This window comes from Idiomarina sp. UBA3162, assembly GCF_002364475.1.
Taxonomy (GTDB): Bacteria; Pseudomonadota; Gammaproteobacteria; order Enterobacterales; family Alteromonadaceae; genus Idiomarina.
Window position 1 is genome coordinate 1 of the sequence record NZ_DEYI01000048.1, and the last position, 44,143, is coordinate 44,143.

General features: G+C 47.9%; 39 protein-coding genes. 20 read left to right on the plus strand and 19 right to left on the minus strand.

Annotated features, from left to right (window positions below; all coding sequences use genetic code 11):
* Positions 1–222: 222 nt before the first annotated feature.
* Both B2X00_RS05595 and B2X00_RS05600 read right to left on the minus strand, forming a co-directional pair.
* Positions 223–675, minus strand: a complete 453-nt coding sequence (locus B2X00_RS05595) for a DUF1249 domain-containing protein (RefSeq protein WP_006956983.1) — start codon at positions 673–675, stop codon at positions 223–225.
* A 21-nt stretch (positions 676–696) separates the two neighbouring features.
* Positions 697–1,305, minus strand: a complete 609-nt coding sequence (locus B2X00_RS05600; RefSeq protein ID WP_272977943.1) for an NUDIX domain-containing protein — start codon at positions 1,303–1,305, stop codon at positions 697–699.
* A 214-nt stretch (positions 1,306–1,519) separates the two neighbouring features.
* On the opposite strand from B2X00_RS05600, the gene tolC reads away from it, so the two are divergent.
* On the plus strand, positions 1,520–2,881 hold the full coding sequence (gene tolC / locus B2X00_RS05605) for an outer membrane channel protein TolC (protein WP_286682134.1): 1,362 nt from the start codon (positions 1,520–1,522) through the stop codon (positions 2,879–2,881).
* 110 nt (positions 2,882–2,991) lie between these two features.
* Entirely contained in the window at positions 2,992–3,918 is a 927-nt protein-coding gene (gene lpxL, locus B2X00_RS05610) for an LpxL/LpxP family Kdo(2)-lipid IV(A) lauroyl/palmitoleoyl acyltransferase (RefSeq protein WP_006956102.1), read from the plus strand.
* Here lpxL and glnE read toward each other — a convergent pair.
* Complete coding sequence (glnE, locus tag B2X00_RS05615) at positions 3,915–6,758, minus strand: bifunctional [glutamate--ammonia ligase]-adenylyl-L-tyrosine phosphorylase/[glutamate--ammonia-ligase] adenylyltransferase (protein ID WP_290486467.1); 2,844 nt, start codon at positions 6,756–6,758, stop codon at positions 3,915–3,917. The genes lpxL and glnE overlap by 4 nt on opposite strands.
* Positions 6,759–6,768: 10 nt before the next feature.
* Complete coding sequence (locus B2X00_RS05620; protein WP_290486468.1) at positions 6,769–8,268, minus strand: inorganic triphosphatase; 1,500 nt, start codon at positions 8,266–8,268, stop codon at positions 6,769–6,771.
* A 219-nt stretch (positions 8,269–8,487) separates the two neighbouring features.
* Between B2X00_RS05620 and putA the strand changes: the two genes are divergently transcribed.
* Entirely contained in the window at positions 8,488–11,655 is a 3,168-nt protein-coding gene (gene putA, locus B2X00_RS05625; RefSeq protein WP_290486469.1) for a bifunctional proline dehydrogenase/L-glutamate gamma-semialdehyde dehydrogenase PutA, read from the plus strand.
* Between the two features lie 64 nt (positions 11,656–11,719).
* Here the strand turns inward: putA and B2X00_RS05630 are convergent, their stop codons facing one another.
* From B2X00_RS05630 to B2X00_RS05645, 4 genes are all read right to left on the minus strand, one after another.
* Entirely contained in the window at positions 11,720–12,142 is a 423-nt protein-coding gene (locus B2X00_RS05630) for a hypothetical protein (protein ID WP_272977751.1), read from the minus strand.
* Positions 12,123–13,904, minus strand: a complete 1,782-nt coding sequence (locus B2X00_RS05635) for an acyl-CoA dehydrogenase C-terminal domain-containing protein (RefSeq protein WP_286682138.1) — start codon at positions 13,902–13,904, stop codon at positions 12,123–12,125. The genes B2X00_RS05630 and B2X00_RS05635 overlap by 20 nt, the downstream gene beginning before the upstream one ends.
* A 101-nt stretch (positions 13,905–14,005) precedes the next feature.
* The gene (locus tag B2X00_RS05640; protein WP_286682139.1) at positions 14,006–14,713 is read right to left on the minus strand and encodes a general secretion pathway protein GspB; all 708 of its coding nucleotides are present in this window, start codon (positions 14,711–14,713) and stop codon (positions 14,006–14,008) included.
* Positions 14,713–16,155: an ExeA family protein gene (locus B2X00_RS05645; RefSeq protein ID WP_370244556.1), complete on the minus strand. Its 1,443-nt coding sequence runs from the start codon at positions 16,153–16,155 to the stop codon at positions 14,713–14,715. The genes B2X00_RS05640 and B2X00_RS05645 overlap by 1 nt, the downstream gene beginning before the upstream one ends.
* 86 nt (positions 16,156–16,241) lie before the next feature.
* Here B2X00_RS05645 and B2X00_RS05650 point away from each other — a divergent pair, with 86 nt between their 5' ends.
* Positions 16,242–17,330: a hypothetical protein gene (locus tag B2X00_RS05650; protein ID WP_290486470.1), complete on the plus strand. Its 1,089-nt coding sequence runs from the start codon at positions 16,242–16,244 to the stop codon at positions 17,328–17,330.
* Here the strand turns inward: B2X00_RS05650 and folK are convergent.
* Complete coding sequence (folK, locus tag B2X00_RS05655; protein ID WP_290486471.1) at positions 17,327–17,821, minus strand: 2-amino-4-hydroxy-6-hydroxymethyldihydropteridine diphosphokinase; 495 nt, start codon at positions 17,819–17,821, stop codon at positions 17,327–17,329. The two genes, B2X00_RS05650 and folK, sit on opposite strands and share 4 nt — an antisense overlap.
* Positions 17,822–17,826: 5 nt before the next feature.
* Positions 17,827–18,210, minus strand: coding sequence for a dihydroneopterin aldolase (gene folB, locus B2X00_RS05660; protein WP_290486472.1), 384 nt, complete (start codon positions 18,208–18,210; stop codon positions 17,827–17,829).
* Between the two features lie 84 nt (positions 18,211–18,294).
* Here folB and plsY point away from each other — a divergent pair, with 84 nt between their 5' ends.
* Positions 18,295–18,885: a glycerol-3-phosphate 1-O-acyltransferase PlsY gene (gene plsY / locus B2X00_RS05665; protein WP_290486473.1), complete on the plus strand. Its 591-nt coding sequence runs from the start codon at positions 18,295–18,297 to the stop codon at positions 18,883–18,885.
* Positions 18,886–18,892: 7 nt separating this feature from the next.
* Here plsY and tsaD read toward each other — a convergent pair whose 3' ends face one another.
* Positions 18,893–19,909: a tRNA (adenosine(37)-N6)-threonylcarbamoyltransferase complex transferase subunit TsaD gene (tsaD, locus tag B2X00_RS05670; RefSeq protein WP_290486474.1), complete on the minus strand. Its 1,017-nt coding sequence runs from the start codon at positions 19,907–19,909 to the stop codon at positions 18,893–18,895.
* 118 nt (positions 19,910–20,027) lie between these two features.
* Between tsaD and B2X00_RS05675 the strand changes: the two genes are divergently transcribed.
* The gene (locus tag B2X00_RS05675) at positions 20,028–21,653 is read left to right on the plus strand and encodes an amidase (RefSeq protein WP_290486475.1); all 1,626 of its coding nucleotides are present in this window, start codon (positions 20,028–20,030) and stop codon (positions 21,651–21,653) included.
* Here B2X00_RS05675 and B2X00_RS05680 read toward each other — a convergent pair.
* Both B2X00_RS05680 and B2X00_RS05685 read right to left on the minus strand, forming a co-directional pair.
* The gene (locus tag B2X00_RS05680) at positions 21,631–22,662 is read right to left on the minus strand and encodes a phosphodiesterase (RefSeq protein WP_290486476.1); all 1,032 of its coding nucleotides are present in this window, start codon (positions 22,660–22,662) and stop codon (positions 21,631–21,633) included. The two genes, B2X00_RS05675 and B2X00_RS05680, sit on opposite strands and share 23 nt — an antisense overlap.
* Entirely contained in the window at positions 22,662–23,696 is a 1,035-nt protein-coding gene (locus B2X00_RS05685) for a type IV pilus twitching motility protein PilT (RefSeq protein WP_290486477.1), read from the minus strand. Before B2X00_RS05685 ends, B2X00_RS05680 begins: the two co-directional genes overlap by 1 nt.
* Before the next feature lie 32 nt (positions 23,697–23,728).
* On the opposite strand from B2X00_RS05685, the gene B2X00_RS05690 reads away from it, so the two are divergent.
* From B2X00_RS05690 to B2X00_RS05705, 4 genes are read left to right on the plus strand one after another with little or no spacing between them, the layout of a single operon-like run.
* Positions 23,729–24,424 (plus strand): YggS family pyridoxal phosphate-dependent enzyme, encoded by a 696-nt coding sequence (locus B2X00_RS05690; protein WP_290486478.1) that lies wholly within the window; start codon positions 23,729–23,731, stop codon positions 24,422–24,424.
* Between the two features lie 2 nt (positions 24,425–24,426).
* Complete coding sequence (gene proC / locus B2X00_RS05695; protein ID WP_286682142.1) at positions 24,427–25,248, plus strand: pyrroline-5-carboxylate reductase; 822 nt, start codon at positions 24,427–24,429, stop codon at positions 25,246–25,248.
* Between the two features lie 8 nt (positions 25,249–25,256).
* Positions 25,257–25,784 (plus strand): YggT family protein, encoded by a 528-nt coding sequence (locus B2X00_RS05700; RefSeq protein WP_071463993.1) that lies wholly within the window; start codon positions 25,257–25,259, stop codon positions 25,782–25,784.
* Positions 25,785–25,793: 9 nt separating this feature from the next.
* Positions 25,794–26,234, plus strand: a complete 441-nt coding sequence (locus B2X00_RS05705) for a DUF4426 domain-containing protein (protein ID WP_290486479.1) — start codon at positions 25,794–25,796, stop codon at positions 26,232–26,234.
* Positions 26,235–26,242: 8 nt separating this feature from the next.
* On the opposite strand, the gene B2X00_RS05710 is transcribed toward B2X00_RS05705, so the two are convergent.
* Positions 26,243–27,976, minus strand: a complete 1,734-nt coding sequence (locus B2X00_RS05710) for a potassium/proton antiporter (RefSeq protein ID WP_290486480.1) — start codon at positions 27,974–27,976, stop codon at positions 26,243–26,245.
* A 109-nt stretch (positions 27,977–28,085) separates the two neighbouring features.
* Between B2X00_RS05710 and rdgB the strand changes: the two genes are divergently transcribed.
* Positions 28,086–28,700 (plus strand): RdgB/HAM1 family non-canonical purine NTP pyrophosphatase, encoded by a 615-nt coding sequence (gene rdgB, locus B2X00_RS05715; protein WP_290486481.1) that lies wholly within the window; start codon positions 28,086–28,088, stop codon positions 28,698–28,700.
* 1 nt (position 28,701) lies between these two features.
* Positions 28,702–29,853 (plus strand): radical SAM family heme chaperone HemW, encoded by a 1,152-nt coding sequence (gene hemW / locus B2X00_RS05720; RefSeq protein WP_290486482.1) that lies wholly within the window; start codon positions 28,702–28,704, stop codon positions 29,851–29,853.
* Here hemW and trmB read toward each other — a convergent pair.
* Together trmB and B2X00_RS05730 are read right to left on the minus strand one after the other, a co-directional pair.
* Positions 29,831–30,550, minus strand: a complete 720-nt coding sequence (gene trmB, locus B2X00_RS05725) for a tRNA (guanosine(46)-N7)-methyltransferase TrmB (RefSeq protein ID WP_290486483.1) — start codon at positions 30,548–30,550, stop codon at positions 29,831–29,833. The genes hemW and trmB overlap by 23 nt on opposite strands.
* A 99-nt stretch (positions 30,551–30,649) precedes the next feature.
* On the minus strand, positions 30,650–31,744 hold the full coding sequence (locus B2X00_RS05730) for an OmpA family protein (RefSeq protein ID WP_290486484.1): 1,095 nt from the start codon (positions 31,742–31,744) through the stop codon (positions 30,650–30,652).
* Between the two features lie 212 nt (positions 31,745–31,956).
* Between B2X00_RS05730 and mutY the strand changes: the two genes are divergently transcribed.
* The 4 genes from mutY to B2X00_RS05750 all read left to right on the plus strand — a co-directional run bounded on the left by mutY (position 31,957) and on the right by B2X00_RS05750 (position 35,776).
* Positions 31,957–32,994 (plus strand): A/G-specific adenine glycosylase, encoded by a 1,038-nt coding sequence (gene mutY / locus B2X00_RS05735; RefSeq protein WP_290486485.1) that lies wholly within the window; start codon positions 31,957–31,959, stop codon positions 32,992–32,994.
* Positions 32,991–33,263 (plus strand): oxidative damage protection protein, encoded by a 273-nt coding sequence (locus tag B2X00_RS05740; protein WP_290486486.1) that lies wholly within the window; start codon positions 32,991–32,993, stop codon positions 33,261–33,263. The genes mutY and B2X00_RS05740 overlap by 4 nt, the downstream gene beginning before the upstream one ends.
* A gap of 147 nt (positions 33,264–33,410) precedes the next feature.
* A complete protein-coding gene (proB, locus tag B2X00_RS05745) occupies positions 33,411–34,526 on the plus strand; it encodes a glutamate 5-kinase (protein ID WP_006956128.1) in 1,116 nt (371 codons plus the stop codon).
* Positions 34,523–35,776 carry a glutamate-5-semialdehyde dehydrogenase gene (locus B2X00_RS05750; RefSeq protein ID WP_290486487.1) on the plus strand — a complete coding sequence of 418 codons (1,254 nt, stop codon included), beginning with the start codon at positions 34,523–34,525 and terminating at the stop codon, positions 35,774–35,776. Before proB ends, B2X00_RS05750 begins: the two co-directional genes overlap by 4 nt.
* 80 nt (positions 35,777–35,856) lie before the next feature.
* Here the strand turns inward: B2X00_RS05750 and B2X00_RS05755 are convergent, their stop codons facing one another.
* Together B2X00_RS05755 and B2X00_RS05760 are read right to left on the minus strand one after the other, a co-directional pair.
* Positions 35,857–37,851, minus strand: coding sequence for a 3-deoxy-D-manno-octulosonic acid kinase (locus B2X00_RS05755; RefSeq protein ID WP_290486488.1), 1,995 nt, complete (start codon positions 37,849–37,851; stop codon positions 35,857–35,859).
* Positions 37,852–37,853: 2 nt separating this feature from the next.
* On the minus strand, positions 37,854–38,606 hold the full coding sequence (locus B2X00_RS05760; RefSeq protein ID WP_071464003.1) for a glycosyltransferase: 753 nt from the start codon (positions 38,604–38,606) through the stop codon (positions 37,854–37,856).
* A gap of 114 nt (positions 38,607–38,720) precedes the next feature.
* Here B2X00_RS05760 and B2X00_RS05765 point away from each other — a divergent pair, with 114 nt between their 5' ends.
* The 3 genes from B2X00_RS05765 to B2X00_RS05775 are packed head-to-tail and all read left to right on the plus strand — an operon-like array spanning position 38,721 to position 41,498.
* The gene (locus B2X00_RS05765; protein ID WP_290486489.1) at positions 38,721–39,386 is read left to right on the plus strand and encodes a flavin reductase family protein; all 666 of its coding nucleotides are present in this window, start codon (positions 38,721–38,723) and stop codon (positions 39,384–39,386) included.
* On the plus strand, positions 39,379–40,935 hold the full coding sequence (locus B2X00_RS05770) for a cryptochrome/photolyase family protein (protein WP_290486490.1): 1,557 nt from the start codon (positions 39,379–39,381) through the stop codon (positions 40,933–40,935). Before B2X00_RS05765 ends, B2X00_RS05770 begins: the two co-directional genes overlap by 8 nt.
* A gap of 2 nt (positions 40,936–40,937) precedes the next feature.
* Positions 40,938–41,498 carry a lipocalin family protein gene (locus B2X00_RS05775; protein WP_290486491.1) on the plus strand — a complete coding sequence of 187 codons (561 nt, stop codon included), beginning with the start codon at positions 40,938–40,940 and terminating at the stop codon, positions 41,496–41,498.
* Here B2X00_RS05775 and B2X00_RS05780 read toward each other — a convergent pair.
* A complete protein-coding gene (locus B2X00_RS05780; RefSeq protein WP_290486492.1) occupies positions 41,495–43,258 on the minus strand; it encodes a DEAD/DEAH box helicase in 1,764 nt (587 codons plus the stop codon). The genes B2X00_RS05775 and B2X00_RS05780 overlap by 4 nt on opposite strands.
* Before the next feature lie 304 nt (positions 43,259–43,562).
* On the opposite strand from B2X00_RS05780, the gene B2X00_RS05785 reads away from it, so the two are divergent.
* The coding region (locus B2X00_RS05785) for an aldehyde dehydrogenase family protein (RefSeq protein ID WP_290486493.1) at positions 43,563–44,143 on the plus strand (581 nt) is incomplete at its 3' end.

A 44,143-nucleotide genomic window follows, 5' to 3' on the forward strand; every position in this document is an offset into this window, starting at 1 on the left:
GCTTCATCGACACTGTTATCGATAACTTCTTGACCAAGATGGTTAGGGCGCGACGTGTCTGTATACATACCCGGTCGACGTTGGACCGGCTCAAGGCCGTTTAAGACCTCGATCGAATCGGATTTATAATCTGTCATGGTTATGATCTAATTTTTGGACCAGCGCGACACATTGTCGTTTATATGGTTGTTATTGTGGATTCAATGTACCGCTATTATCGGTCTATTTGAAGTCGTGTGGTAAAAATTTATCTAAGCGTAGCATCGGCACTTGTCCACGCGTTTTAATGAGCATCAACCAATCAGCTAAAAACTGATTCACTTGATGTTTTTCATCAGGATGTCGCATTTCTGGATTGGGCTGCTGATAGTTTACACGCAGCCGACTCACCCCCTGACTCGAGAGCACCTCTGCCATCCGAACATCATGATATAGACGCACGTCGAGTTGTGTCAGTAAGTAATCAGCTGACCAATGCTCTCGCTTTTGCGCAATGCGGACATCACTGGTGTATTTTGACTCACTCAACTGAGTAATTTCAAACGTTAGGTGCGCGCCAGCACGAATGACATGTGGGTGTTCTGAGTCCGGTACAAGTCGTACCAACCCGGCATAGTTGCGTTCATTAATACGATGTAACTCAGCTACATCAATAACGTACCGCTCATCTCTCATAGTCGACGCTTTACACCTTAATTATTTGGCAAATGGTAGCTTATTAATATGTAATTGAAGCCATTGTAGACCAATCACACTAGCCGCATTATTAATGCGCCCTTGCTCTAACCATTCTATCACGCTTTCGAAGGGTTTGACGTGCACGCGGATATCCTCATGTTCCGACTCGACTCCTGCTAGCTCAGCCGCTTGGCTGGCATCGACTTCAGCAATATAAATAGTTAAGCGCTCGTCAGTCCCCCCGGGGCTTGAATAATAACTCAATGCTTTGACTAACTGCTTAGCGCGCAGCCCCGCCTCTTCAAATAATTCACGATGCGCCACTTGTTCGGGCGTTTCATCGCCATCAAACATGCCAGCAACAAACTCTAACAACCAAGGACCGTATTCGTTTTTCATAGCTCCCATACGAAACTGCTCTAAAACCACGAGTTCCTGAGTGATTGGGTCATAGGGAATCACCACTACGGCATCACCGCGCTCCATCAGTTCGCGCGTAATCGAGGGTCCCCACCCGCCAGCAAACAATTTATGTTTGAGTGTGTACTGGTTTACCGACAAAAATCCCTTATAAAGTGAATCTTTACTTTCAATTTGAACATCATCTTTACTAAACTGTTTCACCATGACTCCTAACTAACGCTAAAAAGAAGCAGCTCATCTATTTGCATACATTCTGTTACACTTAAGCGTGATCTGAAACCTTCTTTCGCTTAAAGTTAAGCCAGATTAAGTTTAAACTGGTAATCATTCAAACGTGTATGTAAACTTATTGAATATTCAAAGCGACTCATACACTGATTACACTGTCGAATACCATCAGCACAGGGCAACGTTAGCAATGAAAAAACATTTAGTGTCCATTACTGTTGGCTTAGCGCTAGCCACAGCGAGTTTTACTACCAGCGCAGAAGATTTACGTGACGTATACCAGTTAGCTGTGAAGAACGATCCAGCTTTACTCCGGGCAGCCGCCGAGCGTGATGCCGCACAAAAGAACGTCGATATCGCTAATTCCGCATTCTGGCCACAGATCGCGGGCGAAGTTGGCATCAGTGATTCTTCATCAGAATCATTCCAGCCAGGCTTAGGCACATACAAGCGCGATTCAAATGGCTGGAGCGCTGGCGTTAGCTTAAATCAAAACATTTTTGACTGGAGCACATGGAAAGAGTCAGATATCGCTAACAAACAAGCCTATCGCGCTGAAGTCGCTTATCAAGCCGCGGAACAATCATTGCGCTTACGCGTCGTAAACGCCTACTTTGGTGCACTGCAAGCAAAAGACGACTTAGCCTTTGCTCAATCTGAAAAACGAGCAATCGAGCGCCAGCTAGAACAGACTAAACAACGGTTCTCGGTTGGTCTAACCGCGATCACTGACGTTCACGAAGCACAGGCTCAGTATGACAGCGCTGTTGCTCGCGAAATTCAAGCGCGTAACGCTGTTGAGATTGCGATGGAAAATATTCGCGAAATCACAGGTCAGTATCCGCAATCCTTAGCCGGTCTCAATACCGATACTTTTTCGCCTTCTGACCCTCAGCCTGCGGAAGTCCTCCGTTGGGTTAAAAAGGCTGAAAATAACAATCTAAATCTCATGCAAAGCATGGTGAATGTTGACATCGCCGAGCAGCAGATCGAAGTTAATCAAGCCGGTCACTACCCGACTGTTGGCTTAACAGCAAGCTACAGTACTCAAGACAGTGAAACCACGATCGACGGTACCACCATAGACTTACCTCGACTTGACACGCGCTCTATTGGTGTAAAAGTTTCTGTACCAATCTTCAGCGGTTTCCGGACCTCATCACAAGTTGCTCAGGCACGCGACAACTATGTTGCTGCAAGCCAATCAATGGTGGAAACTCAGCGCTCGGTTGAGCGTCAAGTTCGCAATGCCTACTACGAGGTCAATGCATCAATTGCGAGTATCCGTGCATTCCAGCAAGCAGTAACCTCAGCCGAGAGTGCACTAAAAGCAACGGAAGCAGGCTTTGAAGTGGGTACTCGGACTATCGTCGATGTACTTAACAGTACCCGTAATTTGTTCGATGCACGCCGTAATCTAGCGCAGGCACGCTACGGCTATATTCGTCAGCGTATCAACCTCGAACAAACGGTTGGGGAATTGCAAGCTGATGATTTGCAAGCCATCAACGAAAGCCTCTCTGAAAATGTTGATAGCACGGCGGCTGAATAAGTCGTTCAATTAAGCTTCAACACTGAACGTGCAGTGAATGGTCGGTTCACTGCACGTTTTTGATTTGTGTTAATCTACGTATTATTCGTTCCAAAATAAGAACTGTGTCCGTGATCGAACAACCCAAGTTTAAACTCTATTTTTTACACCCTAAGTTCTGGCTAACTTGGCTCGGTGTTATTTTCCTTTATTCTGTTTCATGGTTACCGTATCGCCTACAGATCGCCATGGGTAAAGGCTTGGGCCGATTGTTAATGAAGGCGTTACCGCGTCGAGTCGCCATTGCACGCCGTAACTTAGCACTGGCATTTCCCGATAAACCGGCCGATGAGATCGAACGATTAGTTAAGAAAAACTTAGAAAATACGGGAATCGCCTATTTCGAAGTGGGTATCGCGTGGTGGTGGCCGAATTGGCGTATCAAACGCAAGCTGCACGTCCATGGCGAAGAAAACCTAAGAGATGCTCAAGAAGGCGGCAAAGGCGTATTAATGCTCTTGTTCCACTTCTTGAGTTTAGAGGTTCATGCACGTTTACACGGCTTTGTTGAGCCTGCAGTTGGACTCTATCGTCCTCACAACAATGCCGTTATGGAGTACTTACAGACTAAAGGGCGCGCGCGTTCAAACAAGTATATGATCCAACGTCGCGATGTAAAAGGCATGGTCAATGCTATCAAGAACGGTGAAATAGCCGGTTATTTACCGGATCAAGACTATGGCCGTCGCCGCGTCGTATTCGCTCCCTTTTTCGCAGTCCCTGACGCTTCTACAACCACCGGCACCATGCTGTTCGCCAACCACAAAAACTGCAACGTTATTGTCAGTCGTTGCGTTCGACGTGAAGATGGCACGGGCTACGATGTTTACTACGAGCCTAAGTTAGTCAACTTCCCGATAGGCGATGACCTCGCCGACGCAACGCTCATTAACCAACTGGTTGAGCAAGCCGTATTGAAAGCGCCTGAACAGTACCTATGGGTCCATCGACGCTTCAAAACACGACCCCAAGAGGATATGCCGAGCTACTACAGCTAAATGCCGCTCGCATTTTCGCTCAGTAAACGCGACCAAACACGACGAACTGCATCACGCTCTGTGGTTAAGTCGTGTTGGCTTAACGCATCTTCGCCCTGTAATGCCAACGCATGGCTCTCACAGCGAAAAATTTGATACGCGTTGATAAGATCTTGTGCTTCCACAGGATCGATTAAATGACACTGTTCGGCGCAAGTTAGGATACGAATATTGTCCGAATACTCGGTCAATTGTGGATAATCATGCGCATAGTTGAGTACTAGATACTGCGCAATAAACTCGATGTCCGCTATCCCGCCTGGATCTTGCTTGATATCGAAGTGAGTGCCCCCGCTTGAAAGATGTGCCCGCATCTTTTGGCGCATCGCAAGAATATCTTCCCGTAAGCTAGTTGCTTCTCGCGTACGCGACAAAATGGCGCAACGAATATCGTGTAAGTCAGCTTGCACAGCATCGGTCCCGTATATCGGGCGCGCACGCACCAAAGCCTGTAACTCCCAAGTCCATGCATCATCGCGTAAGTAGCGGATAAACGAATCTAACTGCGTTACCAATAAGCCAGCTTGACCAGAGGGTCTTAAGCGTAAATCAACCTCGTATAAAACTCCCGCCACGGTTCGTGTAGTAAATAAGTGCAGAATACGCTGCGCCAATCGCAAGTAAAATTGTTGCACTTCGATAGGTTTGGCACCATCAGTGTAGCCTTCGTACTGCGCGTGAGTCACAAAGACCAAATCAAGATCTGAGCCATATCCGAGCTCCAACCCCCCTAGCTTACCGTATGCCAGTACGCCAAAGCCCGTATCCTGTATCGAACGTCCTGGCGGTGTGCCGTGACGCTGCGCCATTTGTCGCCAAGCCAGATGCACGACTTCTGCGGTCACCGCCTGAGCCAAATAACTCAAGTGGTCACTTACTTTCATAAGCTCTAAGCCACCCGTGATATCCGCAGCCGCAATTTTAAGCTGCAACACCTGTTTCGCTTGCCGTAACGCATCCATTTGTGACTCTAAATCATCTTCGGGCGTGCGTATCAGAAACTCATTGAGTACGCTTGGGTAATCAGTCAAATCAGGTAGTTGGTACAAGTGCTGCGGATCGATCAGCTCGTCGAGTAGAATAGGATGCAGTGCCAATTGCTGCGAAACCCACGGTGAAGCGGCACACAGACGACAAAGTTGAACTCGGGCGCCTGGGTTTTCGGCCAACAACTCAATGTAAGCTGTTCTACTCATAATGGCGCGAATAACAGTAAGCACACGCTCAAGAATCGTCATCGATTGAGGTTGCGCTATCATCTGCCGAAATAACAATGGCATTAAACGCGCTAATGCGGCTCGACCTCGCGGCCCCGAACTTCGCTTACGAGCTTCACTGCGAAATTGCTTGATTAAACGCCAGATACCGTCAACATCTTGCTCACCTTCTGCAGCAATAATTTCCAGTGCCGCGTCGTCTTCGAGCATATCTTGCCATAGCACTTGTAGACTTTGCTCTTCCTCGTCGCACTCAGATCCTTCACCTACCACTTGCTTAAATTCATTGTGAATAAAGTCCATCGCTTGAACAATGCGTTGCTCAAGCTGAGCAAAGTCTTCCTCACCCATGAGATAAGCAAGTTTCTCTTGCGCTGATTCATCGTGAGGTAGCTTTTGCGTTTGCTCATCAGCTAATTGTTGCAGTCGATGTTCAACTTCACGAAGCAACTCATAGGCTTGCAGTAGACGTTTTGCCACTGACCCTTGGAAGATGTCGAGGTTGACCATTGCCTCGTATGCACGATAGATTGAGCGCGTTTGTAACGACTTCTCGCGTCCACCACGGATCAACTGATGGGCTTGGGCAATGAACTCAACTTCTCGTATCCCACCCGCTGCTAACTTAATATTACCCTGTGCGCCCTGTCGCCTGGTCTCCTGAGTAATCAGAAGCTTCATTTTGCGCAGCGCTTCAATAGCACCGAAATCAATGTAACGTCTGTAGACAAACGGCCGGATGAGTTCTTGAAATGCATTTGTCTGCTTCTTGCCTAAACGATTGAGCAGCCGTGCCTTTACCATCGCATAGCGTTCCCAGTCACGCCCTTGCTCCTGATAGTAATGCTCTAAAGCCGCTAAGCTCGTGACCAGCGGGCCTGACTGTCCAAAAGGCCGAAGCCGCATATCGACACGAAACGCTTGACCATCAAACGTGTTTTCATCCAAAACAGCGATTAACGCCTGAGCTAACCGAGTAAAAAACACGGAGTTTTCTACCGACCGCGAGCCGCCCTGTGTTTCACCCTGCTCTGGATAATAAAAAATAAGATCGATATCAGAGGAAAAGTTGAGCTCACGACCGCCGAGCTTGCCCATACCGAGCACATAAAGATGCTGCAGTTCGCCATCAATATCGAGCGGACGCCCTAAACGTTGATAAAAGCGCTGTTCAAGCCAGTGTAATGATTCGATAATCAATGTATCGGCGAGTTCCGAATAAAAGGCGAGTGATTCAGCTAAGCTGCGTTGACCTTGCCATTCTAATAGCGCACTCGCTGCCATGTGAGCATGCCTGAATCGCCTCACAGCAGCTTTTAGTTCATTCTCGGACTCAACCGCTGCAATATGAGTTAAAAAAGCCGCTCGAATCTCATTTGCCGAAATCGGTTCAAGCCACGCTGCGGCTAACGCTTCGGGATACCGCTCAGCTACCTCGCCAATAAAAGAGGAGACGGCGACACCATGACGTAGTGAATTGAGCATGCCTTGCGGTAAACGGATCTGCTCGTGAATACGCTGCCAAACTGGCTCCGAGGCTTCAATAAAGTGTTTTGCCGGTACTCGGTCTAATCGGTTTTGCATGGTCACCCACTTATTGCTGCCAATAAGGTTCACGACGTAATGCCGCCTTGCGTGAGTACTCTAAAGCAGTTAGTAAGGATTCGCGTTGAACTTTTTGCCATTCCAGTAATTTCTCATCGGCAAGATCATCACTGTTTTTTACCATTTCATGTAGAATGTGGAGCGCGTTAATTTCACGAATCCCCCGCGCTAGGTCAAGCCACGGCGAACGGAAGTTATCACGCTGCTGAGCATCGTACAGCTGACCTAAGCAGGTACCTAGCATTAAGCTATGTTGTAAAGCCGGCAACAACTTTAAATAACGCTCTTCTGACATATCCTCAACTTCCTCGAACGCCGCTTGAACGTCTTTCCAGTCGTTGCGTAAAAGTTCTGTACTCCAACTTTGACAAGGCTGCTCAAGCGCCTCGTTAGTCGGCTTTTCCATTAAAAATTGAGACAAATCGAGCAATACACATTGATAACTATCAGAACGCACCACCTTGACCAATTCTGCTAATTGTATCACTTGCTGTTGAGTATCCTCTAAATGCTCGTACAAACTTGATTGCTTTTTTAACGCTCGATGATAAGCGCCATCTTCGGCCGTGAGCTCAGCCAATCCTTCAAAACGCTTTAGCCAGCTTAGCGACTGGTGGATTTCCGCTAATTGTTCAGGCAGATCGCGACAGTCAATGTCGAGACTTCTCAGCTGATCAATGACTGCGCGGCAAAGATAAATTCCGTCGGCCATACCTTGAGCAGCGCGAACGTGGGCGTGATACTCCAGACATGCCTCGTTGTGTTGCCAATGACGCAAACCGTACTCGAGCGCCTTATAAAGTGCGTCGGCGAGCGAATAATCCGAATTAATATCAACAAAGTGCGTTTGAACAAAGGGTTCCAACGCACTCTTTCCTGCTAATAAGTAACCACGCGCGGCTTTACTGAGAGAACCCATTCGTGCGTTCGCTTTTTTCACGAGACGTTCCGCTAAACGATAGACATCAGCAAGGTCGCCGCCTTGTAGCTCTAGCTCCATCTCAACGATTCGTTCTGTTTTTTCACCCGCGACAATCTCACCCATATCAAGCACAAGTTCAATCTGACCATCCCCGCTTGGAATGTGCCATTTGTGGCGAGTGAAGTCCGTTTTGAAAAGCGCTTGTAGATCGCGCTGGATATCGTATACAGGGAAATCATCCGGCCATATCCCCTCATCAAATAAGGTGATATCCGGCTCCATCGAGTCAACATTAAGGTTATATTCTGGTCGTTCGTGCATGCCGCCAAGAACTCGACCTGCCAACTTGATTGTTTGCTCTAATTGATCTCCTGACTGTCTGATACGTAACCCCATATCATACTGTCGTAATCGCAAATCGCTGGTATCAAAATATGCGTTCGCCAATTCGAGCGCCTGATAAGACGATTCTGCTCCGTGCTCTTGAGCCACGGTTCGACATTCATTGAGTGTATTCTCACGCTGTTGTGGCTCAATTAATAGTTTGAGCTCAATTTCTTGTGACATGTTGGGATACCCAGTGCTGGAAGCTTTGTGCTAAAGGTACTGACTTGTTTCCAAAGGGTCAATAAACATTGTTTTCAAGGCTTTATTGACAGCCATCGAGAAAATATGCAACGTAGCTTTGGAAAGTCTTTACCGGCGCAAAAATAATCGTATACTTGCGCCCGATTCCCATCGTTGGGGAAGCACGCCGAGCTTCGGCCTGGCCAAACAGGAGATGCTATGTTCAAAGCGAGTGAGGTGCTATCCAAAAGCCATCAGGCAGAGGATCTGAAGTCCTTGCAGCAAGCAATAACCGACAATTATATCGTCGATGAAGATGCATATATGCGTGAGTTGTTGCCGCTGGTGCCGTCAGATGATGACGCGGTTAGTACAGTGACGGAGCGCGCCGCCAAGTTAGTCGAGCAAGTGCGAGAGCAAGCCGACAACGGTATGGTCGATTCGTTTTTGCAAGAGTACAGCTTAGACACCAAAGAGGGTATTATCCTCATGTGTCTCGCCGAGGCTCTGTTACGTATTCCCGATGCAGCCACTGCAGACGCCCTGATACAAGACAAATTGTCAGGCGGTGATTGGCAAAAGCATATGGGCCAAAGTGCTTCATGGTTAGTTAATTCCGGTACTTGGGGGTTAGCGCTTACCAACGGCGTTATCAATCCCACCGGAAAAGCGATGGAAACGCCACGAGGCACCTTCCGCCGCATGATCCGCAAGCTAGGTAAACCCGTGGTTCGTAAAGCAACGTATGCCGCGATGCAAATTATGGGTAAACAGTTTGTTTTAGGCCGTACGATTGAGGAAGCCTTAAAAGAAAGTCGTGAAAATCGCGACAAAGGCTATACCCACGCTTACGATATGCTCGGCGAAGCCGCATTAACGATGAGTGATGCAGAGTACTACAAGCAACAGTACGTCAATTCGATTAAAACCATCACCAATGAAAAATTCAATAATCCGGATGCACCGCGCCCCACGATTTCTATCAAACTATCGGCGCTGCACCCGCGTTACGAGGCATCGAACCACGAACGCGTATTAACTGAGTTGGCGACGACGCTCACCGACCTCGTCAAGCTTGCGAAAGAAGCTGATGTTGGCGTGACCATCGATGCTGAGGAGGTGGATCGCCACGAATTATCACTCGAGTTATTCGAAAAAGTGTATCGGAGTGGTGTGTGTAAAGGCTGGCCGCGCTTTGGTTTGGTGGTTCAAGCCTACTCTAAGCGCGCATTGCCCACCTTATGCTGGATTACTGCGCTTGCCCGCGAGTGCGGCGATGAAATTCCTGTACGTTTAGTAAAAGGTGCGTACTGGGATAATGAGATTAAATGGAGTCAAGAGAATGGTGTCACAGGATATCCTGTGTTTACCCGCAAGGCTCACAGTGATCTTTCTTATATTGCCTGCGCACGTTACTTACTAAGCGATGATACGGATGGTGCCATCTATCCACAGTTTGCAACTCATAATGCGCAGACCATTATGTCTATTGAGCACATGAACGAGACGCATAAGCGCCGCATTGAGTATCAACGCCTACATGGTATGGGTGATAATCTTTACGACACGCTGATGAAGCAGAAGCCAGGTATGGTTGTGCGCATATATGCGCCCGTGGGTCCTCATCGCGATCTATTACCTTACTTAGTGCGCCGCTTACTCGAGAACGGTGCTAACTCGTCATTCGTTCATAAGCTACTTGATGCTGATACCCCCGTCGACGAATTGGTTGTACATCCGCTGAAGACAGCAATGCGTCACGAAGTTTATGCTAACGACAAGATTCCACTTCCTCCTGCAATGTATGAGGAACGCAAAAATTCATTAGGATTGAATATGAATATTCACTCACAAGCAGATGATTTCATTGCCGCGGTACAACAGTATCGCGACAAACAATGGCAAGGTGGCCCAATTGTTGACGGTAAGACCGTAGAGACCGACCACCAAGTAAGCATCACTAGCCCGCAAGAGACTACAAAACAAGTGGGTAGTATTTATTGGGGCGATAAAAAGCTTGCTGAACAAGCATTGCAAAGCGCTAATAAAGCCTATCGTGCATGGCGTGAGGTGCCGGTTGACGAACGTGCGACCTGCCTCGAAAAATTTGCCGACTTAATGGAAGCTAACCGTAATGAATTAATTGCGCTGTGTTCCGTTGAGGCGGGCAAAGGCTTGCAAGACGGTATTGATGAAGTCCGTGAAGCCGTTGATTTCTGCCGCTACTATGCGAAAGAAGCGCGTAAATTAATGGACGGCGAGATTCAGTTGCCAGGCCCCACAGGCGAAGACAACAAACTGAAACTCGAAGGTCGCGGTACCTTTATTTGCATCAGCCCGTGGAACTTCCCTCTTGCTATTTTCGTTGGCCAAGTCGTCGCTGCACTGGTAACCGGTAACTCTGTTATCGCTAAACCAGCTGAGCAAACTGGGCTTATAGCATATCGTGCAGTACAACTTGCTCTGGAAGCCGGTGTGCCAGGCAATGTCTTGCACTTTATGCCAGGTAGTGGTGCCGAAGTCGGTAGTTTCCTGACTTCTCAGGAAGACATCGGCGGTGTCTGCTTTACCGGTTCAACTTATACCGCTCAAGCGATTAACCGCGCTTTAGCAGCGCGCACTGGTCCTATCGTGCCGCTGATTGCCGAAACAGGCGGTCAGAATGCCATGTTAATCGATTCAACGTCGCTACCTGAGCAAGTGGTCACTGATGTTGTCGCAAGTGCATTCCAAAGTGCCGGACAGCGCTGCTCAGCACTGCGTGTTTTGTTTGTCCAAGATGATATTGCGGATCGTATTTTCGACTTACTGCGCGGTGCGATGGAAGAACTTGAAGTCGGCGATCCGTTGTTGCACGAAACCGATGTCGGTCCAGTCATTGACGGTATTGCTAAAACTAATTTGGAACAGCATATCTCAGATATTCAACAAGCGGGTCGTCTGATCGCTCGAGCGCCGATGCCTGATTATACTCAAGGCGGCACTTTTGTTGCGCCAACGGCTATTGAAATCGACAGCATCAGCCAGTTAGTCAAGGAAAACTTTGGTCCAATTCTTCATGTCATCCGCTACAAAACTGAAGAGTTGGATGATGTAATCGACAGTATCAACGGCACAGGTTACGGCCTTACATTTGGCATCCATAGCCGTAACGAAACGTTCGCGTATGACATCGCAAGCCGCGTTGATGTCGGTAACGTTTACATCAACCGTAACCAAATCGGTGCGATTGTCGGCGTTCAACCATTCGGTGGACGTGGTATGTCAGGTACTGGGCCGAAAGCAGGTGGACCGCACTACCTCACGCGTTTCATTACTGAAAAAACGCATTCCGACAACATCACTGCTGTCGGTGGTAATGCGACACTACTCTCGCTGGACGACTAATCGATCGAGTTGTCTATCGATGCAAACAAAAGCGGCGGCGCCTCAGGCGCCGCTTTTTTGTAGGCTATCGGTTATCCTTAATAACAATGTCGGTTCCCTCAAGCTGCTGCTCAAGAGCTTCATCGTAAATAATATAAACTTCATGTTTACCACCTCCGTCACTAAATTCGACGGCGGCTATATCCGCCTCATGACGGACAACCCGCGGTGGTTCATTTAGCAGATAGTGTTTGGGTGGCAAGATAAAACGCCTTTCAACGAGTTCTCGCCCGTCCCAATACGCAGCTTCCTGTTTTGGTCGGAACTTAATTACGATAATAATAAATATCGTCATCGTTAACAGTACGCCAATAGCTATCAGCCACAACGGAACCTTTCCACCAATATAAATCGCCATCCATAGGGCTAAAAAAAAGCCGCCCCAACCTTGGGGGCGGCGACTATCGCGGTAAAAGCTAATTGTTTGTTTAGAAGTCTTCGTCGTCATGTAAATATAAACTCTCACTACCGTCTTCGATGGCACTGAGCAATGACGAAATACGTGGCAATATCCGCGCAAAATAAAACCGTGCTGTCTTAATTTTGCTCGCCAAGTAAGGCCGTTCGCCTTGTTTTGTCTCTGCAACCAATGCCATACGTAACCATAAGTATGCATACGCAATATAACCGACCAAATGCAAATACTCCACCGCAACGGAGTTGACTTGATTCTCATCATTTTGCGTGCGCTCAATGATTTGTCCGGTCACGCGTTCTAGTTCATCAACGGCCTGCTTGAGTTGATTAAATTGAGCATTCCAGTTGTCGGTGGCAGCTTCATTAACAAATGCTTTAATCTCGGCAACAAATGGATGTAGCAGCTGACCTTTAGAACCAACCACTTTGCGCCCGAGTAAGTCGAGTGCTTGAATACCATTGGTGCCTTCATAAATTTGTGCAATGCGGGTGTCACGAATGAGTTGCTCTTGTCCCCACTCCCGAACATAGCCGTGACCGCCGAAAATCTGTTGTCCATGAATTGTTGACTCAAGACCCGTGTCCGTCAAAAAGGCTTTTGCAACAGGGGTTAGCAGTGCCACCATTGCGTCCGCCTGTTGCTTCACTTCATCTGACTCACCGTATTTTGCTCGGTCCAATTGTTGCCCAACCCAGGTTGAAAACGCACGTCCACCTTCGGTAAGTGACTTCATGGTTAACAACATCCGACGGATGTCGCCATGCACCAATAAAGGATCAGCAGCTGCACTCATATCACGCGTCGCTTTTGCACCGCGTCCCTGAATACGTTCTCTCGCATACTCCAACGCATTTTGATAAGAGCGTTCTGCGGTACCAAGACCCTGAATCCCTACTCCCAGACGTTCATAGTTCATCATGGTAAACATCGCAGCCAAACCACGGTTAGGCTCACCGACCATCCAGCCGCGTGCGCCGTCAAAGTTCATCACGCAAGTAGCTGAACCATGGATTCCCATTTTATGTTCAATGGAGCCACAACTGACCGCATTACGCTCACCGACTGAGCCATCGTCGTTGACTAAAAATTTCGGTACTACAAAAAGCGATATACCTTTCGTGCCAGCGGGTGCGTCAGGCAGTTTTGCCAGCACTAGGTGTACGATATTATCGACCAAATCATGTTCACCACCGGTGATGAAAATCTTGGTTCCTGAAATGAGATAGCTATCGTCACCTTGTGGTTCGGCTTTAGTTTTTATAATCCCTAAGTCAGTACCCGCATGAGGTTCAGTTAAGCACATGGTGCCGGTCCACTCGCCTTGCACCATTTTCTCTAGATAGGTTTGTTTGATGTCGTCGCTACCATGCAAATCAAGCGTCATGATGGCGCCAGAGGTTAGCCCAGGGTAAAGGGAAAAAGCGACATCGGCCGAACACAGCATTTCTTCATACTGAGCTGAGAGTGATTTCGGTAGCCCCATACCACCAAAATCTGGGTTTGCGGTAACCCCGACCCAGCCACCTTCAGCTAATTGGCGGAAGTTTTCCTTATACGCTGCGGGCGTCGTGACTTCACCGCCATTAAAACTCACGCCTTCCTCATCAGCTTGACGAGATACCGGCGCGATGAGCTGCTCAGCGACCTTTGCGGCTTCATCAAGAATCGCTGACGCTGTGTCTTGATCCATCATCTCCGCAAGCATGTCGCTTTTTTGCCAATCGGCGGTGACATTAAATACATCATGAAGGACAAAATCCATGTCATCTCTTGGCGCACGATAATCGGCCATGACCTACCTCTCTTTATACAAAGTTGAACCCGTTCGACGTTTTTCAAACAGGCGTTTAATTCAGTTGTTTAAAGAGTAAAAAGGTCACGCTCAATTGTCAATCATTGGGCGCCTTTCCAATCAACCAGCGCTTCGACCGCGAAAAGCTTACCCTGTCTGCGTAAAACCACTCGTTGTGGCTCGATCTTTACAACTTGCATGTCGCGAAATTGATCGCCAACCATTAGTTTTTGTTGATCAAGCTCTATCCACCGACGACTCTCATCAGAAACGTACATATGTGCATCGTACGTGAACGCACGAATCTGTCGCTGTAACGACGGATTGAGTTTCGATAAAGTAGGAATCACGCTATCGACGTCATTTTGCTTAGCATCGGCCGTTGCTTTAACAGCTTGTTCAAAGCGACTCAGCAAATCCTCAGAAATGCCCTCAGTAGCCAACGCATCTTGCTGACTTGCTGGCTGCTGAGCTGCTTGTCCTCTTGGATTAACAATTATCGGCTCGGGTTCAGCCGGCTTAGGCTCAGGTGCTGCCGCCCAATCGATGGTAGGTACTGTAGCCGCATCTCCCCAACGATAGACCTCTGGTTGCTGGGCCTGTTGCGCTACCGCGTTGTCTTGTTCACCCAAAGGGAGATACAAAACCACTAAACTGCAGGCTATGGCAGCTACACAAGCACCGATAGCCCACTTGGCAGCCCCTGAAGCCGAGTTTTTTTGCGCTGCGAATAGCTCGTTATTAAGTTGGCTTTGTGTGCGCACGATGGGGGACTGCTGTTGCTTTAGCGCTTTTAAGATAGAAGACATCAGTTAACCTCCTGTAAGCGCGGACCGGATTCAAAGTAGCGTGCACTTAACCACGCCAATGTAACTTGATTTAACTCGCCAGTGATCGGTAGTCCAGCTTGTCTTTGAATCGCTTGTAATTGTGCTTGCGCATTCAAACGCTGCTGGGTATCGCTTAAATAACGCGCCAGTTGCTCCTTAACCCATTGTGTCAAAGCTTCAGATTCCGTAGCCCCATCTTGGTATCGAATATCGGGTCGCTGATATAAGCCGATGACTTCTCCTGTCCACCCCTGGGTATCAACCGGTTCCATCGACTTCAATACGATGCCTGTTTGAGTATCTCGCAACAATAGCGCCGGGTAGTTTATTTGCTGTAATTGCGACACGCTGACCGCATTGGTTTTTAAGCAAGCGAGCTGATAATTCTTTACCCAATCACAAAAGGCTTGTTGCCGAGGCGGTTGAGGCAATTGCCACGCAGTCGCCAGTAATTGCGCATTTTGATAGTCATAGTTGCTAATCGGTTCTTCCACCTGAATCTCGGGAACCGACCACCAGCGCATCAGAGCGGCTATTATTACTGCCGCGATTGGCAGTAGAAGCCACGGCCAACGTGACGCCGTCTGAGCGCGTTGTTGAGGCTCGTCAAATTGGCCCAGCTCTTGTGAGGCGCGTTTAACATGCGCTTTGTCGACTTGCATTTGACCATCTGCGTAAGCAACTAAGAGCGCGCGATCGCAGAGTAAATTTAATAGCCTGGGTACTCCGCCCGTCAGTTTGTGGGCCGTCATCGCCGCAGGCTGAGTAAACAGTGCTCGGTTGGCGCCCGCCATCTGACAGCGATAAGCGATATATCGTTCGGTATCGTAGTTGGTCAATGGTAACAAGTGATAACGGGCTGTAATGCGCTGCGCCAGCTGTCGAAGCTCTTGCCGTTTTAATAAGGTTTGTAGCTCAGGCTGTCCGATTAAAATGACCCGTAGTAACTTATTTTTTGTCGTTTCTAAATTGGTGAGTAACCGCAGCTGCTCGAGTACTTGGGGCTTTAAGTGTTGCGCTTCATCAATCAGCACGACACACTGACGATCCTGTTGATGAGCGTCGAGTAGAAACTGACTGATTTTATCGGTCAGTACTTTACGTGTTGCACGTCCTTTTTGATAGCGGATCCCCCACTCATCACATAACGTCGCCAACAACTCATCCTCGTTAAGCATCGGGTTTAGGATAAAGGCAATTTCTGTCGACTCGGGCAGTTGCTCAAGTAACGCACGCGATACCGTGGTTTTTCCCGTACCGACTTCTCCGGTCAGTAGAATAAAACCACCACTGCCTTGCAACCCCTGCACTAAATGCGCGAGCGCTTCTTGGTGACGTTCACTATGATAGAGAAAGTGCGGATCGGGCGCGATCGAAAATGGTTCTGCGGTTAATCCAAAATGCTGTTGATACATAGTCATGCCAAACTTTTTTAGCCTCAGTGTAACGAGTTACTTGCGCTTAAACTAGTGATTCGCGATCATCACCTTAAAGCATGGAGGTGCACTTGGATATATATTTAGTCGGTGGAGCCGTTCGAGACCAGTTATTGGGCTGTCCTGTCGGTGATAAAGATTATGTTGTGGTGGGCGCAACCCCTGACCAAATGCTCGCTTTAGGTTATCAACAAGTGGGTAAGGATTTTCCTGTGTTCTTACACCCACAGACACGGGAAGAGTATGCACTGGCGCGTACTGAGCGTAAGCAAGGACAAGGATACACGGGGTTTCAAGTTAATACAGATACAACGATAACGCTTTCCCAAGACTTAGAACGCCGAGATTTAACCATTAATGCCATCGCTGAAGACGAGCACGGACACCTGATCGATCCCTATGGCGGACAGCAAGATATTGAACGCAAGCTATTGCGTCACGTTTCGCCTGCGTTTGTTGAAGATCCCTTGCGAGTGCTTCGCGTGGCACGGTTCTATGCACGATTTAAACCCTTGGGCTTTACGGTCGCACAGGAAACCAAAAACCTGATGAAAGCCATGGCTCGTTCGGGCGAGTTAAAGACACTCGTTGCAGAACGAGTATGGCGAGAATGGGAAAAGGCGCTCGCCACCGATGCGCCAGCAGCGTTTATTGAGCTATTAGTCGAAATTGATGCATGGTCGCAGGTGATGCCTGAATTGACGATATCGCCCTCATCAGTGAGCGACCTACAACAAATTAGCCAAGTCACACAGTGCACTCACACACGATTTGCAACGCTCATGTTACGCCAAGGCGATACTTTTGAAATTAATTTGTTGAGTCAAAAGCTACGTCTGCCCAATCAGTATAAACGGTTAGCACAAGCAGTGTTTGGTAGCCGCAAGTGGTTATTGCAACCCTCACCACTCAGTCCCGCACAACTATTAGAGCTTGCTAATGGCGCTGATATGTGGCGCCAACCAGAGCGTATCGAGCAATTGGCACACATCCGCCATATCGCACGACCTAATATCAGTGATGGCTGTATTGTAAGTGCCTTAAATCAGGCTCGATCGATTGATGCCTCATCTATCGTTGCACGAGGCCTTAAAGGGCCTGAGGTAGGCCAAGTACTGAATGAGGAGCGCTTGTTAGCGATAAAACGTGGCTTAATTTAAAACGGCAGCCAACGCTCATCTTTGAGTGGAGCTAGCTGTTGTGTTCGGTTATAAGTTTGCCACAAAGCACGATAGGTTTTGCCGTTAACCGGATGTCTGCGCATCGGTGCGATATCCGCTAGCGGCAATAAAACGAAGGCATTCTCTAAAATTTCAGCACGCGGTAATTGAGGCTCTGATTCGCGAACCAAGTCATCGTATAGCAGTACGTCGATATCCAACGTACGGGGACTAAATTTAGGCCCCCCGTGAGTACGTCCATGCGCTTTCTCAATCGCCTTACACTGCTCAAGGACCGATTCGACATCGAGCGTTGTGGTTACTTCAACTACGAGGTTATAAAACGCATGCCCTGCAAAACCAACCGCCTCACTTTCATAGACCCGAGAACGCTGCACCCAGTTAAAGTGCTCGTTGATATCAATCAGACCATTAAGAATATGTCGCTCTCGGTCCGAGTTCGAACCAACCCCCAAAAATACGCACGCCATCGCAATTATCCAAACGGGCCGTCTACGCGAGTGCGCTGTATTTTTACCGCCACATTAGTCGCTGTTGGTACCGCACCGGGCTTACTTACTTTTACCTCTACTTCGGTGACACCAAAGTCCTTAAATAACAATTCGGCAATACCCTCGGCAACCGTTTCTATGAGTGCTCTTGGTTTTGCTTGGATCCAACGCTCAACCGCTTGGCTCACCGCGGCATAATCGAGCGCATCATTAATTTCATCTGACTGGCTGGCGCGCTGGCAATCCCAAGCCAGCACAAGATCAATGACTAGCTTTTGTTGAATACCCTGCTCCCAGTCGTACACGCCAATGACTGCGTCGACTTCGAGCCCCTCAATGAGCACCTCATCTAAACCTTGCTGGGACATAAATTTCCTCATTGGTAATTCAACTAAAAACCGCTTATTCTAGATCTATAAAGCTTAACCTAATCTTGGGAAGAATCGAACCCTATGAGTGCACTGACTTTACTGATGATACTCGTTGCCTATCTACTCGGCTCGATCAGTAGCGCAGTGCTGATCTGTAAACTGTGGCGGTTACCCGATCCGAGGCTATCTGGCTCGGGAAACCCAGGCGCCACGAATGTCTATCGAGTCGGCGGCAAACTACCGGCCATACTGACGTTACTCTTCGACGTACTCAAAGGCATGATTCCTGTTTGGGGCTCTTATTTTCTAGGTATTGCACCGTTCTTCTTAGGATTGATTGCTGTTGCAGCCTGCCTTGGCCATATCTTTCCGTTGTACTTTAACTTTCGCGGCGGTAAAGCAGTCGCGACGGCTTTAGGGTCGATGTTTCCCGTGGCTTGGGAAATGGCGTTATTACTTATTGCAACCTGGCTTTTGGTATTCAAGCTAAGCCGCATTTCTTCCCTCGCCGCCTTGGTAACAGTTTGTCTAGCACCGTTTTATGCTTTTTGGATTAAACCGCAATATACCGTGCCGGTGATTATGATTTCAGCACTCATACTGTGGCGCCACCAAGCTAATATCGTACGGCTGACCTCAGGTAAAGAAACGTCCTTTCGTCGCAACCAATAGCTCTTCACTACGCATGCGGAGCTAAGTCAGTGAGTGGCCAACGAGGGAACGTCTTTATTGCCAACCCTGTTTGTTCACCCGCTTGCAGACGAAATGCCCCAGCAAGCGCAATCATAGCGCCGTTATCGGTACAAAATTCAGTTCTGGGGTAATACACCTGACCACGTAATTGCTTCATTAACTGCTCAAGTTGCTCCCTTAGATGCTTATTGGCACTTACTCCCCCCGCAACAACGAGTCGTTTACGCCCTGTTTGCTTCAGTGCACGCTTACATTTTATCGCCAAGGTGTCGACCACAGCGTCCTCAAACGCCCGAGCGATATCAGCCCGCGTCTGGTCGTCGTTGGGACTATCGGCCAAGGTGTTGGCGGTAAAGGTTTTTAAACCACTAAAAGAAAAGTCGAGGCCCGGGCGATCCGTCATGGGACGCGGAAACTTAAAGCGGTCAGAGCGACCATTTTCTGCAAGCTTGGCGAGTCGCGGTCCACCGGGATAATCCAAATCCATGAGCTTTGCCGTTTTATCGAAGGCTTCGCCCGCAGCATCATCGACGGACTCACCAAGCAGCTCATACGCCCCGATACCCTTCACATCCACGAGTTGGGTGTGTCCGCCAGATACTAGTAGCGCGACGAAAGGAAAGTCAGGTTGCTTATCTTCAAGCATTGGCGCCAGCAGATGTCCTTCCATATGGTGCACACCGACTGCCGGAATATCCCAAGCAAATGCTAAGCTACGCCCTATACAACTGCCCACCAGTAAGGCACCTACCAAACCTGGACCACAGGTGTAGGCAATAGCATCAATATCCTCGCGTGCCAGATGAGCTTCCGTGAGCGCTTCCTTAATAAGCGGTAATACCTTGCGTACGTGATCGCGTGAAGCCAGTTCTGGAACAACCCCGCCATAATCCGCGTGTAACTTCACTTGCGAATATAGTTGGTGGGCTAAGAGCCCGTTTTCAGTGTCATAAATGGCGATACCCGTCTCATCACATGACGTTTCGATACCCAGAACTTTCATACCTATACAACCTGCTGTAAATCTCAATATTCCGCTATTCTACCTTATTTTTTCTCGCCTTACCTAAGAAGGTATGCGATTTTAGCAATACAAAAAAATAACAAGGACCACACTGGCTATGAGTCTTAATACACTCACAAAATCCACATTATCACTTAGTTTCGCCTTAGCGCTGGCCGCTTGTCAGACGCCTCCCGTCCGAACCACTCAGGCCCCTGTTGCGATGCAACAGAGTGAAGTCAATTTCGAATTCGCTCATGCCGATTATCGAACGATCAACCAAGCACTTGAGCAAGGCGAACTCACTTCTGCAGAGCTTGTTACATATTATTTGCAGCGTATTCGAGCGCACAACCAACAAGGCGCCGAATTAAGGGCTGTCATTAGCTTGAACCCAGATGCACTCGCCGAAGCTGAAACACTCGACAAAGCACGAAAACAAGGCGATGTGCGCGGCTCGCTGCACGGTATACCAGTGCTACTCAAGGATAATATCGACACCGCAGACGGTTTGGCCAATACCGCGGGTTCTCTGCTTTTTGCTGAGAACTTTCCCGAGGACGATGCGGCGCTTGTGAAAAATTTGCGGGCACAGGGTGCAATTATCCTCGGAAAGGCGAATCTAAGCGAATGGGCCAACTTTCGTTCAACACGCTCAAGTTCGGGTTGGAGTGGCGTCGGTGGACTTGCGCGCAACCCTTATGACACAACCCGCTCAACATGCGGTTCGAGTGCAGGTTCCGGCGCAGCGGTGGCCGCCGACTTTACCACGTTCGCAGTGGGCACGGAGACAGATGGTTCTTTAGTGTGCCCCGGCGCGGTGAATGGCATTGTAAGTATCAAGCCGACGTTAGGTTTGATTAGCCGCGACGGCATCATTCCAATCTCCCATAGTCAAGATACCGCCGGTCCGATGACCCGCAGCGTCGCAGGCGCAGTGACCTTGATGCAAGCCATGGCATCCTATGATGGCAGTGACGCAGCCAGCTTTCGCACCGACACCGTGTTTACTCAGTACTTGAATGAGGACGGTTTAGAAGGTAAGCGGATTGGCGTAGTACGCAACTTGATGGGCTACAATGAATTGTTAGACAACCAGTTTGAGCAGCAACTCGAGGTTTTAGAAGCGCAGGGAGCAACCTTAGTTGATGTCGAAATGCCAACCTATGGCGAGTATGGTGATGCTGAATTCACTGTTTTACTCTATGAGTTCAAACAGGATATGGCAAACTATTTAGCGACCACCCAGTTGCCTTATCGCAACATGGCCGATCTTATTGAGGCCAACAATAAAATGGCGCAACAAGAGCTTCCTTACTTTGGTCAGGAACTCTTTATCATGGCCAACAATATGACCGAGGCTGATGAACCTCGTTATCAAAAAGCGTTGGAAAAAAGTAAACGCTTAGCAGGCGCAGAAGGTATTGATGCAATGCTCGCCGACCATGACCTAGATCTTTTAGTCGCTCCTACAACGGGCCCCAGTTGGAAAATCGACTTAGTGAATGGTGATCACTACGCGGGTTCAGCTAGTTCACCCGCGGCTGTTGCGGGATACCCACATATTACGGTGCCAATGGGCTATATCGAATTACCCAAGCAGCCCAAACTACCGGTCGGCATCAGCTTTTTCTCAACCGCCCACGCTGAGCCGGTATTGATTGAAGCCGCTTACAGCTATGAGCAAGCCACTCAACATCGCCAACCACCACAACTGAGTGCTACTGCAACTCACTTAGATTAATCGTTGTGGAAGACAGCGACCGACCGTTGACGTCACGAAGTGACAATGTCACGGTCGGTTGTTCTAGCCACATAATCTCGATCATACCAAATCGCGTGCTCGGCTCACCCGCCCCTTGTCGCTGATTGAAACGATAAGGCGTTTCATCATCACGGTTAATAGTACCCGAACTGATTTGCCAAACGGGATAATCTAATAATTGAGGTGCTTTGACAATTTGTCCAAAGTGAATACCACCATGACCCAATAAAACATGGTTTACATCGAGGTTTTTTAACAGCGCAAACAGGCGCTTCTGCTCCTGCATAAACAGAGCCCAACTTGGATATCCGTTCTGTGGTGCTATAAATGGCATTTCGGAGAGCAAAATACGTACTTCAGCCTCTTTCGAGAGTTGTTGCTCAAGCCACTGCCATTGCCCTTCGCCAAGTAGTCTATTCGCAGCACCTGCTTGTAAGGGACCAGTATTTTTATCGAAGTAATTGCTGATCCGCTCTAGCAAACCTTTTTTCTTCAACGGTTCGCGTGCCCAACGCGTATCCAATAAAATAACCTGTACCCGTTGCGGTGCTTCCCCGACAATAAAACTTTTTGCGATACCATGCTCTTGAAACATTCGTTCAGATGTCAGCGGTTCACGCCAAAAGGTAAGAAAGTGATTGCGAACGGCATAACGTTTTGGATTGTCGGCGCCGACGTGTCCATCGATACTATAATCCTCCTCACCCCACGTCGAGACAAAAGCGCTATTTCTACGCAACAGGCGTGGGCCTCGGTAGCGGTTAAACACCTCATAAGCGGCGAGCAGATCATCCATATCATCAGCGTTTGCCGCGACGCCATTACCGAGCAGAGCGAATACCTCAGGTTCAGCTAGGTTTAGCGCATCCCATACGGCTTGTCGCTCGCTTTGATCGACACAGCAACCCAACGCAATACGCGTCGATTGCTGCGCCTGCACAGCGATCGAAAGAGTCAAAATGACGAGCGCACACCCGAGTCGTATCACTAGAAATCCTCTTTATTTGCGGCGCAACGGCGCGCCTCTTCTTTATCTATATCGCCCCGCGAAAGCAATTTCTTTAATGATTGATCGAGTGTCTGCATTCCCTTTTCCTGACCCGTCTGTATCACAGAATACATCTGTGCGACTTTATCCTCACGAATCAAGTTCTTAATCGCCGGAGTTGTCAGCATGATCTCGTGAGCGGCCACACGGCCTCCGCCCACACGCTTTAATAAGCTTTGCGAAATGACAGCCCGTAAAGATTCCGAGAGCATCGAGCGCACCATGGGTTTATCGTCGCCTGGAAACACATCAATAATACGATCAACCGTTTTGGGTGCTGATGTCGTGTGCAATGTACCTAATACCAAATGTCCGGTTTCGGCCGCAGTCATTGCTAAACGAATGGTTTGGAGATCGCGCATCTCGCCAACCAGAATAACATCAGGATCTTCCCGCAGAGCCGAGCGCAAGGCGGCTTCAAAGCTACGCGTATCACGATGAACCTCGCGCTGGCTGATTAAGCTTTGTTTGTTCTCATGCACAAATTCAATAGGGTCTTCAATGGTCAAAATATGTTGTGAGCGGGAGCGATTGATATAATCGACCATCGCCGCCAATGTTGTTGACTTACCCGACCCTGTCGGCCCTGTAACCAAAACTAACCCCCGTGGGGCATCGACGATATCTTTAAATATTTCTGGTGCATCGAGCGCTTCGAGCGTCGTGACTTCGCTGGGAATAACGCGGAATGCAGCGGCGATGCCATGTCTTTGCGTAAAAACGTTAACACGAAAGCGCGCAACGGACTCAATCGCAAAAGAAAAATCACACTCAAAGCGTTCTTTAAACTCCTTCTGTTGACTCTCCGACATCACATCGAACAGCATGGACTGGAGTTCCTCATGGGAATGAGGGTTCATTTTCAGTGGTCGAATATCGCCATCTACCCGTATCATAGGCACACTGCCCGCAGAAAGATGCAAATCTGAAGCCGATTGCTTCATACTAAAGGAAAGCAGTTCGCTCACATTCATTGTTGAATTCTCTATTTGATAAACAAGGAATAATGGTGACCAAGGTAGCAGAAAATATTGTCAAAAGTCTTGAGCAAATTCGCCAAGATATTGATGCGATAGCAGAGCACAGTGACTTCAATGAATCGGTTCGACTCCTTGCAGTCAGTAAAAAGCATCCTGCAGACGCCATTCGCACGGCGTACGACGCCGGGCAACGCGAGTTCGCCGAAAACTATGTACAAGAAGGCGTGGATAAAATTCAGCAACTTAAAGCGCTGGATGTAACGTGGCATTTTATTGGTCCGCTTCAATCGAATAAAACCAAACTCGTCGCTGAGCACTTTGACTGGGTACAAAGCATTGAACGTGAAAAGATTGCTCGCCGGTTAAATGAACAACGCTCAGACGCGTTACCGCCACTCAACGTACTCTTGCAGGTGAACATCGATAATGATCCGAATAAATCGGGCGTGCAAAAAAAAGATGTGCACGCACTCGCAGAGTTCGTAAGTCAGTGCTCGCACTTGAAACTGCGTGGCATCATGACCATCTTAGAAGCAGATACCGATGAAAACCAACAACTAAATAGCTTCGCGGCCATGCGCTCGCTGTACGAACAATTACAGCAAATGCACCCGTCCGTTGACACGCTCTCTATGGGAATGAGCGGCGACATGCGACAAGCAATACACGCAGGTGCTAACATGGTACGTATTGGAAGTGCAATTTTTGGACAACGGGAGTGATAATGAACGATATTCGTAAGATCGCATTTATTGGCGCAGGAAACATGACACAAAGCATTGTTGGTGGCATGTGCAAAAGTGGCTATCCAGCTGACCATGTTTTTGTCAGCAACCCGAGCCCTGAGAAACTTGAAAAGATGAAGTCCAACTTAGGCGTTAATACTAGCCAAGACAATATTGAGGTTATTGAGCAAGCCGACGTTATCGTGCTCTCAGTTAAGCCGCAATTAATGGAACAAGTTTGTGCTGATATTAAAAGCAAAGTCAGTAACCTTGCCGACAAACTGATTATCACCATCGCTGCTGGTATTCGTATGCCGAAATACCGCACTTATTTAGGTGATGACATCACCATCATCCGCGTGATGCCTAATACGCCATCGTTGGTCGGTCAGGGCATGTCAGGTTTAGTGACCGATAGCGCCGATGACAAAGATAAAGCCTATGTGACTGACGTATTCGATGGCGTGGGTGATACCCTATGGGTCGCCGATGAAGATCAACTCGATATCCTAGGCGCCGTCGCGGGCAGTGGCCCGGCGTACTTCTTCGAATTTATGGATAGTTTAGCCAAAGGCGCAATGGAACTCGGCTTTGACCCAGAAAAAGCGCGCGCTATGGTTCAGCAAACCTGTTTAGGTGCCGCACAAATGGCGAAAGAAAGCGACTTAACATTAGAAGATTTACGCAAGCAAGTAACCAGTAAGGGCGGCTCAACCGCAAAAGGCGTAGAAGTCTATCAACAACGCGATCTGCATAACATTTCGGCCGATGCTGTGAAAGCCGCAGTGAAACGTAATCAAGAAATGGCGGATCTGTTTTAGGAGCGACCATGAATAACGCAATGCAGTTTCTGGTAACCACCTTAATCGAACTTTATTCGATCGTGGTTATTTTACGACTCTGGATGCAAGCCGTTCGAGCGGATTACTATAATCCGCTCAGTCAGTTTGTTGTCAAAGCAACCGAGCCCGTGGTGGGTCCTTTGCGCAAGGTCATCCCGTCGCGGGGAAGAATTGACTTAGCCTGTTTAATACTCGCTATTGCGCTAGGCATGCTCAAAATAGGTGCGTTGGTTTGGTTAAATGACATCCCGGTGAACCCCTTGGTGATTGTTGTACAGGGCTTACTGTCCACCGTCAGTGCCTTTTTAACCACACTGTTCTGGATTCTGATTATCCGAGCACTGCTGAGCTGGTTCTCTCAAGGCTATAACCCGATGGAAGCGATGCTGTATCAATTGACGGAACCGTTCCTCGCGCCCGTGCGTCGCATCATACCGCCGTTGGGTGGCCTCGACCTGTCGGTTTTAATTGTCATTATTGTGATTCAGTTCTTGCGCATCTTAATCGGCGTATAGGAGCAAACAATGCAACAATTGAGTCGTTATTTAACCTTTACATTGTTATTGGCAGCAAGCACCTTTACCGGTGCTTCGCTCGCTGAGCAAAAGCAGCAGCTCGGCGAGTGGGATGTCCATTATAACGCATTTAATTCTACATTTTTGACGCCCGAGATCGCTTCGACCTATGATATCCAGCGCAGCGAGAAGACAGGATTGGTCAATATTGCAGTATTAAATCGTGCCAATCAACAAGCCGTTGCAGCCAATATAAAGGGTCATGTGATAAACCCTCGGGGCGGCGTACAAACACTCGAGTTTCAAAAGATTGATGAAGGCACTAGCGTTTACTATATCGCCGATTTTTTATTTGGTGATGAAGAGTTAATGCGCTTTAAAATTGATATCCGCGATGCCGCGGGACATAACCATCGGCTTGAGTTCGAGCAACAGTTATATCAAGAGTGAGCGCCTGCTCACTCTTTTGCTTTAACACCAACCGCCTCAATATCACCAGTCTTGTTTAAACTGCGCACCGTTACTGTCAGCGCGCCAATCAGCAAGCTATCACCTATAACTACACGGCGATGGAACTTTTCCTTAAAGTGATCATTGAGTGTCATGCTGAGGATAGACTCATCCACATCGCCTGCGGGGTATACACTCGCCAATTCGGCAATGGTTAAATCGCCACGTAAGGTAAAGTCACCGAAGAAGCCTTTATCGCTCATTTGCACACCTTTACCACCTGACGCCAAAATACGACTGACCTCATCAATATCTTTGACTGTTGCCGTCACCAACAGCACATCCCCCTCACGCACAATAGGTTGTGTCTCTGGCTGTAACCAATCACCGTCGCGGATCACACCGACAAATGTAGCAGGTGCAGTTAACTTCAGCTCACTCCATGCGTGATCGCAGGCGGGCGAGTCTTTATCGATAGGATAAGACCAAACCTCCAATGCTTCTCGACTCGATACAGACGCCAATGGCATGCGTTGCGCCGGTTCCGGGCGTTTAGGTACCTCTAACTGTAACCAACGCGCGACAGGCGCGATGGTCCATCCTTGAATAATTAGCGAGATCAGTACCACGACAAAGGCCACATCAAAATAGAGTTCTTGTTGTTCAACCCCACTTAGCCAAGGGAACAAGGCTAAGATAATAGGCACCGCCCCACGGAGTCCGACCCAACTGATAAACACCTGCTCACGCCAAGGAAAGCTGAACGGCAATAGACTCACCAAGACTGCTACCGGGCGCGCCACGAATATCAAGGTAAAGGCAACACCCACGGCGACAGGCAAGTATTGAACAACATGTGAAGGTGTTACTAATAAGCCAAGTATAAGGAACATGCTAATTTGACTTAGCCAAGCCAACCCATCCTGTACATGCAGAATATGCACAAGTTGTGGTAGACGCGAATTGCCAATAACGAAACCCATTAAATAGACGGCTAAAAATCCACTGGCGCCTAGGAAAGCGGTCAATGCGTATATCATCACGGCACTGGCAATCGCCAACAAGGGTAGAAATGAGAAGCTCAGCGGTAACTTCCTAGCTGCGATAATAAAGGCACGGCCCGCTAACCATCCCATCGCCAAGCCGCCTGCAAGCTGCCAGGCGACATTTCCCACCATGTGATACCACGCTGAAAATTCGCCAGATGCGGCAGCGCTGGTCATGGTCAGCGTGAGGATAACCGCCATCGGGTCGTTGCTACCCGACTCTATCTCGAGTGTCGCACCGACACGCTCTTTTATTTGTAATCCCTGCGACTGAAAGATACCAAATACAGCGGCCGCGTCGGTAGAGCTTAAAATCGCGCCTATCAATAAGGCAGCCGTCCAAGGCAGATCGAACAAATAGACCGCTGTTGTTGCAACCAACGTGCAGGTTAACGCCACTCCAATGGTTGCCAAACTGATAGCGGGCCAAAGTGCAACCCTAAAACGCTCGGGGTTGGTGCGCATGCCACCATCAAATAGGATAATCACTAGCGCTATCGAGCCAATGAAAAACGCAATATTGGGACTATCAAAACTTAATCCTAGAACACCGTCCGTTCCCGCGAGCATACCCACGATAAGAAACACGAGTAGAATCGGTGCACCCAAGCGATTAGAAATAATTCCTGCAAGGATACTCACCACTAACAAAAAACCACACACTAGAATCAGTGTATTTGCAGCATCCAAGTGCATTCTCCTTTTATTCTTTTATTTTATTCGTGCCGTTTATTATGAATCATTGATTTTAAAAGACACGCTCAAACGGTATCATGATGTCACCCATTTGACTTGAGATTTTTCTATGACAACAAGCGATTTTACTCTGGTGCTCGCAACTGGAAACCAAGGAAAAGTAAGCGAGTTGCAAACGATGCTGGCAAGCCAACCTGCAACTCAATCTTGGCAAGTCCGACCACAGAGTGAATGGGACGTGCCCGAAGCAGAAGAAACCGGCACAACGTTTGTCGAAAACGCCATTATAAAGGCGCGTAACGCCTGTCTACATACGGGGTTACCTGCCATAGCGGATGACTCAGGCCTTGAAATTCCTGCGCTCGACGGTGCTCCAGGCGTTTATTCGGCGCGTTATGCGGGCGAACAAGCCACCGACCAAGCAAACATCGATCGTGTACTTGCGAATATGGCTGGCATAGAACAACGCCAAGCGCGCTTTCATTGCGTACTGGTTTATATGCGCCACGCCGACGATCCAACGCCGTTAATCTGCCACGGGCAGTGGCAAGGCGAGCTATTAACGCACCCGCAAGGTGACCACGGTTTCGGATACGATCCAATTTTCTATGTCGCTGACCAACAGTGTTCAGCAGCCCAACTCGATAAGGCGACTAAACAACAATTAAGTCACCGCGGTAAAGCACTTTCACAACTACTGCTGCACATGGCAGAACAGGCTTAATATGTCACTTACACTTCCACCGTTGTCGCTCTATATCCACATTCCATGGTGTGTTGAGAAGTGCCCCTATTGCGACTTTAACTCGCACAAGATCCAAGGCAGTATTCCTGAACACGCCTATATCGGCCGCTTGCTAGATGATCTGTCAGCCGATCTCGACGGCGTGCAAGGTCGCACTATCCAGTCCATTTTTATTGGTGGCGGTACCCCCAGCGTAATTACTGCAGAGGGTATCCAACGGCTACTCGATGGCGTGCGTAAACGCCTAACGCTTGCCGATGATTGTGAGGTCACGTTGGAGGCTAACCCAGGCACTTTCGAGGTCGAGCGGTTTGCGGGTTTTATCGACGCGGGTGTCAACAGACTCTCTATCGGCATTCAAAGCCTCAATACAGAACATTTACGCACACTCGGCCGCATTCATGACCCACTGCAAGCTCGCATCGCGGCAGAGCACGCCATTCAGTTACCTCTGAAGAGCTTTAACCTGGACTTGATGCATGGTTTGCCCGGTCAATCGGCGCACGACGCACTGAGCGATCTTGAAGGGGTTATTGCGCTAAATCCACCTCATATTTCATGGTATCAACTGACCATCGAGCCCAACACCCTGTTTGCTAGCCGCCCGCCCAAACTACCCGATGATGATACGCTATGGGCCATCTATCAACTTGGACATGAACGTTTACTGAAAGCAGGCTATCAGCAATACGAAGTCAGCGCTTACTGTAAACCGGGCCACCAAAGCATGCACAACACCAATTACTGGGAGTTCGGTGACTATTTAGGTATCGGTTGCGGCGCACACAGTAAAATAACGTTCCCAGAACAAAATAAAATACTGCGTTGCGAAAAGGTGAAGCATCCTCAAGGTTATCTTGATTTAACGCGCCCGTTACGTTACCGAGAGTGGGACGTTGAACCCGAAGAGCGAAGCTTCGAGTTCTTCATGAACCAATTTCGTCTATTCCAGCCTGTATCAAAGCAGCAATTTACTGACTTTACCGGATTACCCATCGAACACGGTGAGCTTGCACTAGCAGAAGCCACGAGCAAAGGTTGGGTCGAATCTGACGGTGACCATTGGCAGCTAAGTCAGCTCGGTCACCGATTTCTGAACGACGTTTTAACTACGTTGCTTTCTGAAACTTAAGGTCCCAGACACCGTGGCCCTTAGTTTCACCACGTTGTTCAAACTTGGTTTTAGGACGCTCTTCTGGGCGCGGAATAAAGTCACCCGCGGTCGATAGGTTGCTCAAACGTGGCTCGCCGGACAACACCTCAAGCATATGTTCGGCGTAGTTTTCCCAGTCTGTCGCTAAGTGAATCACACCCTTGGGTTTAAGCTTTTTACACAGATGAGCAACAAACTCCGGTTGAATTAGTCGGCGTTTGTGGTGACGTTTCTTATGCCACGGATCAGGGAAGAAAATTTGCACCTGCTGTAAGCTCTCGTCAGCAATACACTGCTCAAGCACTTCAACTGCATCATCATTAAATAGGCGTAAATTAGTAACGTCAGCGTCTTCTGCAGCCATCAAACAAGCACCAACGCCTGGTTCATGCACTTCGATACCTATAAAGTTATGATCAGGCGCATTCTTTGCCATTTCAACCAAAGAGTGCCCCATGCCAAAGCCTATTTCTAAAGTGACTGGGTTACTATTATTAAATACTACTTCAAAGTTGAGCAGACCTTGCTCTAGCGCTAGACCGAGCTGTGGCCATTGACGTTCGATTGCGGCTGCCTGGCCTTTAGTTAATCGCCCCTCACGCTTAACAAAACTGCGAACTCGACGTACATATTTTCCAGCCGCTGCGGCTTCTTCAGCGCTTTTAAACTGACTCATTTATTTACACTCAACTGTTGCTGTCACCATAATAAAAAAGCAGGCTCATTTTCATGAGCCTGCTCTCTATTATCACCCAATTAAGGTTGTTAACGCAATTTAGTTCTTTTCAACGGGTACGCGAGTAACGACCTTCAATTCTGCTTCAATGCGGCGGTTTTCTTGACGATCTGCAGCGCTGTTCTCTTTAACTTTCGGCTGGCTTTCACCATGACCAACTGACTTAACGCGGCTAGCAGAAATGCCGTAACTGTTTACTAACACATCAGCGACTGACTTCGCACGACGCTCTGACAACCATTGGTTGTATTTCGCTTCGCCTGTCGTGTCAGTATGACCATGGATAGTGATATCAAGCTGTGGATGCTCCTTCATGAACTCAGCCATTTCAGCAATCGGTTCCATCGCATCTTTACGCACTTTAGATGAGTTTAAATCAAACTCGACTAAAAGCTCCTCGCGGATTGTCTCATTTTTGTACATGACACAACCATTTGCATCAACCGAATAGGTGGCCGGTGTATTTGCACATTGGTCACGGCTATCAACAACACCATCACCATCGCTGTCAACTGGTTGCTGAGGCTCTGGCTGTGGCGTCGGTTCAGTTGGCTGTGCTGGCATTGGACGTGGTTTAGCTTCGGTCACAGCATTACGACCACCAAAGAACCACTGTAGACCAAAGTTTGCAAACCCTTCAGTGTAGTCCTCATCAAAGCCTTGCTGAACACCACCCTCTACACGCCATGCTAAATGGTCGTTAATGAACGAGCGATGACCTACGGTTAGGCGCGCAGCCTTATCAGCAATGCCACCAATATCCGTGCTAACTAAACCTAGACCACCATAAACAAGATCATTGAAGTGATAAAGGATATCCGAGCCATAGCTTTCGCCATAAGCGGTTCCGGTCGGAACTAAGTCTGATTCCATGTAATCATAATAGACACGTGCTTCCCACGCTTTGGTCAGCATCACGCCCACTTCAAGACCTGTTGCTAGCGTGTCAAAGCCGCTATCTACAGGTACAAGCATATTATTGTCGATTGCTACGCGCTCTGAATCAGGAGCAAAAGCGCCGAAGCGAGCACCTACATAAATATCATTCTGTTCAACTTGCGTTTGTTGCGCCATCGCCGTTCCTGTGACGCCGGCACCAACTAAAGCTAAAACTATTGCGTTTAATTTATTCATTGCAATCTCCTTCTTCATGCAATTAAGAGTCTCGTACTTTGCTTATTAATCTAGTACGACAAATAACATATGCAGATCATAATGTTCGTTCATAATATTGAGAATTATAGAGCTATTTTTTCATTTGTCAGATAGGTTTGCGGTTTATTTACACAGCTTTAGACAATAGACTGAATACTATGAGAATAAGTTGATGCTAATCAGAGGCCTTAATGAAAGAGCAGTTTTCAGACCTTGTACTCCGTTGGTTTGATAAGTTTGGGCGCAAAACACTTCCTTGGCAAATTGATAAGACACCCTATAAAGTGTGGCTATCAGAAATTATGTTGCAGCAAACCCAAGTAAATACGGTAATTCCTTATTTTAATAGATTCTTGGAACGCTTTCCATCGCTATCCGATTTAGCTAAAGCGGATCAAGATACCGTGCTCAGCTTATGGACTGGATTAGGGTATTATGCTCGTGCACGCAATCTTCACAAAGCAGCGCAAATGGCAGTTGAGCAGTACAACGGTGAATTGCCTGATTCGCAGACTGAACTTGAATCATTACCTGGTATCGGTCGATCCACCGCAGGCGCTATCTTATCACTTGGTTTTGGCAAACCCGCAGCGATTCTCGACGGCAATGTAAAACGTGTACTTGCTCGATATTTCGGTGAAACAGAATGGCCCGGCAAAACAGCCGTACAACGCTCTCTATGGCAGCAATCCGAAGCACTTACACCGACTGTTAGACATGATGACTATAACCAGGCGATGATGGACTTGGGCGCGCTGGTATGCACGCGCAGCAAGCCTAATTGTGAGGCATGCCCTTTGACGGGTAACTGTATTGCGTTTAAAACCAATACGGTTGCCACAATTCCGGCCCCCAAGCCCAAAAAGGCTAACCCGACTCGTAGCGTTTACCTGCTCATTCAACGGGATACGAAAAGTCGGTCAGTTATGTTAGAGCAACGTCCATCGACGGGTATCTGGGGCGGACTTTGGAGTTTTCCAGAGTATGAAAATAAAGCAGCTTTATTAAACGCGGCCCCCACTCAACCCGAGCAGTTGGTCGAATTATCGCCATTCAAACATGTTTTCAGTCATTTCAGCCTCGATTGCTATCCGATCGTAGTTGACAGTTGCGCTGCAGATGCCATTAATGAAAGACAACAACGTTGGGTACCACTTCACGAGGACCAAGAACTCGGGTATTCCGCCGTAACAGTAAAACTATTTAAAAAGCTAAGGATGTTAAAATGAGCAGAACCGTCTATTGCGAATTTCTACAAAAAGAAGCTGAGGGACTCGACTTTCAGCTCTACCCCGGCGAGCTCGGTGAGCGCATATTTAATCACATCTCCAAAGAGGCTTGGGCGGAGTGGCAGAAGAAACAAACCATGTTAATTAACGAAAATCGTTTAAATATGATGGCAGAGGACGATCGAAAATTCCTTGAAGAACGTATGAAAGAGTTCCTATTCGAAAGAAAGGACGTCACTGTCGAAGGCTATACGCCGCCGAGTCAGTGATAGTCATCATATTTTGCTAACACAGTAATTTATTTTTGACTAATATATTGACAATAGCTTTGGCTTATGAAGCTTTAAAGCTCTGTGAGTAGAGAAAAAAAAGCCAATCTGTTAGACTACTAACGAATTCATGAAAAGGGAGTCTATATGAAAGCGCCATCCTGGCGAAGAGCCGTCCTAAAGGTAGGCAGTGCGCTCATTGCGCCAGATGAAACCGGAGTCAGTACCAAGTACCTACTGCCAATCGCTCGTTTCATCAACGAGTGCAGAGAACGCGGCCAAGAGGTCGTACTCGTTTCTTCAGGCAGTGTTGCCGCTGGAAGAAAGCATATTCCATTTGAGCATCAAAAGTTACCCGTCACCGTTCGTAAAGCCATGTCAGCTGTAGGACAGAACGAAATGATGGCGTATTGGTCGCGCTTTTTTGACTTTCCATGCGCCCAACTCTTGATGACGCACAGTGATTTACGTGACCGTGCACGTTACGTAAGTATCAAAAACACGCTGAATAGATTGTTAGAACACAACATTTTACCTGTTGTGAATGAAAATGATGCACTTGCCACTGATGAAATGAAAGTGGGCGACAACGATAACTTGGCGGCGATGGTCGCAACGCTCGTTGACGCAGATGCATTATTTATTTGCTCAGACATCGATGGACTTTATGACGCAGATCCGAATGTGAACCCAGACGCCAAGAAAATTCCTGTGGTTGAGCAAATCGATGAAAGTATCTTCTCGCTAGCGGGCGGCTCCGTCAGTGCTGTTGGCACAGGCGGTATGAGAACGAAAGTTGAAGCAGCAGAAAAAGCGACTTCACATGGTATCGATACGTATATCGTGAATGGTCGTAAGGGTGAGACTTTTGAGTCGCTGTTACAAGGCGAGATACCTGGCACTTTATTTAGACGTCAATCAGACCCAATTAGCAACAAGAAGCACTGGTTGCGTCACACGCTTGTCGCACAAGGTGAAATCTTAATCGATGAGGGTGCAGAAAAAGCTTTATTAGAGAACGGTGCGTCACTCTTGAGCTCCGGCATTGTCGATGTTCAAGGCGACTTTGACCGAGGCGACGCGGTACTCGTCCGCAGTGCAAATGACACAGACGCAATCGCTAAGGGTATTTGCCAGTACAGTTCTCACGAACTGTTACACATCAAAGGTCAGCAGACGGAAGATATTGCTGAACAGTTTGGTTACAGCCCAATTACAGAAGTGATTCACCGTGACGATTTGATGATTTTGGAGGACTCATGAGTCAAGATTTAGCACAACAGATTGCCAAGCGTGCAGCGGATGCCGCACACGCGGTGGCAACACTGTCAGAAAAAGAGAAGAACGCCGTCTTACAGAAGATGGCGGATGCGATTCGTGCACATCAAGATAAAATTCTTAAAGTGAACGAAACGGATATGAAGACCGGTAAAGAAAAAGGTCTAAGCGATGCCATGATGGATCGTCTTCATCTCACTGAAGAACGTGTTGAAGGCATGGCAACGGCTATCGAAGAGATTATCGATTTAAAAGACCCTGTGGGTGATAGCTACCTGTTGGAAGAACGTCCTAACGGCTTGAAAATCGAAAAGATGCGTATTCCGCTGGGCGTCATTTGCATGATTTATGAAGCACGTCCTAACGTCACAGCCGACGCGGGCGCACTATGCTTTAAATCAGGTAATGCGGTTATCTTGCGTTGTGGTCGCGAAGCAATCGAAAGCAGTAAAGCGATTGCAGATGCGCTTCACGAAGCCTTAGAGCAAAGCGGTTTACCCAAAGATGTAATTACTGTTGTACCAACGCCCGATCGCGAAGTTATGACCGAGCTATTACAGCAGAAAGATTACATCGACTTAGTTATCCCTCGCGGTGGCGAAGGCTTGATCCATTTTGTAAGTGACACCAGTAAGATCCCAGTGATTCAACACTACAAAGGCGTGTGCCATCTTTATGTTGATAAAGATGCCGATCTGGATAAAGCGCTCGCTATCTTACTTAATGGTAAGACACAGCGCACGGGCGTGTGTAACGCGCTGGAAGGTTTGTTAGTACATCAAGACATCGCTGATAAATTCTTACCAATGGCAGCTAAGGCTTTAGCCGAGAAAGACGTAACTATTCATGCTTGCAACAAGTCTGTCGGTTATTTTGAAGGCGCCGACGAGATCTCAGTGGATGACTTTGGCCAAGAATACCTCGCACTTGAGATTGCTATCCGCACTGTCGATGACTTTGATGGCGCACTCGAACACATTAAACGTTTTGGTAGCGGACACACCGAAGTGATCGTCACTGAAAACGATCAGACGGCTAAGCGTTTCATTCGCGAGGTTGACTCTGCGGTTACCATGGCAAATGCATCGTCACGCTTCTCTGACGGCGGTCAGCTTGGCTTAGGCGCTGAGATTGGCATTTCAACCAGTAAGCTGCATGCATACGGCCCAATGGGCTTACAAGCACTTACCACTGAGAAATTCGTAGTGACAGGTAACGGACAGATTCGCGACTAATCATTTAGATTGCGACAGTACAAAAAAGGCCTGCCGAGTAAAACTTGGCAGGCCTTTTTATGAGCCGTTTAGAGTAAGTACTAACCTTTTTCGTAACCGGTCAGTAACTCTGGCCAGTCACGACTTTCTTTCCAGTAAAAAGTATCGTACTTCGACTTTTCTTTTTTCAATGAACGCAAAAGCCTGTCTAGATTTTCCTTTTTCCATTCACCGGGCTCTCTAAACCCGCACTTGTCAAAATCAACAATCCAAGGCTTATCGTTATCATCGAGCATGATATTGTGGCAGTTCAAATCTGAGTGGAACACGTTCTTATCGTGTAATTGACGTATCGCAGCACCTAACGACTGCCATTGTTCTACATTTAATTGACGTTCGCGGAGCAATCGGTAAACATCCACAGCGCCTGGGATCACTTCAACTAAAATATCTGCGGTGTAGCTCATTACACCCACTTTGCGCATACGTGCAGCGATAGGCCGGGGTACAGGTAAATCTTGATTGCGTAGCTTTACCAGCAAATCAAACTCTGCGATTGCGCGGCTACGTTCTACCGGCTCCCGCATAAACTTATCTTTGTTGACCTTACCCACTAATCCACCACGATAATAGTGCCGTAACACCATGCCGTGGTCACCCTGCTGGATAAACCAAACGGTTGCACGACCCGTTGCATTGCCTGCTATCGCTTTCTTCTGCTGCCAGTATTTGGCAGAAAAAAAGTTATCCTCAAATTCTGGCAACACATCCTTGTCAAACTTAATCACATCACGCTTTGTCGTAAATGTCGCTATCATTTGCTGTCCTATATCGCTAAATCTTTGCGCATGCTTAAGCATACGTCGACTGGCGCCCTGATGCGTGCTAAGCACGTTTTCAGCGGCACTTACGCTCGTTTTTCTCAATGAATCATTATCAAATAAATATTGCAGTGGTGTGGCAAGATCTAAGTCCTTAACCCAATGCACAGCCCGCTGCTCGTCTAACAGCCGATATACCTCGGCAAAATTAAATATCTTTCTTCCGCTAACGACAGCTGAACCTGCCGCTACGGCTTCAAGCGGATTATGTCCGCCGCGCTCAATTAAGCTTCCACCGACAAAAGTCACTTGAGCAATACTGCACCACTTCAACATCTCGCCAATTGAGTCGGCTAGCAACACATTACAGTCCGATGGGACACCTTGATCACTCAACTCACTACGGCGCATCCAAACGAGTTCAGAACTCTGAAGTTGCGCTGCAACTTCATCAAACCGCTCAGGATGACGTGGTGCCCAAATCAGCAGCATCGCTGGATACGTTTCTAACAGTTTTTGATGCGCGCTCAGTACCGCTTGTTCCTCGCCTGGGTGCGTACTTGCAGCCAGCCAAACTAAGTGTTCTCCGCGCAATTTCAGTAATTCCTCTGCGGCTACTTTTTCTGATGTGGGCACGGAAACATCATATTTCAAGTTACCATCAATATAGAGCCTCGTATCTCTTACCCCCAAACATAACATACGCTTTGCTGTGGCACGCGACTGTGCGCCAACATAAGCTAGGCTGTGCCAGCTTTCACGCATGAGTTTCCCGACTCGGGCGTAACCGCGTGCTGAACGTTTTGATAGACGGGCGTTGAGGAGACTCACAGGAATATGACGTTGGCTGGTGTGATACAATAAATTAGGCCAAAGCTCAGTTTCCATCACCCAAATCGCGCGCGGTCTGAGCTTCGACAGGAAGCTTCGCACTGCACAAGGGTGATCGATAGGCAAGTAACACACAGACACCCTATCACCAAAACTTTTCTCGATGAGACGACGTGCAGTAGGCGTCATGCAACTAATCGTGATGGGGCTATGCGGAAACTCTTCAATAGCTTGTTGAATCAACTGACGCGCAGCTATCGTCTCACCGACCGATACGGTATGAATAAGTAGCCCATTTTGCTGGGCATCAGGCACCGCGAGCTTACCGAGTCGTTCAGCAAGGTGCGCTCGATAACCGATATCTTTTCGGCCCCTATAATAGAACCAAGCAAGCGCCAGCGGTGTAACGCCTGTCATTACACCGCTGTAGAGCCAACGTAACATGCTTATTGCCAGTATTCAGCTATCCAACGTGTCGGCAGAACTTTGCGATACCATTTTCCACTACGCCCTGCTAACGCATCATCAGGGTGTGGTTTGCCGTGGAAAATAATGACTCGCGCATCATCGGGGATCCGAGGCTGTTGAAAGAAGCTGAGTGGGAACGGACGGATACAGTGACGTTTGAAGCTACGGCACCATTTCTCTGGCCAGTACTTTAGACGATTTTGGCGGTCGACAAATTGTGTAATATATTCCTGTTCATTACGCACAGGCTCCGTCGCTTTCTCTGGATCAGCTTTTAAGTAATCAAGCGCATCCTCATGAGCACCCGCTTCAAAACGAAATACCGAAGTATTACCCGTAGCATCAGACTTGTCCCACTCTTTAATAACCATGAAGTCGCCTTCAGGCTTAAAAAAGTCGTCGAGTGAGCCAACAATGACGATGTCCAAGTCAAGAAACAGCGTGGGTCCGGTTAAATCCGAAAGTGGATTTGCAAAACACGTTAACTTCAACCACCCATGGGCTTTCGCCCATGCTTTCTTCTCATCGAAGTCTTCAAACCCAATCTTTGGAATGGGCTTGACTTCGACCTCATCACGAATGCCCTCAGCTTCGTCTGTAAAGCATACAAATCGATAGGGTAAACTCAGGTTACGGCTGACCATCGAATACAATGTATTGACGTAGTCGTTCCCGTATTTATCACCCCATTTGATGCAGATTACATTTACTTTTTGTTGTGCGTCGCTCATAACGGCTCCCTAATCATCTAATCTGCCCATAATGCCACAAATTAAAGCAGTTCGGTATTAGATCCTATCCCTAGGTTAGCACGTAACTGAAGGCAAAAGAGGAGTATTCAATTTATGACAAAGCATATCGCTCAGGCCGACTTAGCTAATATGGATAACCGCCGTCGTGTGAATTTCATCAATTCATTATCGGGTTATAAAAGCGCTAACTTAATTGGTACAAGTAGCCGTAAAAATGAAGATAACTTAGCCATCGTCAGCTCAGTGGTTCATTTAGGTGCAAATCCCCCGCTCATTGGCTTTATCATGCGCCCCGACTCAGTTGAGCGCCATACGTTGGAAAATATCGAGGAAACAGGTGTTTATACAATCAATCACGTATCTCAATCGATAGTTAAAGCGGCGCATCAGACGGCAGCGCGATACGATAGAAAGGTATCAGAGTTTGAAGCAACCGGTTTGACCCCTGACCGTTGTAACGGTTTTCATGCACCCTTCGTTAAAGAGAGCCCGCTCTCAATGGGCGTAAAACTCGTCGAAATTACTAATATAACGCACAATGGTACTGATTTTGTCATTGGCGAAATTCAGTGGATTCAGACCAAGGAGGAAGCGATTCAAGAAGATGGCTTCATTGATTTGAATACATTAGAAACCGTCGCAGTATCAGGTCTTGATAGCTATCATAGTGCCTCGAGACTATTTCGACTCAGTTATGCCAAGCCCGATAAAACCCTAGAGGAGATCCCGCTTAAGGGGGCCGATACGTACGATGAGTGACATTAGGGAAGTTCGCTTAATATTGGGCGACCAGCTTAACGCGAAGCACACTTGGTTGCGCACGCAGCATGATAACGTGCTGTACGTGATGATGGAGATGCGCCAAGAAACTGATTACGTCAAACACCATATACAAAAGATCGTTGCTTTTTTTGCCGCGATGCGTAATTTTGCCAGCGCCATTGAGCAAGCAGGTCATCGAGTTCATTATGTGAAACTGGATGATGCAAACAACACCCAGTCACTTACTCAAAACTTAGCAGCCATATTAGCCCAGCACCCCAAAGCGACGCTGAGCTGCATGTTACCCGACGAATACCGGGTTGATCATCAACTCCGAAGCTGGGCTGGGAAAGAAGATATACACATTGACTGGGTCGACAGTGAGCACTTCCTTACCCAACGAACGGTTTTGGCTGAGTGGTTTCCCGATCGCGACAATTTTTTGATGGAGAGCTTTTACCGTCGTGTACGAAAGCAGTTCGATATTATGATGGAAGGCGACAAGCCCGAAGGTGGTCAGTGGAACTATGACCATGATAATCGTAACAAGCTACCAAAAAGTGCCTCAGTTATTGCTCCAAGTTGCCCTGCGACTGATGTTACAGATATTCACCAAATGGTAAGCCAACAGGATATTAATTGCTTTGGAGAAATCGACCCTCAACACTTTATTTGGCCGACCACACGCAAACAAGCACGTGACATTTTGTCATTCTTTTGTCAGCACCAACTAGCTTACTTCGGCACCTATCAAGACGCAATGACAGATACTGAAGTACATGATCATGCGTGGAGCTTGTACCATTCGCGCTTATCATTTGCGATGAACAGCAAAATGTTACATCCAATGGAAGTCGTGAACGCAGTTCTCGCTCATTGGCGCGAAAATGAAGACACCATTAGTATCAATCAAGTCGAGGGTTTTATTCGACAAATTATTGGTTGGCGAGAATTTATCCGCGCCATTTACTGGCATCACATGCCTGAATATAAGAATCTTAATGCGCTCGGACATCAACGCGATCTGCCGAAGTTTTTTTGGGATGGTGAGACACATATGCGGTGTCTTTCGCAAGCCATTAAACAGTCTTTAAAGTACGCTTACGCGCACCACATTCAACGTCTTATGCTGACTGGAAATTTTGCACTGTTAGCGGGCTGCGATCCCGACCAAATCGATGAATGGTATCTCGGTATTTATATTGATGCGCTCGAGTGGGTAGAACTTCCTAATACCCGTGGTATGAGTCAATATGCTGACAATGGTGTACTAGCCACCAAACCTTATATTTCAAGCGCAAATTATATAAATAAAATGAGTCACCATTGTTCTCAGTGTCGCTATAATCCGAATAAGAAAACTGGAGAAGGCTCGTGTCCGTTTAATTCGCTTTATTGGCAGTTCTTGGCTCGACATGAATCACACTTCAGTAACAACCAACGCATGGCGATGATGTATTCGGTGTGGAACAAAAAAACGCAAGAAGAACAAAAGGCGCTTGCCAAACAAGCAGAATATTATTTAGACAACATGGATGATTTATAATCATGAGTTATTTAAACAAGTCGTTACTCGGTCTCTTATCTTTATTTGTGTTGTTCACCCTACCCGGCTGTAAATCCGACCCGACACCCGTGGCACCCACGGTAAAGCAGTTCTCAGCGGAAAAATACTTGGGTAAGTGGTATGAAATCATACGCATGCCGCACAGCTTTGAAGAGAACCTGCAAGGTGTCACGGCAGAGTACCGACTCAATGCTGACGGCACTATCGAAGTGACTAATCGCGGCTACAATGTGGTGGATGATGAGTGGCAGACTGCTATTGGTAAAGCGGAGCCGGTAGAAGGCATGACAGCTGCTTACAAGGTGACCTTTTTCTGGCCGTTTTATGGGGGATATTATGTCAGCTGGTTATCACCCGACTACAAAATGGCGATTGTTACTAGCGATTCACACGACTACTTTTGGTTTTTGGCGCGCTCACCTGATGTCGATCAAAGCGATATTGACTTTGCATTAGCTAAGGCAAAACAGTGGGGATATGATATCGACCAGATGATTATCACACAATCTCTGGCCGACATCGGGGTAGCTAACGCCGATTAATTGAATCGACGTGCAGCAGGTTGACCTTTACGCGGGGCACGGCGGCGATTGTCGCTGTTGCCTTTGCTCGCGCGAGGCGGCATTTTTTTAAGCGGGCTATCCGATAACTCAAGCGCCATCGGCTGCTGACGTACGCGTGTGCGTTGCAACGCTTTCTTCAATTCAGCAGGCATGCCTTTAGGCAGTTGCACCAACGAGTGCTGTGCGAACAATTGGATCTGACCAATGAATTGGCTATCGATCTCAGCTTCATTGGCAATAGCACCCACGATATCGCCTGGGCGCGCACCGTGGTCACGGCCAACCTGAATCTTATAGGTATCGAACTCGCTATCCGGCACACGCTTGGTGTTGGCGCGCACACGCTTCTCACCACGTTGAGGACGTCCGTTATCACGGTCACTACGCTCTGCGCGTTCGGGACGCGGACGACGCTCTTCTTTGACGAACAAAGGCTGTTGCTGGTTACGTTGAGCCAATAGGCTCAGCGCGATCTGTTCAGCGGTCATCGACCCGTCAGCTAACCAGCTGCTGAGAAGCTTCTGAATGTTGCTGTCAACATCCGACTTAAGTTGCTTCAATAGGCTTTGCTGCAATTGCTCTTGGCGGAAGCGACTCAGTTCTTCTGCTGAAGGTACGTCAAAGTACTCAATTGAGCCGTTCGTCAGTTTTTCATAATGACGTAACAAATGACGCTCTTTACCGCGATAGAACAAGATAGCCTCGCCGCTACGGCCTGCACGACCGGTACGACCGATACGGTGAACGTATGACTCAGTGTCACTCGGCAAATCGTAGTTAATGACGTGAGTGATTTCTGGTACATCAAGGCCACGCGCGACAACGTCTGTTGCTACAAGCACTTTAATGTGGCCGCTACGCAATTGAGTGACTGTTTGTTCGCGTTGTGCTTGGTTCAAATCACCACTCAAAGGTGCTGCCCGGAATCCTTGACGCTGTAAAAGCTCTGCCACGTCCATAGTATCTTGACGCGTGCGCACGAACACTAACGCGCGCTGATATTCAGTCACTTCTAAAAGACGCGTCAATGCTGTCATTTTAGTCATGCCCATGACTTTCCATGCGCGCTGACGAATATTTGCTTTTGCCTGCTCAACGGGAGCAATACGGATGTTCACCGGATCCGTTAAGTAGGTTTTGGCTAACTTACGAATAGCGGTTGGCATCGTCGCCGAGAATAAAGCACGTTGTGCAGTGTCAGGCACCGACTGTAGGAGAGTTTCGATGTCTTCAATAAAGCCCATGTTTAGCATTTCATCAGCTTCATCCAACACAGCAAAACGCAAACCATCAAGCTTCAACACTTTCTTGTTGAGTAAATCGATCAAACGCCCTGGCGTGCCAACGACCACAGAAGCGCCACGTTTTAGTGCTTGAATTTGTGGGCCGAAAGCGCTGCCGCCATATACGGTCGCGACTTCCATTCCCTTCATTTGCTTTGAAAAGCTTTCGATGGCATCAGCGACCTGAATCGCGAGCTCACGGGTAGGCGTGACAACGAGCATTTGTGTTTGACGTTGGCTGACATCAATAGCCGCTAAAGCGGGCAAAGAAAACGCAGCGGTTTTACCCGTACCAGTTTGTGCTTCACCCAGTACGTCATTACCTTCTAACAAGCTAGGAATGGCTTGTTGTTGGATAGGTGTAGGCTGTGTAAAACCTAACGCTTCAAGTTGACTTAAGACAACAGGAGGCAGTGCCATGTCTTGGAAAGACACAGCGGTAGTATCATTTTTCATAAAAATCTCAAAGTCATAAGGTGGTTATAAACCACGATGTGTGTTCGAGGGTTTCGCCCGGCCACCATTATGCTTTTGAGCATCTCTAGAAATTAGGCTTACCCTTACTCGGTCGCAGATTGCGTGTTTCATATACACGGATTACTGCGAGGCGCGAATTGTACCTAGTTATTGGAAAATTACAACTCATTTGTATACGTTTTATGCATTTACACATAGATAGTCATTTATTTTTCTAAAAAACTGAACCATTCCGTTGGTTTTTGCCTACATTGATATACTAACCCGAATAACAGGAGGCGTTATGTCATCTCACTCTATGTCGTCACTCACAAAACAGGATTGTTTCATTGAGGGACATTGGGTACCGACCGAAAAGCGGTTCGCCGTTACAAACCCTGCCAATGGCGAGGTAATCACAGAAGTGGCCGACGCCGATGGCGATCTAACTAAGCGAGCGATTAACGCCGCTGAAGTAGCATTGGCTAAATGGCGTGCTACATCTACCCAAGATCGCGCAGCACTGTTGCGTAAATGGTATCAAGCCATCATGGACAACAAGCAAGCACTGGGCGAGCTGATGAGCGCTGAGCAAGGCAAACCTGTACCCGAAGCAGTTGGTGAGGTGGAATACGGCGCCAGCTTTGTCGATTGGTTTGCCGGTGAAGCGGAACGAATTAACGGAGATATTCTACCGATTACCGATAGCAGCAAACGTGTCATGGTGATCAAACAACCAGTAGGCGTATGCGCCGCCATCACGCCTTGGAACTTTCCGAACGCAATGATTACACGCAAAGTTGCGCCTGCACTCGCGGCTGGTTGTACCATCGTGGTTAAACCACCTCAACTGACACCCTTATCAAGTCTCGCACTGGCTCAGCT

Excerpts from the sequence above, each read along its gene's own strand:
- B2X00_RS05710 (WP_290486480.1), bottom strand. The coding sequence starts at position 27,976 with ATGCACTTGGATGCTGCAAATACACTGATTCTAGTGTGTGGTTTTTTG.
- B2X00_RS05750 (WP_290486487.1), top strand. The coding sequence starts at position 34,523 with ATGAGTCAAGATTTAGCACAACAGATTGCCAAGCGTGCAGCGGATGCC.
- B2X00_RS05705 (WP_290486479.1), top strand. The coding sequence starts at position 25,794 with ATGCAACAATTGAGTCGTTATTTAACCTTTACATTGTTATTGGCAGCA.
- B2X00_RS05740 (WP_290486486.1), top strand. The coding sequence starts at position 32,991 with ATGAGCAGAACCGTCTATTGCGAATTTCTACAAAAAGAAGCTGAGGGA.
- B2X00_RS05675 (WP_290486475.1), top strand. The coding sequence starts at position 20,028 with ATGAGTCTTAATACACTCACAAAATCCACATTATCACTTAGTTTCGCC.
- tolC (WP_286682134.1), top strand. The coding sequence starts at position 1,520 with ATGAAAAAACATTTAGTGTCCATTACTGTTGGCTTAGCGCTAGCCACA.
- B2X00_RS05635 (WP_286682138.1), bottom strand. The coding sequence starts at position 13,904 with ATGGCCGATTATCGTGCGCCAAGAGATGACATGGATTTTGTCCTTCAT.
- B2X00_RS05730 (WP_290486484.1), bottom strand. The coding sequence starts at position 31,744 with ATGAATAAATTAAACGCAATAGTTTTAGCTTTAGTTGGTGCCGGCGTC.
- tsaD (WP_290486474.1), bottom strand. The coding sequence starts at position 19,909 with ATGAAAGTTCTGGGTATCGAAACGTCATGTGATGAGACGGGTATCGCC.
- trmB (WP_290486483.1), bottom strand. The coding sequence starts at position 30,550 with ATGAGTCAGTTTAAAAGCGCTGAAGAAGCCGCAGCGGCTGGAAAATAT.
- glnE (WP_290486467.1), bottom strand. The coding sequence starts at position 6,758 with ATGCAAAACCGATTAGACCGAGTACCGGCAAAACACTTTATTGAAGCC.
- B2X00_RS05760 (WP_071464003.1), bottom strand. The coding sequence starts at position 38,606 with ATGAGCGACGCACAACAAAAAGTAAATGTAATCTGCATCAAATGGGGT.
- B2X00_RS05700 (WP_071463993.1), top strand. The coding sequence starts at position 25,257 with ATGAATAACGCAATGCAGTTTCTGGTAACCACCTTAATCGAACTTTAT.
- mutY (WP_290486485.1), top strand. The coding sequence starts at position 31,957 with ATGAAAGAGCAGTTTTCAGACCTTGTACTCCGTTGGTTTGATAAGTTT.
- B2X00_RS05600 (WP_272977943.1), bottom strand. The coding sequence starts at position 1,305 with ATGGTGAAACAGTTTAGTAAAGATGATGTTCAAATTGAAAGTAAAGAT.
- B2X00_RS05630 (WP_272977751.1), bottom strand. The coding sequence starts at position 12,142 with ATGACGACGAAGACTTCTAAACAAACAATTAGCTTTTACCGCGATAGT.
- B2X00_RS05780 (WP_290486492.1), bottom strand. The coding sequence starts at position 43,258 with ATGAAAAATGATACTACCGCTGTGTCTTTCCAAGACATGGCACTGCCT.
- proC (WP_286682142.1), top strand. The coding sequence starts at position 24,427 with ATGAACGATATTCGTAAGATCGCATTTATTGGCGCAGGAAACATGACA.
- B2X00_RS05685 (WP_290486477.1), bottom strand. The coding sequence starts at position 23,696 with ATGAATGTGAGCGAACTGCTTTCCTTTAGTATGAAGCAATCGGCTTCA.
- B2X00_RS05595 (WP_006956983.1), bottom strand. The coding sequence starts at position 675 with ATGAGAGATGAGCGGTACGTTATTGATGTAGCTGAGTTACATCGTATT.
- rdgB (WP_290486481.1), top strand. The coding sequence starts at position 28,086 with ATGACAACAAGCGATTTTACTCTGGTGCTCGCAACTGGAAACCAAGGA.
- putA (WP_290486469.1), top strand. The coding sequence starts at position 8,488 with ATGTTCAAAGCGAGTGAGGTGCTATCCAAAAGCCATCAGGCAGAGGAT.
- B2X00_RS05640 (WP_286682139.1), bottom strand. The coding sequence starts at position 14,713 with ATGTCTTCTATCTTAAAAGCGCTAAAGCAACAGCAGTCCCCCATCGTG.
- B2X00_RS05620 (WP_290486468.1), bottom strand. The coding sequence starts at position 8,268 with ATGTCACAAGAAATTGAGCTCAAACTATTAATTGAGCCACAACAGCGT.
- B2X00_RS05645 (WP_370244556.1), bottom strand. The coding sequence starts at position 16,155 with ATGACTATGTATCAACAGCATTTTGGATTAACCGCAGAACCATTTTCG.
- B2X00_RS05755 (WP_290486488.1), bottom strand. The coding sequence starts at position 37,851 with ATGTTACGTTGGCTCTACAGCGGTGTAATGACAGGCGTTACACCGCTG.
- B2X00_RS05690 (WP_290486478.1), top strand. The coding sequence starts at position 23,729 with ATGGTGACCAAGGTAGCAGAAAATATTGTCAAAAGTCTTGAGCAAATT.
- B2X00_RS05775 (WP_290486491.1), top strand. The coding sequence starts at position 40,938 with ATGAGTTATTTAAACAAGTCGTTACTCGGTCTCTTATCTTTATTTGTG.
- B2X00_RS05770 (WP_290486490.1), top strand. The coding sequence starts at position 39,379 with ATGAGTGACATTAGGGAAGTTCGCTTAATATTGGGCGACCAGCTTAAC.
- proB (WP_006956128.1), top strand. The coding sequence starts at position 33,411 with ATGAAAGCGCCATCCTGGCGAAGAGCCGTCCTAAAGGTAGGCAGTGCG.
- folB (WP_290486472.1), bottom strand. The coding sequence starts at position 18,210 with ATGTCCCAGCAAGGTTTAGATGAGGTGCTCATTGAGGGGCTCGAAGTC.
- plsY (WP_290486473.1), top strand. The coding sequence starts at position 18,295 with ATGAGTGCACTGACTTTACTGATGATACTCGTTGCCTATCTACTCGGC.
- hemW (WP_290486482.1), top strand. The coding sequence starts at position 28,702 with ATGTCACTTACACTTCCACCGTTGTCGCTCTATATCCACATTCCATGG.
- B2X00_RS05765 (WP_290486489.1), top strand. The coding sequence starts at position 38,721 with ATGACAAAGCATATCGCTCAGGCCGACTTAGCTAATATGGATAACCGC.
- folK (WP_290486471.1), bottom strand. The coding sequence starts at position 17,821 with ATGGCGTGCGTATTTTTGGGGGTTGGTTCGAACTCGGACCGAGAGCGA.